A 57,671-nucleotide genomic window follows, 5' to 3' on the forward strand; every position below is an offset into this window, starting at 1 on the left:
GCATCAAACCCTTTCTGGAAATCATCAATACCGAAACGGTGAGTGATAATCGGTGACAGATCCAGACCAGACTGAATCAATGCCGCCATTTTGTACCAGGTTTCGAACATCTCGCGTCCGTAAATCCCCTTGATGAACAAGCCTTTGAAGATGACTTTCGTCCAGTCAATTGACATATCTGACGGAGGAATACCCAGCATCGCAATACGACCACCGTGGTTCATTGTATCGAGCATGGTACGGAATGCAGGTGGTGCACCAGACATTTCCAGACCCACATCAAAGCCTTCAGTCATGCCCAACTCGTTCATCACGTCGGTCAGATTTTCTTTGCTGACGTTTACCGCACGGGTGATACCCATTTCGCGCGCCAGTTCAAGACGATACTCGTTCACATCAGTGATGACGACATTACGTGCACCCACGTGCTTAGCAACGGCCGCAGCCATAATGCCAATCGGGCCAGCACCAGACACCAGCACGTCCTCGCCGACCAGATCGAACGACAGCGCGGTGTGAACAGCGTTGCCAAACGGGTCAAAGATAGAAGCCAGGTCATCAGAGATGTTGTCAGGAATTTTGAAAGCATTAAAAGCAGGCAGGACCAAATATTCTGCAAAACAACCAGGACGGTTCACACCGACACCCGTGGTGTTACGGCACAGGTGGGTACGGCCCGCACGGCAGTTACGGCAATGGCCACAGGTAATATGGCCTTCACCAGAAACACGGTCGCCGATTTTGAATCCTTTAACTTCCTGGCCGATACCGACCACTTCACCTACATATTCGTGACCAACCACCATCGGAACCGGAATGGTCTTCTGGGACCATTCATCCCAGTTATAGATATGCACATCGGTGCCGCAAATTGCGGTTTTACGGATTTTGATCAGCAGATCGTTATGTCCCATTTCTGGCTTGGGCGCATCCGTCATCCAGATGCCTTCTTCTGCTTTCAGTTTCGCTAATGCTTTCATGACCGCTCCCTCAGGCGATAACGCCCAACTGTTTACCGATACGCGTAAATGCGTCAACCGCACGTTCAATTTGTTCTGTGGTATGAGCCGCAGACATTTGAGTACGGATACGCGCCTGACCTTTTGGTACTACCGGGTAGAAGAACCCAGTGACATAAATGCCTTCTTTTTGCAGTTCACGAGCAAAATTCTGTGCAACAACCGCTTCACCTAACATGACAGGAATGATGGCGTGATCGGCACCTGCCAGAGTAAAGCCTGCCGCGGTCATTTTCTCGCGGAACAGGCTAGCGTTCGCCCATAAGCGATTGCGCATTTCCGCGCCCGTTTCCAGCATTTCCAATACTTTAATGGAAGCTGAAACAATCGCTGGGGCCAAAGAGTTGGAGAAAAGATAAGGACGAGAACGCTGACGCAGCCACTCAATCACTTCTTTACGACCTGCAGTGTAGCCGCCAGAAGCGCCGCCCAGTGCTTTGCCGAGGGTGCCAGTAATGATGTCTACGCGATCCATCACATCGCAGTATTCATGCGTACCACGACCGTTCTCACCCACGAAACCGACCGCGTGAGAATCATCAACCATGACCAGTGCGTCATATTGATCGGCCAGGTCGCAAACCCCATTCAGGTTGGCAATAACGCCGTCCATTGAGAAGACGCCATCAGTGGCGATCATGATGTGACGAGCCCCTGCCGCACGCGCTTCTTTCAGGCGAGCTTCAAGTTCTTGCATGTCATTGTTGGCATAACGATAACGCTTAGCCTTACACAGGCGCACACCGTCAATAATAGAAGCATGGTTCAGCGCATCAGAAATAATCGCATCTTCCGGGCCGAGCAGCGTTTCAAACAAGCCACCATTAGCGTCAAAGCACGAAGAATAAAGAATTGAATCTTCCATCCCCAGGAAGCCTGCAAGTTTGCCCTCTAGTTCTTTATGGCTGTCCTGGGTGCCACAAATGAAACGAACAGAAGCCATCCCAAATCCGTGTTTATCCATGCCCTGCCTGGCGGCATCGATGAGTTGTGGGTGGTTAGCAAGCCCCAGATAGTTATTGGCGCAGAAGTTAATAACATGGCTGCCATCAGCAACAGTGATATCAGCCTGTTGAGCTGAAGTAATAATACGTTCTTCTTTAAACAACCCTTCCGCACGAGCGGTTTCAAGTTGGGAAGTTAACTGTTGGTAAAAATCTCCGCGCATTGTGATTCTCCAGGCATGGCATATTTCAGAACATATTACCCAAACCTATACCAGTAGACGAGATGACGCTTCAATGAAATTGGAATTTTCAGCATAAATCACGAGGTGCTTTCCAGTTTCGGGTTATTAGGAAAGACAATTCGGGTGATGGTATGATAGGAGTCATAAACGCGTGAGGTATTGGGCCTCATTGCCCCCTACTTTTTTAAGGTTACGCTTATGATCATTGTCACCGGTGGTGCTGGATTTATCGGCAGCAACATCATTAAATCACTGAATGATATCGGTCTTACGGATATCCTGGTTGTAGACAATCTGAAAGATGGCACTAAGTTTGCCAACCTCGTCGATCTGAATATTGCTGATTACATGGATAAAGAAGACTTCTTAATCCAGCTTATGGCCGGCGAAGAGTTTGGCGAAATTGAAGCCATCTTCCATGAAGGTGCATGCTCTTCCACCACTGAGTGGGATGGTAAGTACATGATGGATAATAATTATCAGTACTCTAAAGAAGTTCTGCATTACTGCCTGGAGCGTGAAATTCCGTTCCTGTATGCCTCTTCTGCAGCTACCTATGGCGGCCGTAACAGCGACTTTATAGAATCTCGTGAATATGAGCAGCCACTGAATGTCTACGGTTATTCAAAATTCCTGTTCGATGAATACGTACGTCAAATCCTGCCTGAAGCTAACTCCCAGATTACGGGTTTCCGTTACTTCAACGTTTATGGGCCGCGTGAAGGTCATAAAGGCAGCATGGCAAGCGTTGCGTTCCATCTGAACACTCAGCTGAACAATGGCGAGAATCCAAAACTGTTTGAAGGTAGCGACAGCTTTAAACGCGACTTCATCTATGTGGGCGATGTTGCCGCGGTGAATCTGTGGTTCTGGCAAAACGGCGTATCCGGTATTTATAACTGTGGTACAGGTCGTGCAGAATCCTTCCAGGCCATTGCGGATGCAGCACTCGCGTTCCATAAAAAAGGCAGCATTGAGTACATTCCGTTCCCGGAAAAACTCAAAGGCCGTTATCAGGCATTTACTCAGGCCGATTTAACCAATCTGCGTGCCGCTGGATACGACAAGCCATTTAAAACTGTTGCCGAAGGCGTAACAGAATACATGTCCTGGCTTAACCGTGGCGCTGAAACACAAAATCATTCAAGCAGTATCGAGGCGGCAACTGAGTGAATCCCCTGCAACATAGGAAACTATGTGACTGGGGTAAGCGAAGGCAGCCAACAAAGAGACAGTTTGAAGGATGATGTGTATGAAAATACTGGTGATTGGCCCGTCATGGGTGGGCGACATGATGATGTCGCAAAGTCTCTATCGCACGCTCAAAGCGCGCTATCCCCAGGCAATCATTGATGTGATGGCACCGGCATGGTGCCGTCCATTACTGTCACGTATGCCGGAAGTTAACGAAGCGCTGTCCATGCCACTTGGGCACGGTGCTTTGGAAATTGGAGAACGTCGTCGTCTTGGACACGCCTTGCGTGCTAAACGTTACGATCAGGCCTATGTGCTGCCCAATTCATTTAAGTCTGCACTGGTTCCGTTCTTTGCCAATATCCCGCAACGCACCGGTTGGCGCGGTGAAATGCGCTACGGGTTACTCAATGATGCGCGCGTTCTGGACAAGCAAGCCTGGCCATTAATGGTCGAGCGTTATATTGCTTTGGCTTATGACAAAGGCAAAATGCAATCCGCGAAAGATCTTCCCCAACCGTTGCTGTGGCCTCAGTTGCAGGTTAACGACGGGGAAAAAATGCAAACTTGTCAGGCTTTTAGCCTCGACGCCCAACGGCCGATAATTGGTTTTTGCCCAGGAGCTGAATTCGGACCGGCTAAACGCTGGCCGCATTATCACTATGCTACGCTTGCGGGCAAACTCATTAATGATGGCTATCAGGTTGTGTTGTTTGGTTCGGCAAAAGATAAAGAAGCAGGCAACGATATTGTTAGCGCATTGACCACGAAGCAACAGGCTCATTGCCGCAATCTGGCTGGTGACACCGCACTCGAGCAAGCAGTTATTTTAATTGCAGCATGCCAGGCTGTTGTTTCCAATGATTCAGGGCTGATGCACGTTGCCGCAGCTCTTAATCGCCCACTGGTTGCCTTATACGGCCCGAGCAGCCCGGACTTTACACCACCGCTTTCGCATAAGGCGCGAGTTATCCGCCTTATTAGTGGCTATCACAAAGTTCGTAAAGGCGATGCGGCGGAAGGCTATCATCAAAGCTTGATTGATATTACACCTGAGCGTGTGATGGATGAGCTAACCGCCCTGCTACTGGCGGAGAAGGAAGCGTAATGCGGGTATTGATTGTCAAAACATCGTCAATGGGTGATGTCTTGCACACGTTGCCTGCACTGTCAGATGCCATGCAAGCCATTCCTGGCATCCGCTTCGACTGGGTAGTAGAAGAAGGTTTTGCGCAAATCCCCAGCTGGCATCCTGCAGTCGATAAAGTCCTTCCTGTCGCGATTCGTCGTTGGCGTAAGAGCTGGTTTTCAGCCCCTGTAAAGGCCGAGCGTACCGCTTTCTACAGCGCATTAAGCGCCGAAAATTACGATGCCGTCATTGATGCTCAGGGACTGATAAAGAGTGCCGCTCTGGTGACAAGAAAAGCCAGAGGGATTAAACACGGAATGGACTGGAACAGTGCCCGCGAACCCCTGGCGAGTCTGTTCTACAATCGTCGCCACGCCATTGCGAAGCGACAACATGCCGTTGAACGCACCCGAGAGTTGTTCGCCAAAAGTCTGGGTTATCAGAAGCCTGAAAATCAAGGCGATTACGCAATCGCGCAGCATTTTCTGGCTACAGCTCCCGCCGATAGCGAGGAATATTTCATTTTCCTGCATGCAACAACTCGCGACGAAAAGCACTGGCCGGAATCACACTGGCGAAATCTTATTCAAATAATGCATGAAATGGGCTTACGTATTAAACTCCCGTGGGGTGCGGAACACGAGCACAAACGAGCAATCCGTTTGGCCGACGGATTTGATAATGTTGAGGTGTTGCCGCGCTTGTCGCTTGAACAAGTCGCCAAACAGCTTGCAGGGGCCAGAGCTGTTGTTTCAGTCGATACTGGACTGAGCCACCTGACCGCTGCACTTAACCGACCAAACATAACATTATATGGCCCTACCGATCCGGGTCTGATTGGTGGTTACGGCGAAAATCAGCATGAACTACGAGGCGCAGAGAAAAGCATGGCTAATATTACCGCTGCAGATACGTTTACCGCGCTCCAGAAAATCAGTCACATAGCAGCAGAATAACGATTAATGAGCTATCTATTCCTCTTTATCCTTTTTCTCCCGTTCAAGTTGTTCGGAAAACTGTTTTATAAAAAAACAGGCCGAAACTTGATGATTCAAACGGCCAAAATAGGGGACTTCGTCAATGTTACCTCTTTGCTCGGCTATCTGAAGCACAGTGATGTGTTAATCAGCAAAACCGTTCTTCCGCTGGCTAAGTATGATGGAACTATCGACACTATTTTTCTTATCGAAGAACATAAAAAGAGCCTTTGGCGTAAGTTTCGGCTGGCATTAAAGCTGTTGAATCGCTACGAAAACATCTATTTATTACAGCCTAACAGCACTAACCTTTTTTTTGCTGCAGTCTGTAATGCCGCAAACAAGCAATTCCTCTCGACTTACACTCGCCGCTGGTACCACGCTTTGTTTTATCTGACGGCGACCGGCGTTGTGGAACATAGAAAAGATCAATTAACCGTAGACGATTACCTTAAGCTTGCAGATAGAAACCTCACCTGGAAGGATGCGCCCAAGCATGCCACTTTCCCATTAAGAAAGCCCTCGACCTATCCAGCCTCACTGGATAAACAAAACGCAACCAAAATAGGTCTGAGTATTTCTGCAGGAAACAAATCAAAAACCATCCCTTCTGCAATCTGGAAGAGAATTTTTGATGTGCTAGAGGGGGTGAATTGCACTTATTACGTTTTTGGTCCCAAAAGTGAACAAGTATGGTTAGATGATCTCTACCGTGAAGTCGGTGCGCGGGAAGATATTGTGAGCCTGGTAGGTGAACTTCCTTTGGAAGATGTGCCTTTTGCCATCAGCAAAATGGATTTCTACATTGCATCAGACTCTGGAAATGTTTACATAGCCGATGCAGTAGGCGTCCCAATTGTTCTCATTTACGGACCATGCTGCATTGCAGAGCAAAGACCGTTGGGGAATGTGTTACTGATTGGAAAAAAAGAATATGAGAAATCATATATCTTTGAAGCACCTTATTATTTCGACCGAACAAGAGAAGAGATGTTTGCATTGAGTGATGATGATTTATCTGATATTTATCAATTTATTGCTAATCATCAGAATAATGGATAATAGGATAAGATGAGAGTCTTATGAGTACCTTAACGAAACAAATATATCGATATACGCACCCGAGAAGCATGCGTCATAATGAAAATTTATGGCCCTATGTCAAAATACAACGAGATAAATTTGGTGCTATCTCGGAATTATTCTATAAAAACAGTCAAATTCCACTACAGAACCTTTCGACTATCAAAGAAAGCTATAACGGGCGTGTTCTATTGACTGCAACAGGACCTTCGGTAAAAGAAATAGATTTTTCATCTATTCCTGAAATACCGACTATTGGAGTTAATGGTGCCTGGTATCTTCACAAAGAAGTGGTCTTCAATATTTACATCATAGTTGATATGACTTTCATTGATAATAGACCAGAAATTCTGGAGCAAATTATTGCTAATGATAATTTGACTCTATTCACTACAATGCATGGTATCGTTAAACTCATTGATAAATTCTCACTAAAAAAAATTAAGTGTAAACTAGCTGTTATTGAGGATAAATGCTATAGGATATTTGAGCACAAAATCCCAGAAAATAATGTTAAACAAATATTTCACTCTCAAACAGACATTATATTCCTCGAAAACTCAAATAGTATTGCATTCAATTATGACATTAGAACCGGAATATTTGATGCAGGAACAGTAGTTTATTGGGCGTTGCAAATCCTTACCTATTTAGGCTTCGATAAAATTTATATTGCTGGTTTAGATATGAATAATTTTTCCAGCCCGCGATTTTATGAAAGCCCAGACGATATTTTACCATCATTTCTTGATGATAAATTACACAACACCATTATCCCAGCATTCCAACTTGCCAGGCATGCACTGGATAATAAAAATGTTGAGTTGTTCAACTTATCATTAGACAGTGCAGTCCCTTCGAGTATTTTCCCAAAAATGGATTACCGTGATGCTTTTAACTAGTCCCCTGCGCACTGAAAAGATATATTCTCTTTTTTTTGTAGCATTTATGTTTTTTAGTGCTATATTCTGTAATGTTTCAAAAGTAAATCTTCTTTTTCATATATCACTAATCCTTTTTCTTTCTACACTTATATTCTCCCCACAATCTCGAGACAAATTCCTACGAGACAAGACATTTTTGAAAGGTTTAATTTTCCCGCTGCTATTTTTATTGTATTTTTCTCTATCTAACTTATGGTCACAAAATCCAGTAAATGTCAGTTCAACCTTAAAGCAAATGCTATACTTATTAATATTCATTTGTCTTTTCCGCCAAGCGGAAAGATTAGGTTATAAAAGATATGTGATGGGTGCCGTGTTTCTTGGTATGAGTTTATTATCTGTACTAACATTAATAATGGTCGACAAAACAATCGTCCTACAAAACCGACTAGAGAATAGCTTCCCATGGGCACCAAATAATGTCATTGACCTTGGTGGCTATATGGCCATTGGATTATTATGTGGTATAATATTTATTCGGGAAACAGGAAAAAATTGGCTCTATTTACTTTTCCCTATTTTACTTGCATCACTTCTTTTGACTCAGAGCCGAGGCCCGCTAATTGCCTTTACAGCAGCATTTGTGTTGTTATTCATAGTTAACCCACGCTATAAGATCAAACATATACTTTATGGGGTTGTGATTATTGCTGCTATTATGGCGATGGTATTTCTCACCAACTTTCATCATATCTTTATCGATCGTTTAGAAAGTACATATCAACAAAGTTTCATTCGCTTCGGTATATGGGAAAATACTTTAGAAGTAGCGAAGGAGAAGCCAATTTTTGGATGGGGTTATGATAAGAGCCTGGTCTTCGTAAACAGCATTGGCCAAAATATTTCCACAACCCACTCTATTTACCTGTCTTCGTTTTTAAAAGGTGGCATCGTTGGGTTTATATTACTTGCAAGTGTTATTGGCTATGGATTGTTGCAACTGCGCAAACACATACGTGCACAACAAAAAACAGAAGCATCCATCTTTATCTTTGCTTTGATTTACTATATGACTCAAGGAATGTTTATTATCGGAAACCCTCAAGAATTTTGGTTCTTATTCTGGTTCCCATTAGCAATTGTGCTAAGCATACCGATAAAAGAAAACTCATATCAATAATAATTTCACTGTTAGCCCCAGATACTCAAAATTAAATTCTTGAGTATCTGGCATTAATTACAACTACAGATTATCGGAGCAATTTTCTTTCTGTAGATAGTACTCTGCCAACGTCATTCCCCTGGTTCGTTCTGCGAGCCAGGAAAATAATTTTTCAAGGTCCTGATAAAGCAGCTCAATACTCGCTTCATCTTTAAATGTTGGACTACCGCCTGGCATAAATTCCGATGAATGAAGCATAAACTCCACGTAATCATTACCTTGAGATAAGGTTTTTTCGGCCACCGCTATCATTTGCTCAGCGTTACCGCCAGACGGACGCAGCCAGTTAACTGAAGGGCTGCGATATTTACCTCTTAACCGATCATAACTTTGTTTAAAGCTATTCATCAAAGCACTGTGTTTATACTGAATACTCATCGGTACCTCGAGAAATGCTGAGTTTCCTGTCTGATGAATATTATCCAGATCCAAAAAATAAGCCTGACTCGGGAAATGTTGATAATCCGTTCCACCAGTGCCTGCTGGGGAACCTTTCGCATTTCGCCAGTTCACCCTTGGTGTGACAGAGCAATCCACTTTGTAGCCCAACTCCACCAGCAATTTAGCGTAGCGGCTATCAAATGCCCAACGTCCTGCACGGTGGCTTAGCATTTTTATGCCAAATGTTTCTTCCAGCAAAGTGGTCATATAAACCACTTTCTCACGCATGATCTCATCACTGTACTCAATGAGATAAGGCTGCCACCGCCAGTCATCACCGGTTAAATCGTGATCAGGCGGACTATTCCATGCGTGTAAGTGCATGCCAACTTCACCCTGGCCACGCGCAATCACATCTTTAGCAAACTCGATAAAAACAGGATCCACAGCCATCTCATAGTTCGTCAGCCAAACCGGTTTAAACCCATGCTTTTCACATAAAGACTGAAAGCGAGGCAAAAAGCGCGCATTCTCAGTTTTGATTTGTCGGTGGTTTTGCCAGAGATTATCGCCTTCGGTATCAATGGTGATGATGAATGCAGGTTTGGTCATTTCCGTCTCTGAGATAAAGATGTTCACATCATGTTACGCAGCCTGCCAGATAAGGGCAAACCGCTTACGTTCAAATTTCTCACTCCTGAGCACAAATGTAGCAACCATACTCAAGGTCTATTAGAATCACTCTTTGGTTAATCACCTAAAGATGATAATGAATAACGCTTTGAATGATCTCGCGAACGTGCCCCCTGCTCGTATATTACTGATAAAGTTGCGCCATCATGGTGACATGTTGCTCATGACTCCAGTGATCAACGCATTACATCAAGCCTGGCCACAAGCAGAAATCGATGTTCTGCTCTATGAAGAAACGCGAGACATGCTAGCGGCGCATCCAAGCATTCATCATATTTATGGAATTGACCGTAAATGGCGCAAACTGGGTACGCGTCAGCATTTATGCAAAGAATGGCAATTACTCAAAACCTTGCGCGAGCAAAAATACAGCCTGGTTATCAATCTTGCAGATCAGTGGCGTAGCGCCATTGTTTCTCGCTTCACCGGCGCTCCTTCGCGAATCGGTTTCGACTTCAATAAGCGCCGCGGCTGGTTCTGGCAACATTGCCACACTCAACTCGCTTCAGTGTCCGGTCACCAGACCCTGCACACTGTGGAACAAAACCTATCCATTCTTACCCCATTGAATATTGCGCCTGTCAGGGACGTCACAATGAGCTATCAGCCTGACGACTGGCACTCTGTGCAGACGAAACTGCAAAGCAATGGGGTAGAAGCTGCTTATATTGTGGTGCAACCCACATCCCGCTGGTTCTTCAAATGCTGGGATGAGGGGAAAATGGCTGAAACAATCACTGCTTTGCAAAAAGACGGGCATACCCTGGTGTTAACCTCAGGGCCGGATAAAAACGAAAAAGCGATGATTGAAAAAATTCGTTCGTTATGTCCCTCAGAGCGTATTCATTCCCTGGCAGGAGAGTTAACGCTTCGTCAATTAGCGGCGCTGATCGATCACGCCCAGCTGTTCATTGGTGTTGATTCTGTACCCATGCATATGGCTGCCGCGTTTAAAACGCCATGCATCGCGCTATTCGGCCCTTCAAAACTGACCTTCTGGAGCCCGTGGGACGTTGTCGGTGAAGTTATTTGGGCAGGGGATTTTGGCGAACTGCCAGACCCTGACAAAATTGATACCAATACGAAAGAACGTTATCTCGATGCCATCCCGGTCGATATTGTTGTCGCTGCTGCAAGGAAACAGTTGTTATGAAGCGCTGCCGTCTGGCTATTGTCCGCCAAAAATATCGTCCCGATGGTGGCGCTGAGCGTTTCGTTTCACGCGCACTTGAGGCGCTTAGCGCCCATGATATGGAGCTCAACGTTATCACCCGGCAATGGCAAGGTGAGCGTCAGGATAACTGGCATATCCATATTTGCGATCCGATGAAGCTCGGTCGAATAAGCCGTGAAAAAGGCTTTGCTGACGCGGCAAGAACGCTATGGCAACGCGAGAATTTCGATATTGTTCAAAGCCATGAACGTATCGCGGGCTGTGATATTTATCGCGCGGGTGACGGTGTTCACCGCCGGTGGTTAATGCAACGCGCAAGAATTTTACCCTCATGGCGTGGAAAGTGGCTATTTCTCGACCGCTACCATCGTTATGTGATGCAGGCTGAACGGGCGATGTATCAGGCTCCTGAGCTAAAAGCGGTCATCTGTAATGCTGAAATGGTTAAAAGAGAAATTATCGAAGATTTCTCTATTCCTGCTAATAAGATACATGTCATCTATAATGCCATTGACTCCTCCCGCTTCGTTCCGGCAAATGAAGAACAGCGTATGAAGTGGCGTGATGAAATGTCTATCCCGCAAAACGCAGTAACTTTGGTTTTTGTCGGCTCAGGTTTTGAGCGTAAAGGACTGGCCAGTGCTATCAAGGCCATCGCAAAAACCGATCGCTATCTGATTGTGGTCGGGCAAGATAAAGCCGAGAAAAGCTATCGAGAACTGGCACAATCTCTGGGTTGCGTGAATCGGATACGCTTTATGGGAATGCAGAAAAATACGCTGCCTTTCTATCAGGCCGCTGATGGACTATTACTGCCAACACTATATGATCCATTTCCCAATGTGATTCTTGAAGCAATGGCATGTGGCTTACCGGTTATTACTTCCACCACTTGCGGTGGGGCTGAATTTATAACAACCGGACAAAACGGATACGTTTGTGATGCACTCAATATCCCACAACTTTCAGAAGCGGTAATGGCTATTTCTTCACGCTTTGTGGATGAGAAAATGGGGAGTTATGCTCGCGAACGCGTCAGGGATGCGACACCGGAAAAACTTTCACAGCAACTTATTTCGCTGTATCAAAACATACTGGATTAGACGATGCGTATCCTAATGATTATTGATGGTTTACCTGGCGGCGGCGCTGAGAAGACCGTACTGACCCTATCCAAAGGTTTAGTCGGAATGGGCCATCAGGTTTCCGTTTTCTCGCTACGTCGCGTCTGTGATTATGAGATCCCGGAAGACGTTGATTATCAGGTCGTTCTGGATACCTGTAAAAAACCCTGGCGCAAACTGACTGAATTGTCACGCCGAGCTGCGCTTCTGGATAGCGCGGTAGAACAAGCGCAGAAAAAAGGGAATTTTGACCTCGTCTTTTCTCACTTGCATAAAACCGACCGCATTGTTGCCCATACCAAATCAATTCCGCGTGAGAAGCTTTGGTACTGTGTTCATGGCATGTTCTCTTACTCATATCTTCAGCATCGACAGGGGTTCTCTCGCTGGCTAAAACGTAAGAAAATTCAAAGCGTTTACCAAAACAGCAATGTCGTCGCCGTATCTCAGGCGGTGCTGCAAGATATTACGAATGCATTCGATATTACGTTGTCCAATGGCACCGTTATCCATAATCCATTCGATATCGACGGCATATATTTAAAAGCTAAAGAGCCCTGCGAAATGACTGGGCAGGACTATTTAATCCACGTTGGCCGCTTCCATGAGCATAAACGCCATGACCGGCTGATCAGTGCTTATTCACTCAGTGGAATTCAGGCGCCACTTGTCCTGATGGGTAACGGCAGTGACGAGCGTATCGGCGAAATAAAAGCAATGGCCGCGAAAGCGGGTGTTGCCGATCGTGTGATGATAAAACCTTTCGTATCAAATCCTTACCCGTGGATTGCCAATGCGCGCATGCTGCTGCTTAGCTCCGATTGTGAAGGGTTTGGCAACGTACTGGTCGAAGCTCTGATTTGCCAGACACCTGCAGTGAGTACACGTTGCCCGGGCGGGCCGGCAGAGATTCTTACTGGTGAACTGGCTCGCGGCCTTTCAGGTATGAGCGCTCAGGAATTTGCGGACACCATGCTGGATATTTATAACAACCCACCCGTTATTGATACCACGACCATTGAGTCATATAGCATTGGTGCCATCTGCCAGCAGTACTTGTCTCTGGCAACGGAAGAAAGATAACAATATTTCCAGGTAATTTTATGCAACAGAATCCACGTCCACTCCTTAGCGTTGTCGTTGCTGTTTATAACGGCGAATCTTTTTTGGCGAAATTCTTTGCCTGTCTTGAGGCGCAGAACATCGACGGCATGGAAGTCATTATGGTGAACGATGGTTCAACCGATGGCTCCATGGCGATTATTGAGGCCTGGCGCAGCAAGTTTTCTGGCATGAAAATCCTTGAGCAGGAAAATCAGGGCGTTTCGATTGCGCGTAATACCGGGCTTGCGGTAGCAACGGGTGAGTACCTTTCTTTCCCGGATATCGATGATGACTTTAAGCCCGGCATGTATCGACATTTACTTGATTTAGCACTAAAAAATAACCTGGATGTCGTGACATGTAATGGGAATTACGTCTACGAAAACAACAAAAAACCTTCACGTCCCATCTTTCCACGAGACAAACTTAAGTCGACCGACGTCCTGAGTGGCCCTCAGTGGCTTAAACGTGCGTTGGATTCACGCAAGTTTCTGCACGTGACCTGGCTGAACCTGTATCGTCATGATTTTATTCGTGAACATGGCTTTATCTTTGAACCCGGATTGCGCCATCAGGATATCCCGTGGACAACAGAAGTATTACTTGCTGCGCAGCGTGTTCAATACACGGACGAGCAATATTACGATTACTACATCCATTCAGCCTCGGTTTCCCATAAACCCGATACTGATGACACACTGATTCGTTCAGCTCGTCATTACATGAAAATACTGGAAATGTTGGAAACCATTAACCAGCGTTATCCGGAAGCGGTAAAGAATATTCCAGCCTGTAACTGGCAAATCGCCAAAGAAGGTCTTGGGATCTTGCACACTTTCAACAATATGAAAGATCCGCATAAAAAGAAGATGATCATTCAGGAGTTTTTTGATCGCGGTATCTGGCGTCTGATTTGGAAAAATGCCCGCGGATTCCGACTACGCTGGCGCCTGGGCCGTCGTTATCTGAAACTGAAGAAAGCGACTCGCGTACCCGGTTGATAAACAGCTCTTAAGCGGGTGGTCGCATACCGCCCGCTACTTCTACAATTCAAGCATTAACTCATCTTAATACTAAGCAATGCCTTCGTGATGTTACCAAAACAATAGCTTTAAGCTTCCCGAATGCTTAGAATTTGCCCGCCGATAATGAAAATACGGAAAATTCGCTTGGAATCGTTGTATACCGCCCTGTTCTACCTAATTCAGCCATTTGTTTGGCTGCGACTGTTACTCCGTAGCCGTAAAGCTCCCGCGTACCGTAAACGCTGGGCGGAACGCTACGGCTATTGCCGTGGAAAAGTGGAACCCGATGGTATTCTTCTGCATTCAGTCTCCGTAGGCGAGACGCTGGCGGCAATTCCGTTAGTTCGTGCCCTGCGTCATCGCTACCCGACCATTCCCATTACCGTCACGACAATGACTCCAACAGGTTCGGAACGTGCGCAGTCGGCATTTGGGCAAAATGTGCATCATGTTTATTTGCCTTACGATCTCCCTTGCGCAATGAAGCGCTTTTTCAATACCGTGCGCCCTAAATTAGTGATCGTGATGGAAACTGAATTGTGGCCCAACATGATCAACGAATTACACCAACGTAAAATCCCACTGGTCATTGCCAATGCTCGTCTCTCTGCCCGTTCGGCGAAGGGATATAAAAAACTGGGCAAATTCACGCGCCGTCTGATGAGCAAAATTACCCTCATCGCCGCACAGAATGAAGAAGATGGCGGCCGTTTCATCGAGCTTGGTCTGAAACGCTCTCAGTTAACCGTTACCGGTAGCCTGAAATTTGATATTTCTGTGACCCCAGAGCTTGCTGCACGTGCGATTACACTTCGCCGCCAATGGGCTCCGCATCGTAAAGTATGGATTGCCACCAGCACCCATGATGGTGAAGAGAGCATTATTCTGGATGCTCACCGTCAACTGCTGGCCAGGTTCCCTGATTTGCTGCTCATTCTGGTGCCACGTCATCCGGAACGCTTCAAAGATGCTCGGGATATGGCTCAGAAGGCAGGCTTCAGTTACATCATGCGCAGCAGTGGCGAAAAACCGTCCAGCAGCACGCAAGTTGTAATTGGTGACACAATGGGCGAACTGATGATGTTGTATGGAATTGCCGACCTCGCCTTTGTGGGCGGCAGCCTTGTTGAACGCGGAGGCCATAATCCACTGGAGCCTTCAGCGCATGCCATCCCAGTTTTAATGGGTCCACATACCTTCAATTTCAAAGATATTTGCGCCAGATTGCAGCGTGCGGATGGATTGATTACCGTCACGGATGCCTCGTCGCTGGTGAGTGAAATCACTACCCTGCTCACCGATGAAGATTACCGTCTTTACTACGGCCGTCATGCTGTGGAAGTCCTTCATCAGAATCAGGGCGCTCTGCAACGCTTACTACAATTATTGCAACCGTACCTGCCGCAACGGAGCCACTAATGCCCAATCGTTTGTCAGTGGTCATGATCGCTAAAAACGCGGCAGACGTGCTGCCAGAATGCCTGGCTTCGGTCGCGTGGGCAGATGAAGTGGTTTTACTGGATTCCGGAAGTACCGATTCTACCGTTGAGATAGCCCTTCAGGCGGGTACGAAAGTTTTCATTAACGAAAACTGGCAAGGCTTTGGTAAGCAGCGTCAACTGGCACAAAACTACGCCAGTCATGACTATATTCTGATGATCGATACCGATGAGCGTGTGACGCCGGAACTGGCCAGCGCGCTGAAAGCCGTGTTAGATAATCCTCAGCCACAGGCAGTATACAGTATTGCGCGCCGCAACTTATTCCTTGGCCGTTTTATGCGCCACAGTGGATGGTATCCGGATCGCGTGACACGCCTCTATGCCCGTTCATGCTACCGTTATAATGATAACCAGGTGCATGAATCTCTCGAAGCACCCGGCGCAAAAGTTATCCCGCTCAAAGGGGATTTGCTCCATTTGACCTGCCGTGATTTCGCCAGCTTCCAACGTAAACAGTTAAATTATGCGACAGCATGGGCACAGGAGCGCCACCAACGCGGTAAACGAGTCTCCATTGCAGGGATTTTCGGCCACACATTGGGTGCTTTCTGTAAAACACTGCTGTTGCGGGCGGGCTTTCTTGATGGAAAGCAGGGCTGGTTACTTGCGGTGGTCAATGCACAGTATACGTTTAACAAGTACGCTGAACTCTGGGCACTGAATCAAGGCTACACGGAAAACAAAACTCTATGACCACTCTGGCGATTTATCCTGGTACGTTTGATCCCATTACCAACGGTCACCTGGACATCGTGACACGTGCTTCGATGATGTTTGATAACTTGATTCTGGCTATCGCGAATAGCCCGCACAAGAAAACCATGTTCACACTGGAAGAAAGAGTTCAGCTGGCCCAAGGGGTTATTGCACACCTGCCAAACGTTAAAGTTGTCGGCTTTAGCGATCTGATGGCGAATTTTGCTAAAACGCAAAATGCTAACGTTCTGGTCAGAGGGTTACGCACAGCGGCAGATTTTGAGTATGAGATGCAACTGGCTCACATGAACCGCCATTTAATGCCTGAACTTGAAAGCGTGTTCCTGATGCCGTCAAAAGAGTGGTCTTTTGTCTCGTCATCGCTGGTGAAAGAAGTGGCGCGTCACCAGGGCGATGTTGCGCACTTCCTGCCTGAAGCTGTCTGCAAAGCGCTGCTGGACAAACTCAAACAGGAATCCGCAGACTAAAATTTAGTGCTGGCAGTGGCGGCAATAAAACGTGCTGCGCTGCCCATGTTTACTGGTAACGATTGGCGCACCACAAACCCGACAGGGTTCACCTGTCCGTCCGTAAACCTGCAACTCCTGAGCGAAATAGCCAGGTTTACCATCTGACTGCAGAAAATCTTTTAGCGTTGTCCCACCCTGCTCAATCGAACGTAACAGTACCGATTTAATGGTTTTGACCAGAATTTCACACTCAGTGAGGGAAAGTGACTGGGCGGTGCGGTCGGGATGGATGCCTGCTGCAAACAGCGATTCACTGGCATAAATGTTACCCACACCGACCACCAGCTTGTTATCCATAATCCACTGCTTTATCGCCATTTTCTTTTTCGCAGACTTTTCACGCAGATACTCTACCGAAAACGCTTCGCTTAGCGGCTCGGGTCCAAGATGCGCCAGCACATTGCTCCCTTCTAGCTCTTTCGCCCATAACCAGGCACCAAAGCGGCGCGGATCGGTATACCGCAGGACTTTGCCATTGCTCATCACCAAATCGACATGGTCATGCTTTTGCGCAGGATAATCTTCAGGAAGAATGCGCAAGCTACCCGACATGCCAAGGTGGATAATAATCCAGCCATCAGGCAGTTCGAGAAGCAGATATTTAGCGCGACGCTGCACGCTTAAGACGGGTTTATCACTTAGAGCATGGATTTCATCGGAGACTGGCCAACGTAAACGCCCGTTACGCACGATGGCATGCAGGATAGTTTCACCCACCAGATGGGGTTCAATACCACGACGACTGGTTTCTACTTCAGGTAATTCTGGCATCGCTCCTCCAAACTCAAAGCCTCAAAACAAAAAAACCCCGCCGAAGCGAGGTTTTCATCAAAGATTCTAAAATTATTTAATTTTAGCTTCTTTGTACAGTACGTGTTGACGGACAACTGGATCGAACTTTTTCAGTTCCAGTTTTTCCGGCTTAGTACGCTTGTTCTTCGTGGTGGTATAGAAGTGACCAGTACCAGCAGAAGAAACCAGCTTGATCTTCTCGCGAACACCTTTAGCCATGACTTAGTTCCTCTTAGTACTTCTCGCCACGGGTACGCATATCGGCCAAGACCGTTTCGATACCCTTCTTATCAATTACACGCATACCTTTAGCAGATACACGCAGTGTGACAAAACGCTTCTCGCTCTCAACCCAAAAACGGTGAGAGTGCAGGTTCGGCAGGAAACGGCGTTTGGTCGCGTTCATTGCGTGGGAACGGTTATTACCGGTCACCGGACGCTTGCCAGTAACTTGGCAGACTCGGGACATGTCTATTCTCCAAAAATCAAATTAGCTCGAGCTTCGTATAGGGTTATGGCGCCTCGTCAGGCCGCAAGCCTGGTCCCTGGCGGTTCAATGTGAACCACAGTGCCAGGCGCATAATGCCAAAACCCGAGATTCTCAAAGGTGGCGTAGTATACGCTGCCTAACGCATGTGCTCAAGTCCCGAACAGACAAAGATCCCCAAGGATCGCGAAATTCGGCCTAAATCCACCCACGTTCTGCAAAAGAAACGTACTCTCCACGGCCAATAACAAGATGGTCGAGCACTCGAATATCCATAAACAGGCAAGCTTTTACGATGCGTTCGGTGATAACACGATCAGCTTTACTCGGTTCTGCTCGACCAGACGGGTGATTATGCGCGAGTATTAGCGCCGCTGCATTTGATTTCATCGCTTCACGTACAATTTCTCTCGGATGGACCTCTACATGGTTCAATGTTCCAGCAAACATTGGACTATGTTTAATCACCCGGTTTTGGTTATCGAGGAAAATAACCATGAAGATCTCGCGTTCTGCGGTCGTCAGTTGGCTTTGAATAAACTCCCTGACTGAATCTGGCCCTTTTAAAGAAAGCTCTTCAACGCCCCGCGAATAGTAGTAACGCCTTGCCAGCTCAGCGATAGCGTTAAGCTGGGTGTATTTCGCATGACCAATGCCCTTCACGTCTTTAAATTGCGAGTAATCAGCCGACAACAGCCGGCTAATTGAGCCAAATTGATGTAACAAGCTCTGCGCAAACGCCAGCACATTCATGTTTTGACTGCCTGTTCGTAAAAATAGCGCCAGTAACTCGACATCGGTTAATGAGGCGGCGCCAAATTCCAGCAGCTTCTCTCGCGGCAGACATGCTCTTTCCTGCTCGATTATCTCACTCATCAGAACCTCCTTGCCCTTTATGCAGCTCATTGTGCACAACTTGATAAGCCCACACGATATGCAGATCTTCCACATGCGGGATATCTCGCAAACTGCAAAAAAGTCGTTACTCAGTGAGTGTGGTAAAATAGCCAAATGACTGTGACTTCTGGTGGAAAAATCATGATGGGGCTTTCTGGCAAAAAAATTGTTCTGGGTGTGAGCGGCGGTATTGCGGCTTATAAAACCCCGGAACTGGTACGCCGTCTGCGTGAACGCGGGGCTGAGGTAAGAGTGGTCATGACAGAGGCGGCAAAAGCCTTTATTACGCCACTGAGTTTACAAGCCGTGTCAGGTTATCCGGTGTCAGACAGCTTGTTAGATCCCGCCGCCGAAGCAGCAATGGGTCATATAGAATTAGGTAAATGGGCTGATTTAGTTATCCTTGCACCCGCGACGGCTGATTTAATTGCCCGCATTACTGCAGGTATGGCAAATGACCTGGTGAGCACGATTTGTCTCGCGACACCTGCCCCTGTTGCTGTTGTCCCTGCAATGAATCAACAGATGTACCGGGCCGCAGCGACTCAACATAACCTTGATGTTCTCTCCTCACGCGGTTTGTTGCTTTGGGGTCCAGATAGCGGCAGCCAGGCCTGTGGCGATATCGGCCCTGGCCGGATGCCAGACCCATTAACGATTGTAGATATGGCCGCTCAACATTTTGCTGTGATCAAAGATCTGCAACATCTCAATGTCATGATTACCGCCGGCCCGACCCGCGAACGCCTGGATCCCGTGCGCTACATCACCAACGATAGTTCCGGGAAAATGGGTTATGCCATCGCAGCTGCTGCTGCTGCACGCGGTGCAAATGTGACGTTAATTTCAGGCCCGGTTTCTTTGCCAACGCCACCATGGGTTAAACGAGTTGATGTCATCACAGCCCTGGAAATGGAAGCCGCAGTCCAACAGCACGTGCAGGAGCAACAAATTTTCGTTGGCTGTGCCGCGGTTGCAGACTATCGTGCCGCAACTGTTGCTGATGAAAAAATCAAAAAGCAAGGCGATGAAATCACAATAAAAATGATCAAAAACCCGGATATTGTCGCCGGTGTCGCAGCACTTTTAACTCATCGTCCTTATGTTGTTGGGTTTGCCGCCGAAACAAATAATGTGGAAGAATACGCCCAGCAAAAACGCGTTAGTAAAAACCTTGATCTGATTTGTGCCAACGACGTATCACAGGCAGGACAAGGATTTAACAGCGAAAACAATGCATTACACCTTTTCTGGCAGGATGGAGACAAAGTCTTACCGCTTGAGCGTAAAGAACTCCTTGGCCATCTTTTACTGAACGAGATAGTTACCCGTTATGATGAAAAAAATCGACGTTAAAATTCTGGACCCACGCGTTGGCCAACAATTCCCACTGCCGACTTATGCTACTTCCGGCTCTGCGGGTCTTGACCTACGCGCATGTCTGGATGACGCCGTAGAGCTTGCTCCTGGTGTAACCAAACTGATTCCAACCGGGCTGGCTATCCATATCGCCGATCCAACTCTTGCGGCAGTCATTTTGCCTCGTTCAGGTCTTGGTCATAAGCATGGCGTTGTTTTAGGCAACCTTGTTGGGCTGATAGACTCAGACTACCAGGGGCAGTTAATGGTTTCCGTCTGGAACCGCGGCCAGGATCACTTCACTATCGAACCCGGTGAGCGAATTGCTCAAATGGTATTTGTGCCTGTCGTTCAGGCCGAATTCAACCTGGTTGAAGATTTCGATTCTAGCGACCGTGGCGAAGGTGGTTTCGGCCATTCAGGACGCCAGTAACTTCATTTAAGAACGTAACCCCACAGCGTAAAATATGTGAAAAAACCGCAAACTTTAAGTTTGCGAGCGCTGTGTGGCTACCTGCCTGACAAGTGCGTTATTTCAGGGGTATTTTAGAACATGGCAGAAAAGCAAATTGCGAAACGGAATCGTCGCGAAGAAATACTTCAGTCTCTGGCCCAAATGCTTGAATCCAGCGATGGTAGCCAACGAATTACGACTGCCAAGCTCGCAGCGACTGTAGGTGTTTCCGAAGCTGCACTTTATCGACATTTTCCCAGCAAAACGAAAATGTTCGATAGCCTTATCGAATTTATTGAAGACAGTCTGATTACCCGTATCAACCTCATTCTGAAAGATGAGAAAGATACCCACGCACGTCTGCGCTTAATTGTTCTCTTGATTCTGGGATTCGGTGAACGTAATCCTGGACTGACGCGCATTCTCACCGGGCATGCGCTGATGTTTGAACAAGACCGCCTGCAAGGCCGTATCAATCAGCTCTTTGAACGTATCGAAGTGCAATTGCGCCAGGTCATGCGTGAAAGAAAGATGCGTGAAGGTGAAGGTTACAGCACGGATGAATCGCTACTTGCGAGCTTACTGCTGGCATTTTGTGAAGGAACGTTATCGCGTTTTGTACGTAGCGAGTTCCGCTATTTACCGACAAGTGATTTTGATACCCGCTGGCCGCTGATTGCCGCACAACTTCGTTAAAAAGTAAGGGCCTTTGAAAGGCCCTTTTTATTTACACGCCGTACTGGGTACGGTATTCGCGCACCGCGGCTAAATGCACGGCCATCTCAGGTTTTTCTTCCAGATAATCAATCAGGTCTTTGAGAGTGATGATAGAAATCACCTGGCACTGATAATCGCGCTCCACTTCCTGAATCGCAGAGATTTCTCCACGACCACGTTCCTGACGATCCAGTGAGATAAGAACACCCGCCAACGAGGCGTTATTGGCTGCAATAATTTCCATTGATTCACGGATTGCAGTACCGGCAGTGATCACGTCATCCACCAGCATCACGCGCCCTTGCAGGGCACTGCCGACCAGGCTGCCACCTTCACCGTGATCCTTGGCTTCTTTGCGGTTGAAGCAATAAGGGATATCACGCTCATGATGTTCTGCCAATGCAACGGCAGTCGTCGTCGCGATAGGGATACCTTTGTAAGCCGGCCCAAACAGCAAATCAAAATCAATACCAGAATCCACTAACGCGGCGGCATAAAAACGGCCCAACAGTGCCAGATCACGCCCGGTATTAAATAGTCCAGCGTTAAAGAAATAAGGGCTGGTACGCCCGGATTTCAACGTAAATTCGCCAAACTTCAGTACCTGCTTGTTAAGCGCAAATTCAATAAACTGGCGCTGATACGGTTTCATGGATTTGCTCCTATGCATGTCATATAGATATAAAAAAGGCGACTATTAAAGTCGCCTTGAAAATTAATTTTCTAATGCCGCCTTCTGCGACATTACGATAGTTTCGATTCCCCCTCGCGCCAGCGCCAGTAGCGACAACAACTCTTCATGGGAGAACGGCTCGCCTTCAGCGGTGCCCTGAACTTCGATCATGCGGCCATCTTCCATCATCACGACGTTCATGTCAGTTTCTGCAGCAGAATCTTCAACATATTCGAGATCACACAAAGCGGCGCCGTTTACGATACCGACGGAAACGGCTGCAACCATCCCTTTCATTGGGTTAGTTTTCAGTTTGCCTGCGGCGACCAGCTTCTTAAGAGCATCAGCCAGTGCAACACATGCACCTGTAATAGATGCAGTACGGGTGCCGCCATCTGCCTGCAGCACATCGCAGTCCAGCGTAATGGTGTATTCGCCAAGGACTTTCAAATCCACTGCTGCACGAAGAGAACGCGCAATCAGGCGCTGGATCTCAAGAGTACGGCCGCCCTGCTTACCTTTTGCCGCTTCGCGAGCATTACGGCTGTGAGTCGCACGTGGCAACATGCCGTATTCAGCAGTGATCCAACCCTGGCCCTGGCCTTTCAGAAAGCGCGGTACACCTTCTTCAACGGTGGCGGTACAAAGTACTTTAGTATCGCCGAACTCGACCAGCACGGAGCCTTCTGCGTGTTTGGTGTAATTACGGGTCAGGGTGACTGGGCGCACTTGTTCGGCGCTACGACCTGATGGACGCATGGGGTTATCTCCGGCTAAAACGAATGTGGCTGCGCATTATACGGACTTCGCTCGCTTATTCCTATCCTGCAAGTCCTGGCATGGCTATAATCCCCACATCTATTACAGAATACGGCTACGAAATATGATCCGCAGTATGACCGCTTATGCCCGACGTGAAGTAAAAGGCGAATGGGGCAGCGCCACCTGGGAGTTACGTTCGGTAAACCAGCGTTATCTTGAAACTTACATCCGTATGCCGGAACAGTTCCGTAGCCTCGAACCTGTGGCTCGCGAGCGTATTCGCACCCGCTTAACTCGCGGAAAAATCGAATGTAACCTGCGTTTCGAGCCCGATACTCGCGCACAAAGCTCTTTGCTGCTTAATGAAAAACTGGCTAAGCAGCTGGTTGAAGCAGCGAATTGGGTAAAAATGCAAAGCGACGAAGGCGAAATTAATCCGGTCGATATTCTGCGCTGGCCGGGTGTTATGTCCGCTCAGGAACAAGATCTTGATGCCATTACTGCTGAAATTCTGGCAGCGCTTGATGGCGCGCTGGACGACTTTATTGTTGCCCGCGAAACTGAAGGTGAAGCTCTGAAAGCAATGATTGAGCAACGTCTGGAAGGCGTGAGCGCTGAAGTTGTCAATGTTCGTGCTCAAATGCCAGAAGTCCTGAAATGGCAGCGCGAACGCCTGGTGGCGAAACTCGAAGATGCTCAAGTTCAGTTGGAAAACAACCGTCTGGAGCAAGAGCTGGTGTTGATGGCGCAGCGTGTCGATGTTGCTGAAGAGCTGGACAGACTCGAAGCGCACGTCAAAGAAACCTACAACATCCTGAAGAAAAAAGAAGCCGTTGGCCGTCGTCTCGACTTTATGATGCAGGAGTTCAACCGCGAGTCGAACACCCTGGCATCAAAATCCATCAATTCAGATGTCACCAATTCAGCCATCGAACTGAAAGTGCTGATTGAACAGATGCGTGAACAGATTCAGAACATCGAGTAATTTTCTGCTTGGACTTTCTTAGCCCGCATATTGCGGGCTTTTTAATGTGAATTGATATCCCCCATCACTTTAACCTCAATAAAATTAATCCACCAAAAAATTAAAACTCATCGAGAAACCCTTATTTTCTGATAAAAACAAAATCCAGTCATTAGAAAATATAATCCAAAACCCAACGCTTTAGAAAAACTCAATCGTGACTTTATTCACAAAACGCTACCCTCTACGCGTTTCTACAGGAGGTATCAGTGCTGCTACATATTCTTTATTTGGTCGGTATTACTGCCGAAGCAATGACCGGCGCGTTAGCTGCTGGCCGCCGCCGCATGGATACTTTCGGCGTGATAATCATTGCGACAGCCACGGCACTTGGAGGTGGTTCGGTACGCGATATTCTTCTCGGCCACTACCCATTAGGTTGGGTGAAACATCCAGAGTATGTGGTGATCGTCGCCATCGCAGCCGTACTGACCACTGTATTTGCCCCGGTAATGCCCCATCTTCGTCGCCTTTTCCTGGTACTCGATGCTCTTGGACTTGTGGTGTTTTCCATTATCGGTGCGCAAATAGCATTGGATATGGGCGAAGGCCCGATCATCGCCATCATTGCAGCCGTTGTTACGGGCGTATTTGGAGGTGTTTTGCGCGACATGTTTTGTAAGCGTATCCCTCTGGTTTTCCAGAAAGAGCTTTATGCCGGAATCGCTTTTGCCTCCGCGGTGCTTTACATCGTTCTGGAGCACTACGTTTCGAACCAGGACGTTGTAATTATCTCCACCCTCATTTTCGGTTTCACCACACGCTTGCTCGCGTTACGCCTGCGCCTTGGTTTGCCGGTGTTTCATTACAAACACGCGGACCACTAGTCGGCAAATCCCCGAATTCCCTGCTGCGCAAGAAAAACCACTAGCGCAGCAATTTGGGAATGATTTACAAACTCCACCAACTTTTTGGCCCTCACAGCACCAATACCCGGTAGTTTTTGCCAACTCAGCTCATCACGCGCAACTAACTGCGACCACTGTGAATCGGGCAGCGTGGCAAACACAGCGCGGGGTAGGGGTAAACCAAATGCGAGCAGCCACTGCCTGAAAGGCCGCTGGCGAACTTGCGAGAATTGCTGCCAAAGATGAGCCGCTTTAGCTGGTGAAACTCCATTTATCTGCAAAAGTTCTTCCTGGGTGACAGTGAGCCAGGCAAAAATATGCTTAAGACTCAGGTTCTGTTGGATCTGCTGCCAGGAACGCACGCTTACCCAATTGATGTTCAGAACCGCTGGAGAACTCATCCAGGCCAGGCGCGCAATAAATTGCTCGCGGCACCAGACTTCAAAAAAGAGACAGCTTAGGGGTGTAACCATTTTATCTGTGGGTGGCTGCGGTTTGTTGCGTTGGCTCACACGCCATACCACTTCATCAACGCGCGGGATCCCTTGCCCTGCAAGACTCACCATCACTTGATCGCCCACGGCAATATCCAGAGTTTGCCAACGTTTGACTGAACCTACATTCACCCGTTTAACCTGTTTATCATCGATCTGTAAGGGGTTCAGTCTGAGCACCACGGCCACCTTTCCTGTGCGCCCTACCGTAAATTGAATGTCCTTAACTTCGGCAATTTGCTGAGCAGGCGGGAATTTCCATGCAATCACCCACGTTGCTTTACCTGGAAGCCAATATCTCCCCGCCGGCTCTGTTGCCTCACGAACCACGATACCGTCGGTCACAAAAGGAAGGGGGGTCGTAAACCAGTCCTCGCGCAACATCGCTATTTTTTCTACAGAGCTAACAGGTATGGACCAAATTTTGGTTAGCGGAAAACCAGCCTGAGCGAGCGTGTCCAGCTTCGAATTCATATCCGCAGGACCATCTGGCCACGCCCAAATGAAAATCCCCAGCTCTTGAAGCAGGTCCTGGTCGCTTTGACTCATCATGGCACCGGCCACTTTTGCTCGCGCACTGATGCCCCCCATCGTTTTCTGTATGTGCTTATCCCTTTTCCAGAAAACCTCGCCTTGCAATACGCTATTGGCCAGTGGACCTGAAACAGTCTTAGGGATAGTGGGGATTTTTTTGGCCTTTTCTGTCCAGTCTTGCCCTTTCTCACCATCCCCTCGGCTAAGCAGTTTAGCCAGATGACCATGCTGATAAATCAGAGTCACCGCCACACCATCGACTTTAGGTTGGACCCAGAGATCGGTTTTGCCATTTACCCACCGGGCAATGGCGATACGGTCTGGCAGTTTTTTGACACCGGTATGCGCAATCGGGTGTAACGCTTTTCCCTGTGTGGCTAGAAGCGGCTGTGGTGGCTTTTCCGAGGGTTGAAAGCATCGCTGCCATTCATTGTATTGCCCGCGCAGACCGTCATAGGTTGCATCGCTGACTTCACTCACACCTTGTTGGTAATAAGCTTGATCCCACTTCTCGAGCTTTTCATTCAATTTCGCCATCTCCTGCTGCGCTTGCACAGATGACCAGGCCGGACACGTTGCCGACGCCATGGCGCTCAGCAGTCCCATAAACCCGATAAGTTTTGTTATCCACTTCATAAGTCCCTCCGTGTAGAAGCGAGAAGAGATATAACGCCAGCAAACATGCAGTGCTAATGGCGATTAAAAATGATGCGAGGAGCTTTCAGAGGTATTTAATTTGTTGCAGTAACAAGCGGTGTTTTTTGGAAAACATTACGCAAATTGGTAGAAATATTGCCGGGGAACACGACAAATTCTCCGTGACACGGAGACGCCGTGTATAATAGGCCCGTATACGCACTTCTTTTTATGCTTACCGAATAAGTTAGAACTCATGGCTCAAGGCACGCTTTATATCGTTTCCGCCCCAAGTGGCGCGGGAAAATCCAGCCTCATCCAGGCTTTGTTAAAGACACAACCGCTTTATGACACACAGGTTTCTATCTCCCATACCACCCGCGGTATTCGCCCGGGAGAGAACCACGGCGAGCACTATTTCTTTGTAGAAAAGGAAGAGTTTAAGCAGATGATTGCTGAAGACGCATTCCTTGAGCACGCCGAAGTGTTTGGCAATTTCTACGGCACTTCACGCCATGCCATTGAACAAGTTCTGGCAACAGGTGTGGATGTGTTCCTGGATATTGACTGGCAAGGTGCGCAGCAAATTCGTCAGAAAATGCCGCAAGCCCGCAGTATTTTTATACTGCCGCCGTCAAAAGACGAGTTGGACCGCCGCCTTCGTGGCCGTGGGCAAGACAGTGAAGAAGTTATCACTAAGCGAATGGAGCAAGCTGTTGCAGAAATGAGCCATTATGCTGAATATGACTACTTAATCGTCAACGACGATTTTGACACCGCACTGTCAGATTTAAAAATTATCATTCGTGCCGAGCGTCTACGAATGGGTCGCCAAAAAGCGCGACATGACGCTTTAATCAGCAAACTATTGGCAGACTGAGCCCAGTTTCAGTATCATGCCCAGTCATTTCTTCATCTGTGGAGCATTTTAATTATGGCACGCGTAACTGTTCAGGACGCTGTTGAGAAAATTGGTAACCGTTTTGACCTGGTTCTGGTCGCCGCACGTCGCGCTCGTCAGATGCAAACTGGTGGTAAAGATCCACTGGTGCCTGAAGAAAACGATAAAACGACTGTAATCGCACTACGCGAAATCGAAGAAGGGTTGATCACCAACCAGATTCTCGATGTTCGTGATCGTCAGGAGCAGCAAGAGCAGGAAGCCGCAGAACTGCAGGCTGTTACCGCTATTGCTGAAGGTCGTCGTTAATTAGCCTGCGGGTAGCCCTTGTATCTGTTTGAAAGCCTGAATCAACTGATTCAACAATACTTGCCCGAGGAGCAAATAAAGCGACTTCGGCAAGCATACCTTGTTGCGCGTGATGCTCACGAGGGACAAGCACGTTCAAGCGGTGAACCCTACATCACCCATCCCGTAGCTGTTGCCTGCATTCTGGCCGAGATGAAACTCGACTTTGAAACGCTGATGGCCGCACTCCTGCATGACGTGATCGAAGACACCCCTGCCACCTACCAGGATATGGAACAACTGTTTGGCAAAAGCGTTGCCGAACTGGTGGAAGGGGTATCTAAGCTAGACAAACTGAAATTCCGCGATAAGAAAGAAGCTCAGGCTGAAAACTTCCGCAAAATGATCATGGCGATGGTGCAAGACATCCGCGTCATTCTGATCAAACTCGCCGACCGTACGCACAACATGCGCACTCTCGGGGCATTGCGCCCTGATAAGCGTCGCCGCATTGCTCGCGAAACCCTCGAAATCTATAGCCCTCTGGCACACCGTCTTGGTATTCATCACCTCAAGACTGAGCTGGAAGAGCTAGGCTTTGAAGCGCTTTATCCGAACCGCTACCGCGTCATTAAAGAAGTGGTTAAAGCGGCACGGGGTAATCGCAAAGAGATGATTCAAAAAATCCTCTCTGAAATTGACGGGCGTTTGCAAGAAGCGGGCATTCCTTGTCGCGTGAGCGGCCGCGAAAAACATCTCTACTCCATCTATTGCAAAATGACGCTCAAAGAACAGCGTTTCCACTCGATTATGGATATCTACGCCTTCCGCGTAATTGTCCACGATATGGATACCTGTTATCGCGTCCTTGGGCAAATGCATAGCCTCTACAAGCCACGTCCTGGCCGGGTGAAAGACTATATTGCCATTCCGAAGGCGAACGGATATCAGTCTTTACACACTTCAATGATTGGCCCACATGGCGTGCCGGTTGAAGTGCAAATCCGTACCGAAGATATGGATCAGATGGCTGAGATGGGGGTTGCCGCGCACTGGGCTTATAAAGAGCAAGGTGAAAGTGGCACAACGGCACAAATCCGCGCCCAGCGCTGGATGCAAAGCCTGCTGGAATTACAGCAAAGTGCAGGCAGCTCATTTGAATTTATCGAGAGCGTAAAATCCGATCTGTTCCCGGATGAGATTTACGTTTTCACCCCGGAAGGGCGTATTGTCGAACTGCCTGCGGGCGCGACACCTGTTGATTTCGCCTATGCAGTTCACACTGACATCGGCCACGCCTGTGTCGGTGCGCGAGTCGACAGACAACCCTATCCGCTGTCTCAGTCGCTCAGCAGCGGCCAGACAATCGAAATCATTACCGCTCCAGGCGCTCGCCCGAACGCCGCCTGGCTGAATTTTGTCGTGAGCTCTAAAGCGCGCGCCAAAATCCGCCAGATGCTGAAAAATCTCAAGCGTGACGACTCCGTTAGTCTCGGTCGCCGTCTGCTAAACCATGCCTTAGGTGGCAGCCGTAAATTAGCTGAAGTTCCGCCAGAAAATATTCAGCGTGAGTTGGAGCGTATGAAGCTCGCCACGCTTGATGATTTGCTGGCTGAAATCGGCCTCGGTAATGCCATGAGTGTGGTGGTCGCGAAAAACCTGCAAGGTGAATCGTCTGTGGTGCAGCAAGGCCACTCACCGACTCATAGTCATCTGCCGATTAAAGGTGCAGATGGCGTGCTGATTACCTTTGCTAAGTGTTGCCGCCCAATCCCTGGCGACCCGATTATTGCGCACGTCAGTCCAGGCAAAGGGCTGGTTATCCATCATGAGTCTTGCCGTAACATCCGTGGCTACCAAAAAGAGCCAGAGAAGTTCATGGCAGTGGAATGGGATAAAGAGACCGAGCAAGAGTTCACCACCGAAATTAAGGTGGATATGTTTAACCATCAGGGTGCGTTAGCAAACCTGACGGCTGCGCTCAATAACGCAGGCTCCAATATTCAAAGTCTGAATACTGAAGAGAAAGATGGCCGTGTTTACAGTGCGTTCATTCGCCTGACTGCACGTGACCGTGTCCATTTGGCGAACCTCATGCGTAAAATCCGCGTGATGCCGGATGTGATTAAAGTTACCCGCAACCGAAACTAGTGTTATGAATCCTCAACGTTATGCGCGTATTTGCGAGATGCTCGCAAGGCGTCAGCCTGATCTGACTGTCTGTATGGAGCAAGTCCATAAACCTCATAACGTCTCGGCGATTATTCGTACTGCCGATGCCGTTGGTGTTCATGAAGTTCACGCGGTCTGGCCGGGTAACCGAATGCGCACCATGGCCTCTTCAGCCGCAGGCAGCAACTCCTGGGTTGAAGTCAAAACCCATCGTAATATCGGCGATGCCGTTGCTCTTCTCAAAAGCAGCGGAATGCAAATCCTCGCGACCAACCTTTCTGCTAAAGCTGTCGATTTCCGTGAAATTGATTACACGCGCCCAACCTGTATTTTGATGGGGCAGGAAAAAACCGGCATTACTCAAGAAGCATTAGCGCTGGCAGACCAGGACATCATTATTCCGATGATCGGGATGGTGCAATCGCTCAATGTTTCCGTGGCCTCCGCACTTATTCTTTATGAAGCACAGCGCCAGCGTCAAAACGCCGGAATGTATCATCGTGAAAACAGTACCCTGCCAGAGTCCGAACAACAGCGTCTGCTGTTTGAAGGCGGCTATCCTGTACTGGCGCGAGTTTCCCGCCGGAAAGGTTTGCCCTACCCGCATGTGAATCAGCAAGGTGAAATAGAAGCTGATGCCGCATGGTGGGCCACAATGCAGTCTGCGGAGTAGTCAGATGAAAGGTCGTTTGCTGGACGCCATACCGTTGAGTACGCTTGCCGGAGTGGGTGCCAGCCAGAGCGGCAAACTGGCCAAAATTGGCCTGCACACCATTCAGGATCTTCTGCTTCACCTCCCGCTTCGCTACGAAGACCGCACGCATCTCTATCCAATCAACGACCTCATGCCGGGCACGCACGCCACGGTAGAAGGTGAAGTGCTGAACTGTAATATCAGTTTTGGTCGTCGCCGGATGATGACCTGCCAAATTTCTGATGGCACCGGGATCCTGACCATGCGGTTTTTCAACTTCAATGCGGCAATGAAAAACAGCCTCGCAACCGGAAAACGAGTGCTTGCTTATGGTGAAGCAAAGCGTGGGACGCACGGCGCTGAGATGATTCATCCGGAATACCGCATTCAGGGTGACCTAAGTACACCAGAATTGCAGGAAACCCTGACACCGGTTTATCCGACAACTGAAGGGATTCGCCAGGCCACTTTGCGCAAACTGACCGATCAGGCGCTGGAATTGCTGGATACCTGCGCTATCACTGAATTGCTCCCTGCGGATTTGAGCACGGGAATGATGAGCCTGCCTGAAGCGTTGCGTACTTTGCATCGTCCGCCACCGACGATGCAGTTAGCCGACCTGGAAACGGGGAAGCACCCGGCTCAGCAGCGCTTAATCCTTGAAGAATTACTGGCGCATAATCTCAGTATGCTCGCGCTCCGTGCGGGTGCTCAGCGTTATCACGCTTTGCCCCTGCATAATCATGATGAATTAAAAAACCAACTGCTGGCCGCACTGCCGTTTAAACCTACGGGTGCACAACAGCGTGTCGTGGCAGAAATTGAACATGATATGGCGCTGGATGTACCGATGATGCGTCTGGTGCAAGGCGATGTGGGCTCGGGTAAAACGCTGGTTGCGGCACTTGCCGCATTGCGGGCGATTGCGCACGGCAAACAAGTCGGTTTGATGGCGCCAACAGAATTACTCGCCGAACAGCATGCTAACAATTTTCGTCAGTGGTTTGCGCCATTAGGCATTGAGGTTGGCTGGCTTGCGGGTAAGCAAAAAGGCAAAGCGCGTATCGCGCAACAAGATGCCATCGCCAGTGGTCAGGTCTCGATGGTGATAGGAACACACGCGATCTTCCAGGAACAAGTGCAGTTCTCTCAGCTCGCACTGGTTATCATTGATGAACAGCATCGCTTTGGCGTTCATCAGCGCCTGGCGCTGTGGGAAAAAGGCCAGATTCAAGGATTCCACCCTCATCAACTTATCATGACCGCAACGCCAATTCCTCGAACGCTGGCGATGACCGCCTACGCGGATTTGGATACGTCGACTATCGATGAGCTGCCCCCAGGTCGTACCCCGGTCACCACGGTTGCCATCCCGGATAGTCGTCGCAACGATATTATCGACCGCGTACGTGGCGCATGTAGCGATGAAGGCCGTCAGGCATACTGGGTTTGTACGCTGATTGAAGAGTCGGAGTTACTTGAAGCACAGGCCGCAGAAGTGACCTGGGATGAGCTGAAAGCCGCCCTGCCGAATCTGAATGTCGGGCTGGTACATGGCCGGATGAAACCGCAAGAAAAGCAATCAGTGATGCAGGCTTTCAAAGAAGGGTCGATTCATCTGCTGGTCGCCACCACGGTGATTGAAGTGGGCGTTGATGTCCCAAATGCCAGCCTGATGATTATCGAAAACCCAGAGCGTCTGGGGCTTGCGCAACTCCACCAGCTGCGCGGCCGTGTCGGTCGTGGTGCCGTCGCGTCTCATTGCGTGCTGCTTTACAAGTCGCCTCTGTCGAAAACAGCGCAGCTGCGTTTGCAGGTGTTACGTGATAGCAACGATGGCTTTGTGATTGCGCAAAAGGATTTGGAAATTCGTGGGCCGGGGGAATTACTCGGTACGCGTCAGACAGGCAACGCCGAGTTTAAAGTGGCAGATTTACTGCGCGACCAAGGGATGATCCCTGAAGTACAGCGCCTTGCACGCCATATCCATGAACGCTATCCAGAACAGGCAACCGCGCTCATTGAGCGCTGGATGCCTGAAACGGAACGCTATTCAAACGCCTGATAATTTAGCCAAAGATTGGCAACATCAGGTACATCTTAATGACCAGCGCGTTGACGATATCAATAAAGAACGCGCCAACCATCGGAACCACCAGGAACGCCATGTGCGACGGGCCAAAACGCTCGGTAATTGCCTGCATATTGGCGATAGCTGTTGGTGTTGCTCCCAGACCAAAACCACAGTGCCCTGCGGCGAGAACCGCTGCATCGTAGTTTTTCCCCATCAATCGGTAGGTCACGAAAATCGCATACAGCGCCATAAAGATGGTTTGCACTGTCAGGATCGCCAGCATTGGCAGCGCCAGTGAGGCCAACTCCCAAAGCTTCAGGCTCATCAGCGCCATGGCGAGGAACAGAGATAAACAGACGTTCCCCAGCACCGAAACCGCACGTTCAAATACCCGATAAAAGCCGAGCAGCGAGAGTGTGTTGCTGAGGATAACCCCCACAAACAATACGCAAACGAACGTCGGTAATTCAAAGCTGGTGCCTTGAATGAGATGCGCCGCAAACTTACCCACGGTAAGACAGATAGCAATCATCGCGATGGTTTCAATTAACACCATCGAGGTGATCATGCGCCCTACTGCCGGTTTTTCGAAAGCGGTAGGATCAATACTGTCATCCGGCGTGCCATCTGGTGTGGATGAGTGTTTGACCAGGTAACGTGCAACTGGCCCACCAATCAAACCACCCAAAACCAAACCGAACGTTGCGCAAGCCATGGCAACTTCGGTGGCATTCTGGAAGCCATAACGTTCACTGAACAATTTACTCCAGGCAGCACCCGTACCATGGCCGCCAGACAGAGTAATAGAACCCGCCAGTAAGCCCATTATTGGATCAAGGCCTAGCAGGCTCGCCATACCAATACCAATGGCGTTTTGCATCACCAGCAAACCCACCACCACAATCAGGAAAACACCGACCACTTTGCCACCTGCACGCAGGCTGGAAAGGTTTGCATTCAGGCCGATAGTGGCAAAGAAAGCGAGCATCAATGGGTCTTTGAGACTCATATCAAATTCAAATTCCCAACCGACACTTTTTTTAAGCACGAGCAAGGCAAGGGCGATTAACAGACCACCCGCTACGGGTTCAGGAATAGTGTATTTTTTGAGTAGCGGTATGGTGTGGACCATTTTTCGGCCCAGTAACAACACGAGAGTCGCAGCAACAAGGGTAGAAAGAGTATCGAGATAAAACATAGAATTGCTCCTGTTTGCGCATATTTCTCACAGACGCTTTTAATTTATCCTTCACTGGATTTTCAGGTTCTAGAAAAATCAGCAGCTGGATTTTAACCAAAAAGGAGTCAAAAGTTATATAAAAAGCTGGTTATAGATGCTTTTTATCTTAAGAAAGTATGTTAGCAAACGTTTGCTTTTACCATTCAGTCCGCTAAAATCACCGTTTTTTCACCAAGGGATAATTTCTGATGTCTGTTAATGCTGTTGAGTCTGAAGATGCGCAACCGATTGCTCAGGCTCGTTCCAGTGAACTGATTTACCGCCTCGAGGACAGACCTCCTCTCGCACAAACTCTTTTTGCTGCCGGTCAGCACTTGTTAGCGATGTTTGTTGCGGTGATCACGCCTGCGATGTTGATTTGCCAGGCCCTGGGACTTCCAGCCGAAGATACCCAACACATTATCAGTATGTCGTTGTTCGCCTCAGGTGTTGCATCGATTATTCAGATTAAAGCCTGGGGCCCGGTAGGTTCTGGGCTTCTGTCTATTCAGGGCACCAGTTTTAACTTTGTTTCTCCGCTGATTATGGGCGGTATGGCGCTGAAAAATGGCGGAGCCGACGTTCCGACAATGATGGCGGCCCTGTTTGGCACCTTGATGCTCGCAAGCTGTACCGAAATGCTGTTATCGCGCTTCCTGCACCTGGCTCGCCGCATCATCACCCCGCTGGTTTCAGGGGTTGTTGTCATGATCATCGGCCTTTCTCTGATTCAGGTTGGCCTGACGTCCATCGGCGGCGGCTATGCCGCGATGAGCGACCATACCTTCGGCGCACCGAAAAACCTGCTGCTTGCCGGTGCGGTGCTGCTGGTTATCATTCTGCTTAACCGCCAGCGCAACGCTTACTTGCGAGTGGCGTCACTGGTTATCGCCATGGCTGTGGGTTATGCGCTCGCCTGGGCGATGGGCATGCTGCCTGACGCTCCACCCACAGCAAACACCGACCTGATTATGGTCCCAACACCGCTGTATTACGGCCTGGGCATCGACTGGAATCTGCTTATCCCGCTGATGCTGGTCTTTATGGTGACGTCACTGGAAACCATCGGTGATATTACGGCAACGTCTGACGTTTCTGAGCAGCCGGTGTCTGGCCCGCTATATATGAAACGCCTGAAAGGCGGCGTGCTGGCTAACGGCCTGAACTCCTGTGTTTCTGCCGTGTTCAATACCTTCCCGAACTCCTGTTTTGGCCAAAACAACGGCGTGATTCAACTTACCGGTGTTGCCAGCCGTTATGTCGGTTTTGTTGTAGCACTGATGCTTATTGTTCTCGGCTTGTTCCCGGCCGTGAGCGGTTTCGTACAACACATTCCTGAGCCGGTATTAGGCGGCGCGACCATCGTGATGTTCGGCACCATCGCCGCATCGGGTGTGCGTATTGTCTCCCGCGAACCGCTGAACCGCCGCGCAATTATGATTATCGCCTTATCGCTGGCAGTCGGTATGGGCGTGTCTCAGCAGCCATTGATTTTGCAGTTCGCGCCGGAGTGGCTGAAAACCTTGCTCTCTTCCGGTATTGCTGCCGGTGGTATCACCGCTATCGTGTTAAATCTGATTTTCCCGCCTGAGAAAAATTGATGTACTTCACGCGCTGGTGATTTGTTAGCCCCAGCGCGTGTTCCCTCTCCTGACAATCCGATCCTTGAGCTATAACGGTAAATGGGGCATAACTCCCTTACCGAAACTTCATGGGATGGAAGACAATGAAATTTCTCGGAAAGCTAATTGTTGCGTTATTGGTTGTTGTACTGGTTGCGTTAATCGCCTCGTACCTTTTGCTACAAACTCGCTGGGGAGCGACCCAGGTCAGCAGTTGGGTCAATGAAAAAAGTGATTACACCTTCTCTTTCGAAGAGATGGATCACCGCTGGGCATCACCCATGCACATCAATCTGACCCATGTCACTTTTGGACGTAAAGGCCAGCCTGCCACGCTGGTTGCGCAAAACATTGATATCGGCCTGAGCTCACGGCAGATTTCAGAGCCCATGCACTTCGACAAGATCCTGCTACAAAACGGCACCCTAAATATCAGCCCGAATGCCGCACCGCTGCCATTCCAGGCGGACATGCTGCAATTAAACGATATGGCGCTTAACAGTCCCAATACGGAATGGGATTTACACGCGCAACGCGTTAACGGTGGCGTAATGCCATGGCAACCAGAGCCAGGCAAAGTTCTGGGGAAGACCGCAGATATTCAATTTAGCGCGGGCTCAATGACACTCAACGGCGTTCCCGCCACCAACGTCCTGTTGCAGGGAGCGATTAATAACGAACAGGTGACGCTCTCGACCATTGGTGCGGATATGGCTCGCGGCTCGCTCACGGGCAACGCTAATCGTCTTGCGGACGGTTCCTGGCAGATTGGTAGCCTGCGTTTGAACGACATTCGGCTGCAAACGGAAAAATCTATTACCGACTTCCTGGCTCCGCTCTCCACCGTCCCTTCGCTGAAAATTGATAGCCTGGAAGTGACTGATGCGCGGCTGGAAGGTAAAGACTGGGCGGCCACAGATTTAGACCTGAGTTTGCGCAACCTGACCCTGGCAGATGGGGGGTGGCGAAGTGATGACGGGCGGCTGTCGATGAATGCCAGCGACTTTATCAATGGCGATTTGCATCTTAATGATCCCATTGTGAATATCGATTTTAACGCGCAAACCGCCACGTTACGCCAGTTCACTTCGCGTTGGGAAAGAGGAATGGTTCGCGCCTCAGGCGTTTGGTTACGCAATGAGAAAAAACTGGCACTCGATGAGTTGGTTTTTGCCGGGATTGAATACACGCTGCCGGAAGACTGGAAAACTCGCTGGATGAAGCCGCTGCCGGAATGGCTGCAATCAGTGACAATTAAAAAGCTGTCGGCGAACCGAAATCTGGTTATCGATATCGATCCGGCCTTCCCATTCCAGTTCACCGCGTTGGACGGTACGGCAAATAATCTTGAAGCGGTACGCAACAGTCAGTGGGGGATCTGGAGCGGTAACGCCACGCTGAATGCCGCCTCAGCTACCTTCAATCGTGTAGATGTGCGTCGTCCGTCCATTTCGGTGACTGCCACAGATAGTCAGATTTCGATTACTGAGCTGAGTGCTTTCGCGGGTGAAGGGATGCTGGAAGCGACGGGCGCCATTTCGCAGGCTCCGCAGCGTAACGCTGCGGTCAATCTTCGAGGGCGTGCAGTGCCAGTAAACGTGTTGCAACAATGGGGATGGCCGGCATTGCCGATACAAGGTAATGGCAATTTACAGCTTTCCGTGACTGGCAGCCTGGCAGCGCAAACACCTCTGAAACCGACGGTGAACGGTACATTGCAAGCCACCGGAAACGATGGCAAACAAGTGCAACAAACTATGCAGAATGGAGAAGTTCCCGGCGCTTAAGCGGCGGGGATTACTCTTCCTCATTCCCTCCCTCTTCGAGAGGGCCAAAAGGTTTAGCTGGCAGCACCAGATAGACCCCTTCAAAAACAGCGCCCTGAGTATCATCGCCATAAAGCTCAACTTGCAACGCAACGCGAGCTTTGCGGCCACGCGCCAGACGGTCAAGATCGCCACTTAATGAACCCAGGTCGGCAATCGCTCCCGGCCTTCCGGTGATCGGGCTGCTATATCGGATGTGCGCATCGGCGAGAATAATCGTGCCGCCGAGATGACGTTCGCGGAGCATCAACCAGATCAATCCCCAGCCCGTCAGCGTGGCCAGAGAAAACAGGCTGCCCGCAAATAACGTCTGGTGGGGATTTTGATTGCCTGCTTCCGGCATGGTGGTAATGAATTTCTGCCCGGTGTATTGCAGGATACGCACACCCATTTTTTCACTTAATGGAATATGCTGATACCAGGCTTGTTGAAGCTGCCCGCACCAGTCAGCCCGATGGAGAATGTCATCCAGCGAGGCAACCGGTTTAATCATCAAATAATGGCGAATAGGCGTCGTTGAAGGCGTGGTGATTTCGCCCTGATTCTCAAAACCCAGCTTGGCAAAAAATTCTACGGCATCTTCACGTGCGCTACACACCACACGTTTGACCCCTTCCTGGCGTGCGACAGACTCAAGCGTCATCGCGACCAGCGTGCCCAGCCCTTTATCTTGTACTGACGGGTGAACCGCCATAAAGCGGATAGCCGCTTCGTTATCGGCATTAATGTACAAGCGGCCAATGGCAACAATATTCCCTTCTTCATCCACCACCATTTGGTGATGAGCCATGGCATCCCAGGCGTCACGCTCGGAGCCTTTGGGTTGATGCAGAGGCTTTCGCAGCATCTCCCAGCGAAACTGGTAATAGAGCTCAAGCTCTTCTTCGGTTTGCGGTACGCGAAGGTGATACATACATGTACTCTCTCTTGTTACGCGGGACCGTAAATGCTGTGGACTCAGACCTGTAGCCAAAACGTCACAGGACCATCGTTGGTCAGGCTTACCTGCATATCTGCGGCGAAGCGTCCTGTTTCGGCTACGATGCCTTGTTGTCGACAGCGTTCAACAAAGTATTCATACAACTCTTCAGCAAGTTGTGGTGCAGCACCACCCGAGAAACTCGGACGCATACCGCGTTCGGTATCGGCTGCGAGGGTAAACTGCGAAACCACCAGCACACTGCCACCCGCTTGCTGTACATTCAGGTTCATTTTGTCGTTTTCATCGCCAAAAATACGGTAACCCAAAACCCGTTCACAAAGGCGATTCGCTTTCTGTTCGTTATCTTCTTTTTCGACACCCAATAACACTAAAAGTCCTGGGCCAATTTCACCCGTCACTTCACCCGCCACGGTGACGCGAGCGTGGGTGACGCGCTGAATTAATGCAATCATGGTTCTTCCAATTCTTCCTGCTGTGATTCGATGCGAAGTTTTCGGTAATCGCCGAGAGTGACAGTAATTTCGGCGCCGAGCAATACGATACACCAGGTCCAATAGACCCAGACGAATAAAATGGGGATCACGGCTAATACGCCGTAAATCAATTGGTAAGAGGGAAACATAGTGATGTACAGAGCAAAGCCCTTTTTGCCCAGCTCAAATAAAAGGGCGGCCACCAGCGAGCCAATCAATGCATCACGCACCGGAACCCTTGTGGTGGGGACAATGCTATAGAGCATCCAAAATGACAGCCAGGAAAGCAGCAATGGGAAAACCCGCAACACGATATCAATCGTGCTGTTAAAACCCGTCGCCCAGCGCAACGACAGCAGATACGAGCTAATCGCCAGACTCGCCCCAGCCAGCAAAGGCCCAAGGGTTAAAATCATCCAGTAAACAGCAAAAGAGTAGATTTTTGGCCGGATGCGCGTGCTGCGCCAGATGGTATTAAGTGCGCTATCGACGGCATACATCAGCAATAATGCGGTGACAATCAGCCCGCAAGCTCCCACCGCCGTCATCTTATTTGAGTTAGCAACAAACTGTTCGATGTAACGCTGGATGATATCGCCGGTTGCGGGCAGAAAGTTTGAGAATACAAAATGCCGTAACTGAACGCTGACGTCGGCAAACATTGGGAATGCCGCAAACAGTGCAAACACCACTGCAACCAGAGGCACCAGCGAGAGCAATGATACGTAGGCAAGGTTCCCTGCAAGCGTGGTCATATTGTCCTGGTCGATACGGTGCCAGAGCAATTTTCCCCAGGCAATACAGGGGCTGAGTTTGTGACTCATTTTGCGACTAACGTCTTTTATCATAGGCCTTTTGCGAAGTAGCCAGGTACGGTGTCTTTTCCGGTCACCAAAATGCTGGTGATACCCAACTGTTGAGCTCCTTTAATATTATCGGCGTTGTCGTCAAAAAAGACTGCCTCACTCGCAGAAAAACCTTCTGTTTCGAGGAGTTTTTGATAAATCTCTACATCCGGTTTACGCATACCCATTTCCTGAGACAGGTAGATTTTATCTGCCGCCTCAGCAATTTGCGGATATTCCCCCGGCCAGAAATAGGTGTGTAAACGGTTAGTATTGGAGAGCACAACAACGCGATGCCCTTGTTCGCGAAGCTTGTTCATCACCGCAATGACGTCAGGGCGTATCCCAACAAAGACAGCCTGCCAGCCAGCAGAAAATTGGTCGAAGCTCAGAGCCATGCCCATCTCTTCACAGACCGTTTCGGCAAACTCTTCATCACTGATTTGCCCACGCTCGTGACGCTTGAACGCATCCCCCATCACAAAGCTTTTTTGCAAATTCGCTAGCGGTACACGGCTGTAATCGCTCCATACCCCCATCACGCGATTGAAGTCGATATCAACAATGACGTTGCCTAAATCAAAGATATACAGCATGAGCCTCTCCTTTGCGTATGGACAAATAACTGTAGCGGTTATCAGAGAAGGTGGATAGTGCGGGTTACAACAGCAGCTCAACGAATGCGAGCTTGATCGTTAATCAGTGAAACGTGACCGCAAGATAACCGCTATGAAAAGCCAATGCCTGATATTTCACGGTTACATCGCCAGGTATTATCCTTTGCGACGCTTACTGTGCTAGTCGTGCTATTCCTTAGCCACCGACTCAGACACCACATGGGACTTTTTTATAAGTTAAATGAACATCGTTTTATGCAAATCATTGATTAGTTGAAGGGTTGGTAGATGACGCTGGCGCTTATCCACCCTACGATACTGCGAGCAACAGAGCAAAAAAAAGCCCCACCTTTGCAGGCAGGGCTTCAATGCTTTGCAGGAAAGAAACTTACGCTTCTTTGCTACCACGACCCGCGCGTTTGCGGTCGTTTTCTGTCAGGTGACGTTTACGAATACGTACGGACAGTGGAGTAACTTCTACCAGTTCGTCGTCATCGATGAACTCCAGAGCCTGCTCAAGAGTCATTTTCTGAGCTGGAACCAGTGTAGTCGCTTCGTCAGTACCGGACGCACGCATGTTGGTCAGTTTCTTACCGGTCAGGCAGTTAACAGTCAGGTCGTTAGAACGACTGTGAATACCGATGATCTGGCCTTCGTAAACTTCAGCACCGTGACCCAGGAACAGCTTACCGCGATCCTGCAGACCGTACAGAGCAAACGCAACCGCTTTACCCTGGCCGTTTGAGATCAGCACGCCGTTCTGACGCTGGCCAACTTCGCCCTGACGAATATCGTCGTAATGGCTGAAGGTGGAGTACAGCAGGCCAGTACCAGAAGTCATGGTCATGAATTCGTTACGGAAACCGATCAGACCACGGCTTGGGATCACGTAGTCAAGACGTACGCGGCCTTTGCCGTCTGGATTCATGTTTTTCAGGTCGCCTTTACGCTCACCAAGTGCCTGCATTACAGAACCCTGGTGTTGCTCTTCGATATCAAGAGTCACGTTTTCGAACGGTTCCTGCTTACGGCCATCGATTTCACGGAAGATAACTTTCGGACGGGACACAGCCAGTTCGAAACCTTCACGACGCATGTTTTCGATAAGAACAGACAGGTGCAGTTCGCCACGACCGGATACACGGAATGCATCCGCATCTTCGGTTTCTTCAACACGCAGTGCAACGTTGTGCACCAGCTCTTTGTTCAGGCGGTCAAGGATCTGACGGGAGGTAACGAATTTACCTTCTTTGCCACAGAACGGAGAGGTGTTGACGTTGAAGAACATGGAAACAGTTGGTTCATCAACAGACAGTGCAGGCAGCGCTTCAACATTTTGCGTATCGCAAAGGGTGTCGGAGATGTTCAGTTCGCCCAGACCGGTGATCGCGATGATATCGCCTGCTTCGGCTTCGGTGGATTCAATACGCTCCAGACCGAGGTGAGTCAGCACTTTGCCAACTTTACCGTTACGAGTTTTACCTTCGCTGTCGATGATAGTGATTTGCTGGTTAGGCTTCACTTTACCGCGTTTGATGCGACCGATACCGATTACGCCAACGTAGTTGTTGTAGTCGAGCTGGGAGATTTGCATCTGGAACGGACCATCAAGGTCAACGCTTGGTGCTTTAACGTGGTCAACAATCGCCTGGTACAGCGGGGTCATGTCTTCCGCCATATCCGCGTGATCGTTACCCGCGATACCCATCAATGCAGATGCATAGATGATTGGGAAATCGAGTTGCTCGTCGGTAGCTTCCAGGTTTACGAACAGGTCGAACACCTGATCAACAACCCAGTCAGGACGCGCACCAGGACGGTCAACTTTGTTAATTACAACAATCGGCTTCAAACCATGGGCAAATGCCTTTTTGGTTACGAAGCGCGTCTGCGGCATTGGGCCATCCATTGCATCAACGACCAGCAGAACGGAGTCTACCATGGACATTACACGTTCAACTTCACCACCGAAGTCGGCGTGCCCAGGGGTATCAACGATGTTGATACGGTAGTCATTCCATTTGATAGCGGTGTTTTTAGCGAGGATGGTAATCCCACGCTCTTTCTCCAAATCGTTGGAGTCCATCACGCGTTCAGTAGCTTCAGCACGTTCGTTACTGAAAGTACCAGATTGCTGCAGCAGCTTATCAACCAGGGTAGTTTTACCATGGTCAACGTGCGCGATGATGGCGATATTACGCAGATTTTCGATCACAACTTTGCCTCAGGCATTTAGAAATAGCGCGTTATTGTACACGTATTAATCGAAGGACAGAACAGGATCACAAAGAACCTTTACAAACAATGTTGAAAGTAAGGGTTTGTGATCGCTTTCACGGAGCAAAAAAGGGAGCCATAACGAAAATTGCACCAATATGGTGCTCAAATCTCAGATTGAAGCACTACATTGGTGCAAACTATCCATCATGGTGCATCCCTTTTGCACTATAGTGCGCATGATAGCGCCTTTTTAGGGTAATTTAAAAGTTGGCACAGATTTCGCTTTAATCATTTCAGGGCGAATAGCCAAACGAAGAAAGTTTTGAACACCTCGTTACCACGACGACAATGACCAATCCGGGAGATTTAAGTATGTCCGCTGAACACGTATTGACGATGCTGAATGAACATGAAGTGAAGTTTGTCGATCTGCGCTTCACTGATACCAAAGGCAAAGAACAGCACGTCACTATCCCTGCTCACCAGGTGAACGCTGACTTCTTCGAAGAAGGCAAAATGTTTGATGGCTCCTCGATTGGTGGCTGGAAAGGTATCAACGAATCTGACATGGTTCTGATGCCAGACGCATCTACCGCTGTCATTGACCCGTTCTTCGCTGATTCAACTCTGATCATCCGTTGCGACATTCTTGAGCCGGGCACCATGCAAGGCTACGACCGCGACCCACGCTCCATTTCTAAGCGTGCAGAAGACTACCTGCGTTCAACCGGTCTTGCGGATACCGTTCTCTTCGGGCCAGAACCAGAGTTCTTCCTGTTCGATGACGTTCGTTTTGGTAGCTCAATTTCTGGTTCCCACGTTGCTATCGATGATATCGAAGCTGCATGGAACACTGGTACTAAATACGAAGGCGGCAACAAAGGTCACCGTCCTGCTGTTAAAGGCGGTTACTTCCCGGTTCCACCCGTTGACTCAGCTCAGGACCTGCGTTCTGCAATGTGTCTGACCATGGAGCAAATGGGCCTGGTTGTTGAAGCTCACCACCACGAAGTGGCAACTGCTGGTCAGAACGAAGTGGCTACCCGCTTCAACACCATGACCAAAAAAGCAGATGAAATTCAGATTTACAAATATGTCGTGCACAACGTTGCTCACGCATACGGCAAAACTGCGACCTTCATGCCAAAACCAATGTTTGGTGATAACGGTTCCGGTATGCACTGCCACATGTCTCTGTCTAAGAACGGTGTAAACCTGTTCGCTGGCGACAAATATGCTGGCCTGTCTGAGCAAGCGCTGTACTACATCGGCGGTGTTATCAAGCACGCTAAAGCAATCAACGCCCTGGCTAACCCAACCACCAACTCCTACAAGCGTTTGGTCCCGGGTTACGAAGCTCCAGTTATGTTGGCTTACTCAGCGGCTAACCGTTCTGCTTCTATCCGTATCCCAGTGGTTGCGTCTCCGAAAGCACGTCGTATCGAAGTGCGCTTCCCAGACCCAGCGGCTAACCCGTACCTGTGCTTCGCAGCGCTGCTGATGGCTGGTCTTGATGGTATCAAGAACAAAATCCATCCGGGCGAAGCGATGGACAAAAACCTGTATGACCTGCCTCCAGAAGAAGCAAAAGAGATCCCACAAGTTGCTGGCTCTCTGGAAGAAGCACTGAACTGCCTGAACGAAGACCGTGAGTTCCTGACTGCGGGTGGCGTGTTCACTGATGACGCAATTGATGCATACATCGCGCTGCGTCTTGAAGAAAACGACCGTGTGCGTATGACTCCACACCCAGTCGAGTTCGAACTGTACTACAGCGTTTAAGATCTAAAGCTCAGCGAATTTTATGTCGCAGCTGCGACGTGAAAGTCGCTGATGATTGTTGCCGTGGAAACTTTTAGCCCATCTCTGATGGGCTTTTTTCTCCACAAATAACCTGCTGCAACAATATCTTTTGCACGCAGGAAACTATAATGCACCATCATTGTGCAAATTATCGGAGACTGCTGTATGGCAACCGGCACGCTGCCTGATGCTGGGCAGATCCTGAATTCTTTAATCAACAGCATTTTACTGGTCGATGACGAGCTGGCGGTGCATTACGCCAACCCGGCTGCACAGCAACTTTTGGCGCAAAGTTCGCGCAAGCTGTACGGCACACCACTACCAGACCTGTTGAGTTACTTTTCACTCAATGTTGGCTTGATGCAGGAAAGTCTGACTGCAGGCCAGGGTTTTACCGATAACGAAGTCACGCTGGTTATCGATAGCCGCTCCCATATTCTTTCTCTGACTGCACAACGTTTACCTGAAGGTTTCATCCTGATGGAAATGGCGCCGATGGATAATCAACGACGTTTAAGTCAGGAACAGTTACAGCAAGCGCAGCAAATTGCCGCTCGTGACTTAGTTCGTGGGCTGGCGCATGAGATTAAAAATCCACTGGGTGGATTACGCGGCGCGGCGCAATTACTGGCAAAAGCCTTACCTGACCCTTCGCTCACTGAATACACCAAGGTGATTATTGAGCAAGCTGACCGCCTACGTAATCTGGTGGACAGGCTGTTAGGCCCGCAGCAACCAGGAATGCACGTCACTGAAAGCATTCATAAAGTCACAGAGCGTGTGATGAAACTGGTGTCGATGGAGTTGCCAGCGAATGTGACTCTGGTGAGAGATTACGACCCAAGTTTGCCTGAGCTGGCGCATGACCCCGACCAAATTGAACAGATTTTACTGAATATTGTGCGTAACGCGCTTCAGGCGTTGGGCAGTGACGGTGGTGAGATTGTGTTACGCACGCGTACCGCATTTCAAATTACGCTGCACGGCACTCGTTATCGCCTGGCTGCACGCATTGATGTTGAAGACAACGGTCCGGGTATTCCGGCCCATCTGCAGGACACACTATTCTACCCAATGGTGAGCGGACGTGAAGGAGGGACGGGGTTAGGTCTTTCTATTGCACGCAACTTGATCGATCAGCATTCGGGAAAAATCGAATTTAACAGTTGGCCAGGTCATACCGAGTTTTCGGTTTACCTGCCTATTCGTAAGTAGAGGTCTTTATGCAACGAGGGATAGTTTGGATCGTTGATGACGATAGCTCCATCCGTTGGGTGCTGGAACGCGCTCTGACAGGGGCTGGTTTAAGCTGCACCACATTTGAAAGTGGCAATGAAGTCCTGAATGCTCTTGCAACCAAAACCCCGGACGTTTTGTTATCTGATATTCGCATGCCCGGCATGGATGGTCTGGCGCTGCTAAAGCAGATTAAACAACGCCACCCGATGTTGCCAGTCATCATAATGACGGCTCATTCAGACCTTGAAGCAGCGGTGAGCGCCTATCAACAAGGGGCATTTGATTACCTGCCAAAACCTTTTGATATTGATGAAGCCGTGGCACTCGTTGAGCGCGCCATCAGCCATTATCAGGAACAACAGCAACCGCGTAATGTGCAGGTTTTTGGGCCGACGACCGATATCATCGGTGAAGCCCCTGCCATGCAGGATGTGTTTCGTATTATTGGCCGCTTGTCCCGGTCATCAATAAGTGTGCTGATTAACGGCGAATCCGGTACTGGTAAAGAGCTGGTTGCACATGCTTTACATCGCCATAGCCCACGGGTGAAATCACCTTTTATCGCGCTGAATATGGCCGCAATCCCCAAGGATTTGATTGAGTCCGAGCTGTTTGGCCATGAGAAAGGGGCGTTTACCGGGGCTAATCAAATTCGCCAGGGCCGATTTGAGCAAGCCGACGGCGGCACGCTGTTCCTCGATGAAATTGGTGATATGCCACTTGATGTGCAAACGCGTTTACTGCGCGTGTTAGCGGATGGTCAGTTTTATCGTGTTGGCGGCTATGCGCCTGTCAAAGTTGATGTGCGGATTATTGCTGCGACTCACCAGAATCTGGAGTTGCGCGTGCAGGAAGGGAAATTCCGTGAGGACTTATTCCATCGCCTGAACGTCATTCGCGTGCATTTGCCTCCGCTGCGTGAACGCCGTGAAGATATTCCACGTCTGGCTCGCCATTTTTTGCAGGATGCGGCGCAGGAGTTAGGTGTGGAAGCAAAGCTGCTCCATCCCGAAACAGAAACAGCGTTAACGCGTCTGGCGTGGCCTGGAAACGTTCGTCAACTGGAAAATACCTGTCGCTGGTTGACGGTCATGGCGGCGGGCCAGGAAGTGTTGATTCAGGACTTACCTGCAGAGCTATTCGAGACCACGATTCCCGATAGCCCGGCGCATTCTCAGTCCGATAGTTGGGCAACATTACTGGCGCAATGGGCAGATCGGGCGTTACGTTCCGGTCATCAGAACTTACTCTCTGAGGCTCAGCCAGAAATGGAGCGCACACTGCTGACAACTGCGTTACGCCACACGCAAGGGCATAAGCAGGAAGCTGCAAGGCTGCTGGGTTGGGGACGTAATACCCTGACGCGTAAGCTCAAAGAGTTGGGAATGGAGTAGAAATTGCAGGGGATAAGCCAATGTCATCCAGCATTTTGGTGGATGACACTGCGTTTATCCACCCTACAAGATCAAACGTAACTCACCTGTAGGTCGGATAAACCAGCGTCATCCGACCAAATCAAATAACGCGGGAGAATTGCTGCAGTCGCGCTTTCTGGCGCAAGTAACTATCAAAACACATGCAGATATTTCGGATTAGCAGGCGACCTTTTGCCGTAACCTGAATGTGTTTGCCGTCTATATCCACCAGCCCGTCCTTCGCGAGCGGCGCCAGCAATTTCAAATCTTCTGCGAAATACTCTTCTGCATTCAGATCCCAAAGCTCTTCAATTTCTGCAAGGTTAAGCTGGAAGTTGCAAATCAGAGCTTTGATAACGTCACGGCGAATACAGTCATCGCGGGTTAATGCCAGGCCGCGCCATAGCGCATCGCCTTGCTGATCAATCTGTTGGTAATATGTTTTCAGCTCTTTCTGGTTCTGCGCGTAGCAGTCGCCAATCATGCTGATGGCGGAAACGCCCATCCCCAACAGATCCGTATCGCCCTGCGTGGTGTAACCCTGGAAATTGCGGTGCAACTTCCCTTCGCGCTGGGCAATCGCCAGTTCATCATCTGGACGTGCGAAATGGTCCATACCAATAAACTGGTAGCCAGTGGCAGTGAGGGAGTTGATGGTCTCTTGCAGAATATCGAGTTTCTGCTGGGCGCTCGGTAAGTCGGCATCTTTAATTTTGCGCTGCGCCGCAAACAACGTCGGCAAATGCGCATAGTTAAATACGCTGAGGCGATGTGGGCTTAACTCAGCAACACGCTTGAGCGTGAAAGCAAAACTTTCTGGTGTCTGTTTTGGCAGACCATAAATCAAATCGATATTGGTCGATGTGAAGCCCAGTTCGCGCGCGCGTTGAATCAAGGCGAAGATAAACTCTTCATCTTGCTCACGGTTTACCAGACGCTGAACTTCTTTGTTGAAATCCTGCACTCCCATACTCAGGCGGGTAAAACCTTCCTGACGCAGGTGGTCCAGCACATCAAGCTCGATTTCACGCGGATCGATCTCAATAGACAGCTCGGCGTCTTCATTGAAATTAAAATGACCACGTAGAAGCCCCATCAAACGGCTTATCTGGGTTTTACTGAGATAAGTGGGTGTCCCACCACCCCAATGCAGTTGACTGACGTGACGGCTCTTAAAGAGCGGTGCACGATGGGCAATCTCTTGCTCAAGCGCATCAAGGTATTGATCAGCCTTATGGGTCTGGCGAGTGACGATTTTATTGCAGCCGCAGAAGTAGCACAGTTTGTGGCAGAACGGGATATGAACATACAGCGACAGCGGGCGCTCAGGGTAACGAGCCACTGCTTGTAGAAACGCCGCCTCGCCGAAGTCTTCTGAGAACTCCAGCGCGGTGGGGTAAGAGGTATAACGCGGCCCTGAATAATTATATTTCTGGATCAGGGCCAGATCCCAATCGATTAACTGCTCAGACATACTCACTCCCTCCGGTGATGCCGCATTCGTTGACGGCGCAACGATTTTTGTAATCGCGACAACCGCCGTAGTTTAACGAATAACCATAGCAGATAACACACCAGCGGAATAACCACGAAAAGAACAGGTAATCCCATTGAGGTAGACCGTTAGTCCGTGCCCTTGAGCAAGCGCATCAGATCATCACCCTTCTCTTTTTCTTCTTCGTCATCATCGTAAGCGATACCGAGTTCTGCCATCAGTGCATCGATGCGATCAAGCTTAGCGTTCACCCAGGCCTGCTCTTCTGCATTGAGGGTTTCACCTTCTTCAAGACGTTCCAGTAACGCATCCAGGCGTTCATCATTCTCCAGCAAATCCAGCTCAGCCTGCGGTGTTAGCATAGGTTTCTCGCTTTTAGGTTTCTGCTGTTTAGGTTTTTTGACCTGGACTTCAGTTACGCCCAGGGCGACTGGTTTTTTACTGCCAATGCGCGGATCTTTAGCCTGACTGCTGCCACTTCCACTTTTCGCTTGTGTACCGCCCGTTGCGCGACTACCCGCAGCGTGGCCACTGTGCTTTTTGTCACGTTTGCGATCGCGAGCTTCACGATCAAGCTCTTCACGCGTTTTGCGGCGTGCTTTTGAAGGTTTAGAACCAGGTACTGCTGAGTTTTGTTGCTTCATAATAATTTGTCTTGAGCCGTTTTTATTCAGTATAGAATTGCGGCGGAATCTAGCAGAAAGCAAGCAAAGAAAAAAGGCGGCAGGTTAACCTGTCGCCTTTTTCTTGTCTCTGGACCTTTATCTGGTCACACAATCCCTGTTTGCGCTCGACGCCCTGTCTTTCCTTTGCAAACAACTTCCGTGTAAATCCTTGTCCTTATTAAACGTCTCCTGACGTTGCCTCCTGGCAATTTCCTGGTTCTTCGCCTTCCTGACGATCCTGAACCCTCATCCTGAGTTGCTATCCTTTGTGGCTCTCCTTTGCCTGTGCCGCTAACTTTACTCTTACCCATTAATTCTACAAGATGACTATTTGTGTTAAGGCATTTGTATAATCCTGCAAAACAAGCATAACCAACTGTTATGTTTAATCTTTTAATTATGTCTGCATCAATCAATACTGCGTTGTCTGTCAGATTGAATGGTCAATGTCCTACAAACCTCGGGCGGATTTCTGTAATCCTGTAAGCATTGCCGAGAAACACGGCGTTTTCCCCATGTTCAGGTATAATCCCCCACAATGCTCATCCTGAGGGAGACAACCGTTTTGACAAACTGGAATTATCAACTGACCCACTTCGTGCTTAGCGCACCGGACATTCGCCATTTACCTTCTGATACCGGTATTGAGGTTGCTTTCGCAGGCCGCTCTAACGCAGGGAAATCTAGCGCATTAAATACGCTGACCAATCAGAAGGCACTGGCGCGAACCAGTAAAACACCAGGCCGTACTCAGCTCATCAACTTGTTTGAAGTCGCTGAAGGCAAACGAGTGGTGGATTTACCGGGTTACGGCTACGCCGAAGTACCGGAAGAAGTAAAACTGAAATGGCAGCGTGCGCTCGGCGAGTATCTGCAAAAGCGTAATAGTCTGAAAGGCTTAGTCGTGTTGATGGATATCCGTCACCCGCTTAAAGACCTTGATCAGCAGATGATTCACTGGGCTGTTGCCAGCAACATTCCCGTGATGTTGCTATTAACCAAGGCTGACAAGCTGGCTTCCGGCGCTCGTAAAGCACAGTTAAATATGGTGCGCGCCGCAGTGGTGGACTTTAACGGTGACATTCAGGTTGAGGCGTTTTCTTCACTGAAGAAAATCGGTGTTGATGTGCTGCGTCATAAGCTTGATGGCTGGTACAACGATATCCCACCAGCAACCGAAGAAGACAGTGTAGAAGAAGACGACGACGAAACCTCTGGGGAATAAACCTGGAACAGGCACGGTTCATCCGTGCTTTTTTCTGACTCGCGCCCAATAAAAAACGCCCCAGTCATTACTGACTGGGGCGGCTAAAATATTCAGCCAAATCCGATTACGTGAAGTAAAAGGTCTGAAAGATAGAACATCTTACCTCTGTACCCTACGCAAATAACTCTACTCCTTTTTATTCGGATGAAAAAGTACTTTTTGTAGTTTTTTTTCACCCTTTACACACCAATCTTGAAGCATCATCACAAAAAGCTATGACTTATGTTCTTTAGTTACAGAACTCACTTCAAATTAGTGCGCTTCATCCCAATTTGCACCACTCCCAACTTCCACCAGCAACGGCACATCCAGTTTCATGCTGCCTTCCATCAGTTCGTGGATTTTCTTCGATACGGCATCCAGATCATCCTGATGAACTTCAAATACCAATTCATCGTGTACCTGCATGATCATTTTTACGCGTGGTTTATCTTTCTCAAGCCAGGCATCAACCGCTATCATCGCGCGTTTGATGATGTCCGCCGCCGTTCCCTGCATAGGGGCGTTGATAGCCGCACGTTCAGCACCAGCACGACGTGCCGCATTGCTAGAATTGATGTCCGGTAAATACAAACGACGCCCGTCCAGCGTTTCGACATACCCCTGCTCTTTCGCCTGCTTACGGGTGCGCTCCATGTATTCCAGCACGCCTGGGTAGCGCTCAAAATAAAGATCCATGTACTTCTGCGACTCTTTACGCGGAATATTGAGCTGGCGTGACAAGCCAAATGCACTCATGCCGTAAATCAGACCAAAGTTAATGGCTTTAGCGCTGCGGCGTTGCTCACCAGAAACGCTCTCCAACGGAGTACCGAAAACTTCAGAAGCGGTAGCGCGGTGAATATCTTTGCCTTCGGCAAATGCAGTCAGCAGGCCTTTATCACGAGATAAATGCGCCATGATGCGTAGTTCGATTTGCGAGTAGTCGGCAGAAACGATCAAATAATCTTTCGGAGCAATGAAGGCCTGGCGAATACGACGCCCTTCTTCATTACGCACCGGAATGTTTTGCAGGTTCGGTTCAGTAGAAGACAAACGCCCGGTCGCAGCCACAGCCTGATGATACGAAGTGTGTACGCGTCCGGTTTTTGGGTTAATCATTAGCGGTAGCTTATCGGTATAAGTCGATTTCAGCTTTGCTAAACCACGGTGTTCAAGAATCACTTTAGGCAGCGGGTAATCCAGAGCCAGCTCTTCCAGCACTTCTTCAGAAGTTGACGGCGCGCCACCAGGAGTTTTCTTCAGCGGCTTAATGCCCTGCTTTTCAAACAAAATAGTCTGGAGTTGTTTCGGAGAAGAGAGGTTAAACGGCTCGCCTGCAATGTCGTGAGCCAGGATTTCCAGCTCCGCCAGGCGTTTTGTCAGTTGTTCAGAATGAGTATGCAAAATAGCAGGATCGATTTTGACACCATTGCGTTCAATGCGTGACAGCACCGGCACAAGCGGCATTTCGACATTTTTAAAGATGCTTAATGGTCCTTCACGCTTCTCAAGCTTTGGCCACATTTTAAGGTGTAACTGCAAGGTCACATCTGCATCTTCTGCGGCATAACGTCCAGCTTGCTCAAGATCGATCTGGTTAAAGGTCAGCTGCTTTTTACCTTTACCGGCAATCTCTTCGAAGGTGATGGTGGTGTGCTTCAACCAGCGAGACGCCAGGCTGTCCATATCATGGCGACCAGCCACGCTATCAAGAATGTAGGACTCGAGCATGGTATCGAACGCAATTCCACGCAGCTCAATATCGTAGTTCTGCATGATGCCGCGGTCATACTTCAGGTTCTGCCCGACTTTAAGGAGGCTTTCATCCTCAAGCAATGGCTTCAAAAGCTCCAGGGCACGCTCGCGAGTAATTTGCACCGGAGCATCTAAATAGTCATGTGCGACAGGGATATAGCACGCAACACCCGGCTCGATAGCAAATGAAAGCCCCACCAGGTTCGCACTGATGTTATCCAGGCTGTCGGTTTCCGTATCAAAAGCAATGACAGGCGCTTTCTTCAGCCGGGTGATCCATTCTTCCAGCACGCTTTCATCAAGAATGGTGACGTAGTTGTCATAAGAAAGTGCGTTGGCTGGCTCTTCCGGTTCAACTTCAGCTTCAATAACAATGGTTTTAGGTGATTGGGCTGCCGGTTTCGCGCCCTTAGCCTGCATCCACTTGCCCGCTTCAACGTCCGTAATCCAGCGTTTAAATTCGTACTGTTTGAACAAGCTGAGCAACTCTTCATCGGCCGGCTGCTGCACTTCTAATTGCTCGCAACCTAGCTCGAGCTCAACATCCGTTTTGATGGTAGCCAGTTTATAGGAGAGGTAGGCAAGGTCTTTGCTCTGCTCAAGTTTCGCCGCCATGGTTTTCGCGCCACGAAACGTTAACTCTGCGATTTTTTCTGGATTGGCATACAGCGCGTCCAGTCCACCTAAACCTTGCAGTAGCGCCTGTGCGGTCTTTTCACCCACGCCCGGGACACCAGGAATGTTATCGGATGAGTCGCCCATTAAAGCCAGGAAATCGATAATCAGCTCTGGAGGCACGCCATACTTAGTGCGAACTTCTTCCGGGCCAAGGATTGTGTTCGTCATAGTGTTGATAAGCGTAACGCCTGGAGTCACCAGCTGCGCCATGTCTTTATCACCGGTACTAATCAGTACCGGACGTCCAACACGTTCCGCCTCAAGCGCCAGCGTGCCGATAACATCGTCGGCCTCGACACCTGAAACCGCTAGCAGAGGCAAACCCATGGCTTTCACCATCGCATGGAGAGGCTCTATTTGCGCACGAAGATCGTCAGGCATGGGTGGGCGGTGTGATTTGTAATCCTCAAACAACTCGTCACGGAAGGTTTTACCTTTAGCATCAAACACCACAGCGGCGTGAGTCGGCTGGTACTGCAACAGTAAGCTACGCAGCATGTTCAGTACGCCGTACATTGCCCCTGTCGGTTCACCTTTGCTATTGGTCAGCGGTGGAAAGGCGTGATAGGCACGATAGAGATAAGAGGAGCCATCAACGAGGATAAGTGGGTTTTGCGCGATCTGAACCATAATGTTCCGTTCCGTGACTGGTTTTAGTTTATCGGTAAAGGATGCCATAGCCTGGCTGAAAACATGAACTTTTGAGGAAGATAAGGTGAAAAGTTTTGTTGATCTTCGAGATCGGCCTCAAGATCAATATTGTGGATAAGTTTGTGCATAATTCTTTAAGCAATTGATTGCTCGTTCAGAAGGAAATCATCAGCCCCATAAATATCAATGTTTTTCAATGAATTACAATTTGTCTATCCACTTAGAAGACATATTGCTCATGATCGACAAATGTGGATATAAAAATAAATTATGTTTTAGACCGATATTATTCAAAGTCTTTGGTATGTGGATTTTTTATTAGCAGTTTTAGCCTCATCGCTGGTGATAAAATTCTGATAAAATTCGGCCCTATTATCCTATTCCCAGCGCCCGCCCCCCTTTAACCATCTGAAAATTTTATTTATGTCGAGATTATTCGCCGCGATAACTTTGATTCTGAGTGTCGCTCTTACTATCGTGGTCACTGTCGCCTGCTCAGTACCTATTATTATTGCCGGCATCATCAAACTGCTTCTCCCAATACCTGTCATATGGCGCTCAATCTCGGTATTTGCTGATTTCATGATGTATTGCTGGTGCGAAGGATTAGCCTTTTTGCTCAGGCTGAACCCACATCTGAAATGGGATGTTGAGGGTCTCAACGAACTCAGCAAGAAAAACTGGTATCTACTGATTTGTAATCACCGAAGCTGGGCGGATATCGTCATTTTGTGCGTGCTGTTCCGCAAACATATCCCAATGAATAAGTACTTTTTAAAACAACAGCTCGCCTGGGTGCCATTTATGGGCCTGGCTTGTTGGGCATTAGATATGCCTTTTATGAAACGGTACTCGCGCGGCTATTTATTACGTCATCCGGAACAGCGTGGTAAAGACGTCGAAACCACTCGCCGTTCTTGTGAAAAATTCCGCTCCCATCCAACGACCATTGTGAATTTTGTCGAAGGCTCTAGATTCACTAAAGATAAGCGCATACAGACTCGTTCAGCGTTTAAAAACCTGCTTCCACCAAAAGCAGCAGGGATCGCTATGGCTCTCAATGTGTTAGGGGAACAGTTCGATAAGCTGCTGAATGTGACGCTTTGTTATCCTGAAAATGCACAAAAACCCTTTTATGACATGCTGACCGGGAAAATGACGCGAATTGTGGTGAGGGTGTCACTGGTGCCGATTGCAGAGGATCTGCATGGCGATTATGTGAATGACAAAGCTTTTAAGCGTCGCTTCCAACAATGGTTGAATGGGTTGTGGCATGAAAAAGACGAGCTGCTGACGGACATCAAGCAAGAGAAGAAAGCCGGTCAATGACCGGCTTTTTTACTATTTCTGTTCTACCAGGAATTTGGCTACAGCAGCATATTGCTGAATGAACACGTCCATATTGCTGGTGTCCATGCCCTGTGGATTCAACTGATATTTGCCGTTTACGAACATCGCTGGAACGCCCTGCAATTGCAGATCTGCTGCAGCTTTTTCTTGTTGAGCAACCAGTGATTTCACAACAAAACTGTTCCAGGCAGCATCGTACTCTTCAGGTTTAATACCAGCATCGATGAACACCTGACGGATATCAGCAACGTTTTGAACCTTCTGAGTTTTCTGCACCGCTTCAAACATTGGAGCGGTAATTTTGTCTTCCACGCCCAATGCCATCGCAACAGCCCATGCCTGAGTTAAATCCTTGCCCAATGGGCCGAGGAACTCAACATGGTATTTAGTCATTTTGGTGCCTTCTGGCAGCTTTTTCTTCACAGTATCAGAGACATGAAGAACTTCTTCAAATTGATAACAATGTGGGCAGTAGAAGGAGAAGAACTCTAAAACTTGCGGCTCACCTGCGACCGGTTTTTCTAAAGTAATAAACTCTTTTCCATCTTTAAATTGCGCGGCAGACACGCTGAATGCCAGGATCATCCCCGCCAGCGCCAGCCAAATCTTTTTCATCATTAAATCTCTCCTGAATAAATACTGATTAATACATTGGCGTTAATGTTAGTGGTGGTTCACGCAGAACCCGTACCTGCTCTGTAAAAGTCGCAGTTTGTCTTCGCCAGTAATCTTCGTCTGTAAGCCACGGAAAATTTCTGGGGAAAGCGGGATCATCCCAGCGTCGAATTATCCACGCGAGATAATAGACCATCCGCATTGCACGTAAAGGTTCTATGAGTGCAATTTCGTCTGAATCAAATGGGGCAAATTCTTCATATGCTTCGACAATCATTTCCAGCTGCATTCTCTGCTCGGCTTTGTCACCATTGAGAAGCATCCAGATATCCTGAATTGCCGGGCCATTTCGGGCATCATCCAGATCGACAAACAATGGGCCATCACGCCAGAGGATGTTCCCTGGGTGGCAATCGCCATGCAGTCTTAATGGCTGAAAATCGGTATGCCAACGAAGTTTAACTTCTGCTATTAATGCATCTGTTGCGCTAAGAAAACTCTTCTTGAGGGCAGATGGAATCAGAAGTGTATGCTCAAAGAGTTCGCGCGGCTCAAATAAGTATTCATTTAAACCCATCTCAGGACGCGCCGAAAATGGCTTACGCCGACCGGTTTGATGGATACGGCCAAGATAGCGGCCCACCCACTCCATCTGATCAAGGTTATCCGTTTCGTACTGTCTTCCCCCCAGGCTCGGGAACACGGCGTACATAAACCCGTTATGGCGTAATAGCGTGTTGCCGTTGAAATGCAGGGGAGCGGCGACCGGAACCTCATCAGCCAGCAACTCTAGTGCAAACTGATGCTCTTCTTCTATCTGCTCAGGTGACCAGCGATGAGGGCGATAAAACTTAACCACATAACGTTTACGATCCTCGTCCTGAAACTGATAGACGCGGTTTTCAAAACTGTTTAATGGGGTCAAGCCGGAATCCACCCGTATACCCTGTTCGAACAGGGCATCCATGATGGTATCCGGATGTAGTGTTTGAAAATTGAAAGCGCTGTCTGTCATCCAGCCAACCAACCAACTGTAAATACGAATAGATTAGGATAACATTTCATCGCCGTTAAAGTGGGCCGGCTTACAAGCTTTTACTCTTTAATTACGCCGCGTGCGCGTAATAATGCAGTCTTAAAATCTTCTTCAAAGTCTTTCTGAATTCCAGGAATAACAGCATCTTTCGCAGAATCACGCATTTTCAGATGATAAATAAGCACGTCATCAGTGAGATCAGTTAATTCACCGGTATAGCCTGACTCTTTGCTGAGTTTCTGCAAAAATTGAATCAAGTTGAGATCCGGCTCTTTCTGCCATGCGGGCTGAAGTAGCTCGAGCAGTTCGTTAAGACGTTTACATTTCATGATTGTGCTCCTTTCACATGAGAGATGACACACGTTAGCAGGCTCAAACCCACATTAAAAGAGGCGATATTAGTGAGATGTTTAACGGAAGTGACTGGTGTGGTTCTGGCTGGAGGAAGAGCCACGAGAATGGGGGGCAGGGATAAAGGGCTGATATGCTTGAATGGCCGGCCATTGGTTGAGCATGTCATCAGAAAACTCGCTTCTCAAGTCAATAATGTGGTGATCAGCGCTAATAGAAATATTGATGCATATCAGTCTCTTGGGTTACCCGTTTTGAGTGACACTTTGCCTGATTTTCCCGGCCCGTTAGCTGGAATGCTGTCAGCCATGCAGAAACTCGACGGCGAGTGGTTTTTATTTTGCCCTTGTGATACGCCCAATATCCCGGACCATCTGGTAGAAAAACTTTGGGAGCAGAAAGGGGGGTCTTGTGCCGTATGGGTTAATGATGGTGAACGAGATCATCCTACCCTCGCTCTTATGCATAAGAAGCTTGCAGCATCGCTGGAGAATTATCTGGCTTCGGGCGAGCGGCGGGTAATGTATTTTTTACGACAGTCTGGCGGTCGTGCCGTTCTATTCCCGAACCAGATGCAAAACTTCATCAACGTGAATTCACCTGATGATCTCGCCCAATGGGAAGGAAAATAGATGATACCTTTAATCGCTATTGCCGCCTGGAGTGGTACCGGTAAGACAACGCTTCTTAAGCAACTGATCCCTTTACTCATTCAACGAGGGATCCGTCCTGGGCTAATCAAACATACTCATCATGATGTGGATGTCGATAAACCTGGCAAGGATAGCTACGAATTGCGAAAAGCCGGGGCGGCACAAACGATTGTGGCCAACAATAAGCGTTGGGCATTAATGACTGAAACGCCTGAGCAA

The 57,671-nt window shown here is 48.9% G+C and carries 54 protein-coding genes (2 of these 54 cut by a window edge); 32 read left to right on the plus strand and 22 right to left on the minus strand.

The genetic code is table 11. The features are described from left to right. A protein-coding gene (tdh, locus tag WBL83_RS16555) for an L-threonine 3-dehydrogenase (protein WP_424590178.1) crosses the window boundary here: on the minus strand, positions 1-980 show its 5' portion. 46 nt of this gene lie to the left of the window's left edge; the window shows 980 of its 1,026 coding nt (coding positions 1-980); it begins with the start codon at positions 978-980; its stop codon lies beyond the left edge, outside the window. Positions 981-990: 10 nt separating this feature from the next. Beyond that, positions 991-2,187, minus strand: coding sequence for a glycine C-acetyltransferase (kbl, locus tag WBL83_RS16560; RefSeq protein ID WP_424590179.1), 1,197 nt, complete (start codon positions 2,185-2,187; stop codon positions 991-993). 219 nt (positions 2,188-2,406) lie between these two features. Here kbl and rfaD point away from each other — a divergent pair, with 219 nt between their 5' ends. The 6 genes from rfaD to WBL83_RS16590 all read left to right on the plus strand — a co-directional run bounded on the left by rfaD (position 2,407) and on the right by WBL83_RS16590 (position 8,655). Further along, the gene (gene rfaD, locus WBL83_RS16565; RefSeq protein ID WP_424590180.1) at positions 2,407-3,381 is read left to right on the plus strand and encodes an ADP-glyceromanno-heptose 6-epimerase; all 975 of its coding nucleotides are present in this window, start codon (positions 2,407-2,409) and stop codon (positions 3,379-3,381) included. 79 nt (positions 3,382-3,460) lie between these two features. Then, complete coding sequence (gene rfaF, locus WBL83_RS16570; protein WP_424590181.1) at positions 3,461-4,510, plus strand: ADP-heptose--LPS heptosyltransferase RfaF; 1,050 nt, start codon at positions 3,461-3,463, stop codon at positions 4,508-4,510. Then, complete coding sequence (gene rfaC, locus WBL83_RS16575; RefSeq protein WP_424590182.1) at positions 4,510-5,487, plus strand: lipopolysaccharide heptosyltransferase RfaC; 978 nt, start codon at positions 4,510-4,512, stop codon at positions 5,485-5,487. The genes rfaF and rfaC overlap by 1 nt, the downstream gene beginning before the upstream one ends. A 6-nt stretch (positions 5,488-5,493) precedes the next feature. Further along, positions 5,494-6,570 carry a glycosyltransferase family 9 protein gene (locus tag WBL83_RS16580; RefSeq protein ID WP_424590183.1) on the plus strand — a complete coding sequence of 359 codons (1,077 nt, stop codon included), beginning with the start codon at positions 5,494-5,496 and terminating at the stop codon, positions 6,568-6,570. A 20-nt stretch (positions 6,571-6,590) separates the two neighbouring features. Beyond that, complete coding sequence (locus WBL83_RS16585; RefSeq protein ID WP_424590184.1) at positions 6,591-7,493, plus strand: sugar glycosyltransferase; 903 nt, start codon at positions 6,591-6,593, stop codon at positions 7,491-7,493. After that, the gene (locus WBL83_RS16590; RefSeq protein WP_424590224.1) at positions 7,480-8,655 is read left to right on the plus strand and encodes an O-antigen ligase family protein; all 1,176 of its coding nucleotides are present in this window, start codon (positions 7,480-7,482) and stop codon (positions 8,653-8,655) included. The genes WBL83_RS16585 and WBL83_RS16590 overlap by 14 nt, the downstream gene beginning before the upstream one ends. Before the next feature lie 63 nt (positions 8,656-8,718). On the opposite strand, the gene WBL83_RS16595 is transcribed toward WBL83_RS16590, so the two are convergent. After that, the gene (locus tag WBL83_RS16595) at positions 8,719-9,690 is read right to left on the minus strand and encodes a polysaccharide deacetylase family protein (RefSeq protein ID WP_424590185.1); all 972 of its coding nucleotides are present in this window, start codon (positions 9,688-9,690) and stop codon (positions 8,719-8,721) included. A 157-nt stretch (positions 9,691-9,847) separates the two neighbouring features. Here WBL83_RS16595 and rfaQ point away from each other — a divergent pair, with 157 nt between their 5' ends. The 7 genes from rfaQ (at position 9,848) to coaD (ending at position 16,884) form a co-directional block, all read left to right on the plus strand. After that, the gene (rfaQ, locus tag WBL83_RS16600) at positions 9,848-10,924 is read left to right on the plus strand and encodes a putative lipopolysaccharide heptosyltransferase III (protein ID WP_424590186.1); all 1,077 of its coding nucleotides are present in this window, start codon (positions 9,848-9,850) and stop codon (positions 10,922-10,924) included. Continuing rightward, the gene (locus WBL83_RS16605; protein ID WP_424590187.1) at positions 10,921-12,048 is read left to right on the plus strand and encodes a glycosyltransferase family 4 protein; all 1,128 of its coding nucleotides are present in this window, start codon (positions 10,921-10,923) and stop codon (positions 12,046-12,048) included. Before rfaQ ends, WBL83_RS16605 begins: the two co-directional genes overlap by 4 nt. A gap of 3 nt (positions 12,049-12,051) precedes the next feature. Then, positions 12,052-13,152: a glycosyltransferase gene (locus WBL83_RS16610; RefSeq protein ID WP_424590188.1), complete on the plus strand. Its 1,101-nt coding sequence runs from the start codon at positions 12,052-12,054 to the stop codon at positions 13,150-13,152. A 20-nt stretch (positions 13,153-13,172) separates the two neighbouring features. Continuing rightward, complete coding sequence (locus WBL83_RS16615; RefSeq protein WP_424590189.1) at positions 13,173-14,174, plus strand: glycosyltransferase; 1,002 nt, start codon at positions 13,173-13,175, stop codon at positions 14,172-14,174. Positions 14,175-14,342: 168 nt separating this feature from the next. Then, positions 14,343-15,617 carry a lipid IV(A) 3-deoxy-D-manno-octulosonic acid transferase gene (gene waaA, locus WBL83_RS16620; protein ID WP_424590190.1) on the plus strand — a complete coding sequence of 425 codons (1,275 nt, stop codon included), beginning with the start codon at positions 14,343-14,345 and terminating at the stop codon, positions 15,615-15,617. Next, a complete protein-coding gene (locus WBL83_RS16625; protein WP_424590191.1) occupies positions 15,617-16,393 on the plus strand; it encodes a glycosyltransferase family 2 protein in 777 nt (258 codons plus the stop codon). The genes waaA and WBL83_RS16625 overlap by 1 nt, the downstream gene beginning before the upstream one ends. Next, positions 16,390-16,884: a pantetheine-phosphate adenylyltransferase gene (gene coaD, locus WBL83_RS16630; RefSeq protein WP_424590192.1), complete on the plus strand. Its 495-nt coding sequence runs from the start codon at positions 16,390-16,392 to the stop codon at positions 16,882-16,884. Before WBL83_RS16625 ends, coaD begins: the two co-directional genes overlap by 4 nt. Before the next feature lie 3 nt (positions 16,885-16,887). Here coaD and mutM read toward each other — a convergent pair whose 3' ends face one another. From mutM to radC, 4 genes are all read right to left on the minus strand, one after another. Next, positions 16,888-17,697: a bifunctional DNA-formamidopyrimidine glycosylase/DNA-(apurinic or apyrimidinic site) lyase gene (mutM, locus tag WBL83_RS16635; protein ID WP_424590193.1), complete on the minus strand. Its 810-nt coding sequence runs from the start codon at positions 17,695-17,697 to the stop codon at positions 16,888-16,890. A 72-nt stretch (positions 17,698-17,769) separates the two neighbouring features. Next, a complete protein-coding gene (rpmG, locus tag WBL83_RS16640) occupies positions 17,770-17,937 on the minus strand; it encodes a 50S ribosomal protein L33 (RefSeq protein WP_002208990.1) in 168 nt (55 codons plus the stop codon). A gap of 13 nt (positions 17,938-17,950) precedes the next feature. After that, a complete protein-coding gene (gene rpmB, locus WBL83_RS16645; RefSeq protein ID WP_034461465.1) occupies positions 17,951-18,187 on the minus strand; it encodes a 50S ribosomal protein L28 in 237 nt (78 codons plus the stop codon). Between the two features lie 216 nt (positions 18,188-18,403). Then, positions 18,404-19,069: a RadC family protein gene (gene radC / locus WBL83_RS16650; protein WP_424590225.1), complete on the minus strand. Its 666-nt coding sequence runs from the start codon at positions 19,067-19,069 to the stop codon at positions 18,404-18,406. 177 nt (positions 19,070-19,246) lie between these two features. On the opposite strand from radC, the gene coaBC reads away from it, so the two are divergent. The 3 genes from coaBC (at position 19,247) to slmA (ending at position 21,611) form a co-directional block, all read left to right on the plus strand. Beyond that, positions 19,247-20,458 carry a bifunctional phosphopantothenoylcysteine decarboxylase/phosphopantothenate--cysteine ligase CoaBC gene (gene coaBC, locus WBL83_RS16655; protein WP_424590226.1) on the plus strand — a complete coding sequence of 404 codons (1,212 nt, stop codon included), beginning with the start codon at positions 19,247-19,249 and terminating at the stop codon, positions 20,456-20,458. After that, positions 20,436-20,894, plus strand: coding sequence for a dUTP diphosphatase (dut, locus tag WBL83_RS16660; RefSeq protein WP_183272936.1), 459 nt, complete (start codon positions 20,436-20,438; stop codon positions 20,892-20,894). Before coaBC ends, dut begins: the two co-directional genes overlap by 23 nt. Positions 20,895-21,014: 120 nt before the next feature. Then, on the plus strand, positions 21,015-21,611 hold the full coding sequence (gene slmA / locus WBL83_RS16665) for a nucleoid occlusion factor SlmA (protein ID WP_424590194.1): 597 nt from the start codon (positions 21,015-21,017) through the stop codon (positions 21,609-21,611). A 31-nt stretch (positions 21,612-21,642) separates the two neighbouring features. Here the strand turns inward: slmA and pyrE are convergent, their stop codons facing one another. Together pyrE and rph are read right to left on the minus strand one after the other, a co-directional pair. Beyond that, positions 21,643-22,284 (minus strand): orotate phosphoribosyltransferase, encoded by a 642-nt coding sequence (pyrE, locus tag WBL83_RS16670; RefSeq protein WP_424590195.1) that lies wholly within the window; start codon positions 22,282-22,284, stop codon positions 21,643-21,645. Between the two features lie 63 nt (positions 22,285-22,347). After that, the gene (gene rph, locus WBL83_RS16675) at positions 22,348-23,064 is read right to left on the minus strand and encodes a ribonuclease PH (protein WP_424590196.1); all 717 of its coding nucleotides are present in this window, start codon (positions 23,062-23,064) and stop codon (positions 22,348-22,350) included. Positions 23,065-23,188: 124 nt separating this feature from the next. Between rph and WBL83_RS16680 the strand changes: the two genes are divergently transcribed. After that, positions 23,189-24,052, plus strand: a complete 864-nt coding sequence (locus WBL83_RS16680; RefSeq protein WP_424590197.1) for a YicC/YloC family endoribonuclease — start codon at positions 23,189-23,191, stop codon at positions 24,050-24,052. Positions 24,053-24,300: 248 nt separating this feature from the next. Next, positions 24,301-24,918, plus strand: a complete 618-nt coding sequence (locus WBL83_RS16685; RefSeq protein WP_424590198.1) for a trimeric intracellular cation channel family protein — start codon at positions 24,301-24,303, stop codon at positions 24,916-24,918. Here the strand turns inward: WBL83_RS16685 and ligB are convergent. Beyond that, positions 24,915-26,603 (minus strand): NAD-dependent DNA ligase LigB, encoded by a 1,689-nt coding sequence (ligB, locus tag WBL83_RS16690; protein WP_424590199.1) that lies wholly within the window; start codon positions 26,601-26,603, stop codon positions 24,915-24,917. The genes WBL83_RS16685 and ligB overlap by 4 nt on opposite strands. A 256-nt stretch (positions 26,604-26,859) precedes the next feature. On the opposite strand from ligB, the gene gmk reads away from it, so the two are divergent. From gmk to recG, 5 genes are read left to right on the plus strand one after another with little or no spacing between them, the layout of a single operon-like run. Then, positions 26,860-27,483, plus strand: a complete 624-nt coding sequence (gmk, locus tag WBL83_RS16695; RefSeq protein ID WP_424590200.1) for a guanylate kinase — start codon at positions 26,860-26,862, stop codon at positions 27,481-27,483. A gap of 54 nt (positions 27,484-27,537) precedes the next feature. Next, a complete protein-coding gene (gene rpoZ, locus WBL83_RS16700; RefSeq protein WP_034461476.1) occupies positions 27,538-27,813 on the plus strand; it encodes a DNA-directed RNA polymerase subunit omega in 276 nt (91 codons plus the stop codon). An 18-nt stretch (positions 27,814-27,831) separates the two neighbouring features. Beyond that, positions 27,832-29,943: a bifunctional GTP diphosphokinase/guanosine-3',5'-bis pyrophosphate 3'-pyrophosphohydrolase gene (gene spoT, locus WBL83_RS16705; protein WP_270141730.1), complete on the plus strand. Its 2,112-nt coding sequence runs from the start codon at positions 27,832-27,834 to the stop codon at positions 29,941-29,943. 4 nt (positions 29,944-29,947) lie between these two features. After that, positions 29,948-30,637 carry a tRNA (guanosine(18)-2'-O)-methyltransferase TrmH gene (gene trmH / locus WBL83_RS16710; protein WP_424590201.1) on the plus strand — a complete coding sequence of 230 codons (690 nt, stop codon included), beginning with the start codon at positions 29,948-29,950 and terminating at the stop codon, positions 30,635-30,637. A gap of 4 nt (positions 30,638-30,641) precedes the next feature. Further along, the gene (gene recG, locus WBL83_RS16715) at positions 30,642-32,723 is read left to right on the plus strand and encodes an ATP-dependent DNA helicase RecG (RefSeq protein WP_424590202.1); all 2,082 of its coding nucleotides are present in this window, start codon (positions 30,642-30,644) and stop codon (positions 32,721-32,723) included. A gap of 4 nt (positions 32,724-32,727) precedes the next feature. Here recG and gltS read toward each other — a convergent pair whose 3' ends face one another. Next, the gene (gene gltS / locus WBL83_RS16720) at positions 32,728-33,930 is read right to left on the minus strand and encodes a sodium/glutamate symporter (protein ID WP_424590203.1); all 1,203 of its coding nucleotides are present in this window, start codon (positions 33,928-33,930) and stop codon (positions 32,728-32,730) included. Positions 33,931-34,160: 230 nt separating this feature from the next. Here gltS and WBL83_RS16725 point away from each other — a divergent pair, with 230 nt between their 5' ends. Further along, positions 34,161-35,552: a nucleobase:cation symporter-2 family protein gene (locus WBL83_RS16725; protein WP_424590204.1), complete on the plus strand. Its 1,392-nt coding sequence runs from the start codon at positions 34,161-34,163 to the stop codon at positions 35,550-35,552. A 125-nt stretch (positions 35,553-35,677) separates the two neighbouring features. After that, positions 35,678-37,360 (plus strand): AsmA family protein, encoded by a 1,683-nt coding sequence (locus tag WBL83_RS16730; protein ID WP_424590205.1) that lies wholly within the window; start codon positions 35,678-35,680, stop codon positions 37,358-37,360. 10 nt (positions 37,361-37,370) lie between these two features. Here WBL83_RS16730 and fabY read toward each other — a convergent pair whose 3' ends face one another. From fabY to typA, 5 genes are all read right to left on the minus strand, one after another. Beyond that, positions 37,371-38,312 carry a fatty acid biosynthesis protein FabY gene (fabY, locus tag WBL83_RS16735; protein ID WP_424590206.1) on the minus strand — a complete coding sequence of 314 codons (942 nt, stop codon included), beginning with the start codon at positions 38,310-38,312 and terminating at the stop codon, positions 37,371-37,373. Positions 38,313-38,356: 44 nt separating this feature from the next. Beyond that, positions 38,357-38,794, minus strand: a complete 438-nt coding sequence (gene dtd, locus WBL83_RS16740) for a D-aminoacyl-tRNA deacylase (RefSeq protein WP_064541860.1) — start codon at positions 38,792-38,794, stop codon at positions 38,357-38,359. Beyond that, positions 38,791-39,663: a virulence factor BrkB family protein gene (locus tag WBL83_RS16745; RefSeq protein ID WP_424590207.1), complete on the minus strand. Its 873-nt coding sequence runs from the start codon at positions 39,661-39,663 to the stop codon at positions 38,791-38,793. The genes dtd and WBL83_RS16745 overlap by 4 nt, the downstream gene beginning before the upstream one ends. Further along, positions 39,660-40,256 (minus strand): glucose-1-phosphatase, encoded by a 597-nt coding sequence (gene yihX / locus WBL83_RS16750; protein WP_424590208.1) that lies wholly within the window; start codon positions 40,254-40,256, stop codon positions 39,660-39,662. The genes WBL83_RS16745 and yihX overlap by 4 nt, the downstream gene beginning before the upstream one ends. Positions 40,257-40,665: 409 nt before the next feature. Then, the gene (gene typA, locus WBL83_RS16755) at positions 40,666-42,492 is read right to left on the minus strand and encodes a ribosome-dependent GTPase TypA (RefSeq protein ID WP_424590209.1); all 1,827 of its coding nucleotides are present in this window, start codon (positions 42,490-42,492) and stop codon (positions 40,666-40,668) included. Between the two features lie 377 nt (positions 42,493-42,869). Here typA and glnA point away from each other — a divergent pair, with 377 nt between their 5' ends. The 3 genes from glnA (at position 42,870) to glnG (ending at position 46,933) form a co-directional block, all read left to right on the plus strand. Then, entirely contained in the window at positions 42,870-44,279 is a 1,410-nt protein-coding gene (glnA, locus tag WBL83_RS16760; protein WP_424590210.1) for a glutamate--ammonia ligase, read from the plus strand. A 186-nt stretch (positions 44,280-44,465) separates the two neighbouring features. After that, positions 44,466-45,515, plus strand: a complete 1,050-nt coding sequence (gene glnL, locus WBL83_RS16765; RefSeq protein WP_424590211.1) for a nitrogen regulation protein NR(II) — start codon at positions 44,466-44,468, stop codon at positions 45,513-45,515. A gap of 8 nt (positions 45,516-45,523) precedes the next feature. Beyond that, positions 45,524-46,933, plus strand: coding sequence for a nitrogen regulation protein NR(I) (gene glnG / locus WBL83_RS16770; RefSeq protein ID WP_424590212.1), 1,410 nt, complete (start codon positions 45,524-45,526; stop codon positions 46,931-46,933). Between the two features lie 121 nt (positions 46,934-47,054). Here glnG and hemN read toward each other — a convergent pair whose 3' ends face one another. Together hemN and yihI are read right to left on the minus strand one after the other, a co-directional pair. Continuing rightward, a complete protein-coding gene (hemN, locus tag WBL83_RS16775) occupies positions 47,055-48,428 on the minus strand; it encodes an oxygen-independent coproporphyrinogen III oxidase (protein WP_424590213.1) in 1,374 nt (457 codons plus the stop codon). A 149-nt stretch (positions 48,429-48,577) separates the two neighbouring features. Further along, positions 48,578-49,093 (minus strand): Der GTPase-activating protein YihI, encoded by a 516-nt coding sequence (gene yihI, locus WBL83_RS16780; RefSeq protein ID WP_424590214.1) that lies wholly within the window; start codon positions 49,091-49,093, stop codon positions 48,578-48,580. A 586-nt stretch (positions 49,094-49,679) separates the two neighbouring features. Between yihI and yihA the strand changes: the two genes are divergently transcribed. Further along, on the plus strand, positions 49,680-50,339 hold the full coding sequence (gene yihA / locus WBL83_RS16785) for a ribosome biogenesis GTP-binding protein YihA/YsxC (protein WP_424590215.1): 660 nt from the start codon (positions 49,680-49,682) through the stop codon (positions 50,337-50,339). 294 nt (positions 50,340-50,633) lie between these two features. Here yihA and polA read toward each other — a convergent pair whose 3' ends face one another. Next, positions 50,634-53,426, minus strand: a complete 2,793-nt coding sequence (polA, locus tag WBL83_RS16790) for a DNA polymerase I (RefSeq protein ID WP_424590216.1) — start codon at positions 53,424-53,426, stop codon at positions 50,634-50,636. A 444-nt stretch (positions 53,427-53,870) separates the two neighbouring features. Here polA and WBL83_RS16795 point away from each other — a divergent pair, with 444 nt between their 5' ends. Further along, a complete protein-coding gene (locus tag WBL83_RS16795) occupies positions 53,871-54,776 on the plus strand; it encodes an acyltransferase (protein ID WP_424590217.1) in 906 nt (301 codons plus the stop codon). A gap of 12 nt (positions 54,777-54,788) precedes the next feature. Here WBL83_RS16795 and dsbA read toward each other — a convergent pair whose 3' ends face one another. The 3 genes from dsbA to WBL83_RS16810 all read right to left on the minus strand — a co-directional run bounded on the left by dsbA (position 54,789) and on the right by WBL83_RS16810 (position 56,777). Further along, positions 54,789-55,412 carry a thiol:disulfide interchange protein DsbA gene (gene dsbA, locus WBL83_RS16800; RefSeq protein WP_424590227.1) on the minus strand — a complete coding sequence of 208 codons (624 nt, stop codon included), beginning with the start codon at positions 55,410-55,412 and terminating at the stop codon, positions 54,789-54,791. A 28-nt stretch (positions 55,413-55,440) separates the two neighbouring features. Further along, positions 55,441-56,427, minus strand: a complete 987-nt coding sequence (locus tag WBL83_RS16805) for a serine/threonine protein kinase (RefSeq protein WP_424590218.1) — start codon at positions 56,425-56,427, stop codon at positions 55,441-55,443. 80 nt (positions 56,428-56,507) lie between these two features. Further along, on the minus strand, positions 56,508-56,777 hold the full coding sequence (locus tag WBL83_RS16810; protein WP_424590219.1) for a YihD family protein: 270 nt from the start codon (positions 56,775-56,777) through the stop codon (positions 56,508-56,510). Between the two features lie 24 nt (positions 56,778-56,801). On the opposite strand from WBL83_RS16810, the gene mobA reads away from it, so the two are divergent. Next, positions 56,802-57,431: a molybdenum cofactor guanylyltransferase MobA gene (gene mobA / locus WBL83_RS16815; protein ID WP_424590220.1), complete on the plus strand. Its 630-nt coding sequence runs from the start codon at positions 56,802-56,804 to the stop codon at positions 57,429-57,431. Then, positions 57,432-57,671: the 5' end (the start) of a molybdopterin-guanine dinucleotide biosynthesis protein MobB gene (gene mobB, locus WBL83_RS16820; RefSeq protein WP_424590221.1), read on the plus strand. It continues 267 nt past the right edge of the window; the window shows 240 of its 507 coding nt (coding positions 1-240); it begins with the start codon at positions 57,432-57,434; the stop codon falls past the right edge of the window.

This window comes from Buttiauxella sp., from assembly GCF_049686335.1.
GTDB lineage: Bacteria > Pseudomonadota > Gammaproteobacteria > Enterobacterales > Enterobacteriaceae > Buttiauxella.

What these genes read in the sequence shown, in the direction of transcription:
- rpoZ (WP_034461476.1), top strand. Translation starts at nt 27,538, where the DNA reads ATGGCACGCGTAACTGTTCAGGACGCTGTTGAGAAAATTGGTAACCGT.
- WBL83_RS16795 (WP_424590217.1), top strand. Translation starts at nt 53,871, where the DNA reads ATGTCGAGATTATTCGCCGCGATAACTTTGATTCTGAGTGTCGCTCTT.
- gltS (WP_424590203.1), bottom strand. Translation starts at nt 33,930, where the DNA reads ATGTTTTATCTCGATACTCTTTCTACCCTTGTTGCTGCGACTCTCGTG.
- WBL83_RS16595 (WP_424590185.1), bottom strand. Translation starts at nt 9,690, where the DNA reads ATGACCAAACCTGCATTCATCATCACCATTGATACCGAAGGCGATAAT.
- kbl (WP_424590179.1), bottom strand. Translation starts at nt 2,187, where the DNA reads ATGCGCGGAGATTTTTACCAACAGTTAACTTCCCAACTTGAAACCGCT.
- WBL83_RS16590 (WP_424590224.1), top strand. Translation starts at nt 7,480, where the DNA reads ATGCTTTTAACTAGTCCCCTGCGCACTGAAAAGATATATTCTCTTTTT.
- yihI (WP_424590214.1), bottom strand. Translation starts at nt 49,093, where the DNA reads ATGAAGCAACAAAACTCAGCAGTACCTGGTTCTAAACCTTCAAAAGCA.
- rph (WP_424590196.1), bottom strand. Translation starts at nt 23,064, where the DNA reads ATGCGTCCATCAGGTCGTAGCGCCGAACAAGTGCGCCCAGTCACCCTG.
- WBL83_RS16805 (WP_424590218.1), bottom strand. Translation starts at nt 56,427, where the DNA reads ATGACAGACAGCGCTTTCAATTTTCAAACACTACATCCGGATACCATC.
- glnG (WP_424590212.1), top strand. Translation starts at nt 45,524, where the DNA reads ATGCAACGAGGGATAGTTTGGATCGTTGATGACGATAGCTCCATCCGT.
- gmk (WP_424590200.1), top strand. Translation starts at nt 26,860, where the DNA reads ATGGCTCAAGGCACGCTTTATATCGTTTCCGCCCCAAGTGGCGCGGGA.
- rfaQ (WP_424590186.1), top strand. Translation starts at nt 9,848, where the DNA reads ATGAATAACGCTTTGAATGATCTCGCGAACGTGCCCCCTGCTCGTATA.
- rfaC (WP_424590182.1), top strand. Translation starts at nt 4,510, where the DNA reads ATGCGGGTATTGATTGTCAAAACATCGTCAATGGGTGATGTCTTGCAC.
- hemN (WP_424590213.1), bottom strand. Translation starts at nt 48,428, where the DNA reads ATGTCTGAGCAGTTAATCGATTGGGATCTGGCCCTGATCCAGAAATAT.
- fabY (WP_424590206.1), bottom strand. Translation starts at nt 38,312, where the DNA reads ATGTATCACCTTCGCGTACCGCAAACCGAAGAAGAGCTTGAGCTCTAT.
- coaBC (WP_424590226.1), top strand. Translation starts at nt 19,247, where the DNA reads ATGGGGCTTTCTGGCAAAAAAATTGTTCTGGGTGTGAGCGGCGGTATT.
- WBL83_RS16730 (WP_424590205.1), top strand. Translation starts at nt 35,678, where the DNA reads ATGAAATTTCTCGGAAAGCTAATTGTTGCGTTATTGGTTGTTGTACTG.
- WBL83_RS16615 (WP_424590189.1), top strand. Translation starts at nt 13,173, where the DNA reads ATGCAACAGAATCCACGTCCACTCCTTAGCGTTGTCGTTGCTGTTTAT.
- rpmB (WP_034461465.1), bottom strand. Translation starts at nt 18,187, where the DNA reads ATGTCCCGAGTCTGCCAAGTTACTGGCAAGCGTCCGGTGACCGGTAAT.
- glnL (WP_424590211.1), top strand. Translation starts at nt 44,466, where the DNA reads ATGGCAACCGGCACGCTGCCTGATGCTGGGCAGATCCTGAATTCTTTA.
- WBL83_RS16810 (WP_424590219.1), bottom strand. Translation starts at nt 56,777, where the DNA reads ATGAAATGTAAACGTCTTAACGAACTGCTCGAGCTACTTCAGCCCGCA.
- glnA (WP_424590210.1), top strand. Translation starts at nt 42,870, where the DNA reads ATGTCCGCTGAACACGTATTGACGATGCTGAATGAACATGAAGTGAAG.
- rfaF (WP_424590181.1), top strand. Translation starts at nt 3,461, where the DNA reads ATGAAAATACTGGTGATTGGCCCGTCATGGGTGGGCGACATGATGATG.
- recG (WP_424590202.1), top strand. Translation starts at nt 30,642, where the DNA reads ATGAAAGGTCGTTTGCTGGACGCCATACCGTTGAGTACGCTTGCCGGA.
- ligB (WP_424590199.1), bottom strand. Translation starts at nt 26,603, where the DNA reads ATGAAGTGGATAACAAAACTTATCGGGTTTATGGGACTGCTGAGCGCC.
- yihX (WP_424590208.1), bottom strand. Translation starts at nt 40,256, where the DNA reads ATGCTGTATATCTTTGATTTAGGCAACGTCATTGTTGATATCGACTTC.
- WBL83_RS16680 (WP_424590197.1), top strand. Translation starts at nt 23,189, where the DNA reads ATGATCCGCAGTATGACCGCTTATGCCCGACGTGAAGTAAAAGGCGAA.
- polA (WP_424590216.1), bottom strand. Translation starts at nt 53,426, where the DNA reads ATGGTTCAGATCGCGCAAAACCCACTTATCCTCGTTGATGGCTCCTCT.
- coaD (WP_424590192.1), top strand. Translation starts at nt 16,390, where the DNA reads ATGACCACTCTGGCGATTTATCCTGGTACGTTTGATCCCATTACCAAC.
- WBL83_RS16605 (WP_424590187.1), top strand. Translation starts at nt 10,921, where the DNA reads ATGAAGCGCTGCCGTCTGGCTATTGTCCGCCAAAAATATCGTCCCGAT.
- rfaD (WP_424590180.1), top strand. Translation starts at nt 2,407, where the DNA reads ATGATCATTGTCACCGGTGGTGCTGGATTTATCGGCAGCAACATCATT.
- WBL83_RS16585 (WP_424590184.1), top strand. Translation starts at nt 6,591, where the DNA reads ATGAGTACCTTAACGAAACAAATATATCGATATACGCACCCGAGAAGC.
- WBL83_RS16580 (WP_424590183.1), top strand. Translation starts at nt 5,494, where the DNA reads ATGAGCTATCTATTCCTCTTTATCCTTTTTCTCCCGTTCAAGTTGTTC.
- dtd (WP_064541860.1), bottom strand. Translation starts at nt 38,794, where the DNA reads ATGATTGCATTAATTCAGCGCGTCACCCACGCTCGCGTCACCGTGGCG.
- dsbA (WP_424590227.1), bottom strand. Translation starts at nt 55,412, where the DNA reads ATGAAAAAGATTTGGCTGGCGCTGGCGGGGATGATCCTGGCATTCAGC.
- WBL83_RS16745 (WP_424590207.1), bottom strand. Translation starts at nt 39,663, where the DNA reads ATGATAAAAGACGTTAGTCGCAAAATGAGTCACAAACTCAGCCCCTGT.
- mobA (WP_424590220.1), top strand. Translation starts at nt 56,802, where the DNA reads ATGACACACGTTAGCAGGCTCAAACCCACATTAAAAGAGGCGATATTA.
- WBL83_RS16725 (WP_424590204.1), top strand. Translation starts at nt 34,161, where the DNA reads ATGTCTGTTAATGCTGTTGAGTCTGAAGATGCGCAACCGATTGCTCAG.
- trmH (WP_424590201.1), top strand. Translation starts at nt 29,948, where the DNA reads ATGAATCCTCAACGTTATGCGCGTATTTGCGAGATGCTCGCAAGGCGT.
- mutM (WP_424590193.1), bottom strand. Translation starts at nt 17,697, where the DNA reads ATGCCAGAATTACCTGAAGTAGAAACCAGTCGTCGTGGTATTGAACCC.
- WBL83_RS16625 (WP_424590191.1), top strand. Translation starts at nt 15,617, where the DNA reads ATGCCCAATCGTTTGTCAGTGGTCATGATCGCTAAAAACGCGGCAGAC.
- rpmG (WP_002208990.1), bottom strand. Translation starts at nt 17,937, where the DNA reads ATGGCTAAAGGTGTTCGCGAGAAGATCAAGCTGGTTTCTTCTGCTGGT.
- pyrE (WP_424590195.1), bottom strand. Translation starts at nt 22,284, where the DNA reads ATGAAACCGTATCAGCGCCAGTTTATTGAATTTGCGCTTAACAAGCAG.
- dut (WP_183272936.1), top strand. Translation starts at nt 20,436, where the DNA reads ATGATGAAAAAAATCGACGTTAAAATTCTGGACCCACGCGTTGGCCAA.
- slmA (WP_424590194.1), top strand. Translation starts at nt 21,015, where the DNA reads ATGGCAGAAAAGCAAATTGCGAAACGGAATCGTCGCGAAGAAATACTT.
- WBL83_RS16610 (WP_424590188.1), top strand. Translation starts at nt 12,052, where the DNA reads ATGCGTATCCTAATGATTATTGATGGTTTACCTGGCGGCGGCGCTGAG.